This window comes from Streptomyces tamarix (assembly GCF_032423885.1).
Taxonomy (GTDB): domain Bacteria; phylum Actinomycetota; class Actinomycetes; order Streptomycetales; family Streptomycetaceae; genus Streptomyces; species Streptomyces tamarix.
In genome coordinates, this window is the sequence record NZ_JAWCTQ010000040.1 from 1 (window position 1) to 57,095 (window position 57,095).

Annotated in this window: 49 protein-coding genes (1 of these 49 running past the window's edge); 24 read left to right on the forward strand and 25 right to left on the reverse strand. The window is 75.7% G+C overall.

From position 1 onward, the window contains the following. Positions 1-34 precede the first annotated feature (34 nt). A complete protein-coding gene (locus tag RND61_RS25240; protein ID WP_315880386.1) occupies positions 35-1,267 on the reverse strand; it encodes a S1 family peptidase in 1,233 nt (410 codons plus the stop codon). A gap of 453 nt (positions 1,268-1,720) precedes the next feature. On the opposite strand from RND61_RS25240, the gene RND61_RS25245 reads away from it, so the two are divergent. After that, positions 1,721-2,383 carry a DedA family protein gene (locus tag RND61_RS25245; protein WP_315880387.1) on the forward strand — a complete coding sequence of 221 codons (663 nt, stop codon included), beginning with the start codon at positions 1,721-1,723 and terminating at the stop codon, positions 2,381-2,383. Positions 2,384-2,417: 34 nt separating this feature from the next. Here RND61_RS25245 and RND61_RS25250 read toward each other — a convergent pair whose 3' ends face one another. The 4 genes from RND61_RS25250 to RND61_RS25265 form a co-directional block, all read right to left on the reverse strand. Beyond that, complete coding sequence (locus RND61_RS25250; protein ID WP_315880388.1) at positions 2,418-3,851, reverse strand: amino acid permease; 1,434 nt, start codon at positions 3,849-3,851, stop codon at positions 2,418-2,420. 160 nt (positions 3,852-4,011) lie between these two features. Further along, entirely contained in the window at positions 4,012-4,770 is a 759-nt protein-coding gene (locus tag RND61_RS25255) for a rod shape-determining protein (protein ID WP_315880389.1), read from the reverse strand. Positions 4,771-4,817: 47 nt separating this feature from the next. Next, on the reverse strand, positions 4,818-5,174 hold the full coding sequence (locus tag RND61_RS25260) for a TraR/DksA family transcriptional regulator (RefSeq protein ID WP_315880390.1): 357 nt from the start codon (positions 5,172-5,174) through the stop codon (positions 4,818-4,820). Positions 5,175-5,315: 141 nt separating this feature from the next. After that, the gene (locus tag RND61_RS25265) at positions 5,316-5,645 is read right to left on the reverse strand and encodes a TraR/DksA family transcriptional regulator (RefSeq protein WP_315880391.1); all 330 of its coding nucleotides are present in this window, start codon (positions 5,643-5,645) and stop codon (positions 5,316-5,318) included. A 370-nt stretch (positions 5,646-6,015) separates the two neighbouring features. Here RND61_RS25265 and RND61_RS25270 point away from each other — a divergent pair, with 370 nt between their 5' ends. The 4 genes from RND61_RS25270 to secD all read left to right on the forward strand — a co-directional run bounded on the left by RND61_RS25270 (position 6,016) and on the right by secD (position 10,462). After that, complete coding sequence (locus RND61_RS25270; RefSeq protein WP_315880392.1) at positions 6,016-6,969, forward strand: HAMP domain-containing sensor histidine kinase; 954 nt, start codon at positions 6,016-6,018, stop codon at positions 6,967-6,969. Beyond that, on the forward strand, positions 6,966-7,658 hold the full coding sequence (locus RND61_RS25275; RefSeq protein WP_315880393.1) for a response regulator transcription factor: 693 nt from the start codon (positions 6,966-6,968) through the stop codon (positions 7,656-7,658). The genes RND61_RS25270 and RND61_RS25275 overlap by 4 nt, the downstream gene beginning before the upstream one ends. A 49-nt stretch (positions 7,659-7,707) precedes the next feature. Then, on the forward strand, positions 7,708-8,097 hold the full coding sequence (locus RND61_RS25280; protein WP_315880394.1) for a hypothetical protein: 390 nt from the start codon (positions 7,708-7,710) through the stop codon (positions 8,095-8,097). Positions 8,098-8,173: 76 nt separating this feature from the next. Continuing rightward, positions 8,174-10,462 carry a protein translocase subunit SecD gene (gene secD / locus RND61_RS25285; RefSeq protein WP_315880395.1) on the forward strand — a complete coding sequence of 763 codons (2,289 nt, stop codon included), beginning with the start codon at positions 8,174-8,176 and terminating at the stop codon, positions 10,460-10,462. Positions 10,463-10,498: 36 nt separating this feature from the next. Here the strand turns inward: secD and RND61_RS25290 are convergent, their stop codons facing one another. The 5 genes from RND61_RS25290 to RND61_RS25310 all read right to left on the reverse strand — a co-directional run bounded on the left by RND61_RS25290 (position 10,499) and on the right by RND61_RS25310 (position 14,484). After that, on the reverse strand, positions 10,499-11,050 hold the full coding sequence (locus tag RND61_RS25290; protein WP_315880396.1) for a DUF2165 domain-containing protein: 552 nt from the start codon (positions 11,048-11,050) through the stop codon (positions 10,499-10,501). Between the two features lies 1 nt (position 11,051). After that, the gene (locus RND61_RS25295; RefSeq protein ID WP_315880397.1) at positions 11,052-13,124 is read right to left on the reverse strand and encodes a galactose-binding domain-containing protein; all 2,073 of its coding nucleotides are present in this window, start codon (positions 13,122-13,124) and stop codon (positions 11,052-11,054) included. Positions 13,125-13,282: 158 nt separating this feature from the next. Then, positions 13,283-13,675 (reverse strand): DUF2267 domain-containing protein, encoded by a 393-nt coding sequence (locus RND61_RS25300; RefSeq protein WP_315880398.1) that lies wholly within the window; start codon positions 13,673-13,675, stop codon positions 13,283-13,285. Positions 13,676-13,750: 75 nt separating this feature from the next. Further along, positions 13,751-13,945: a hypothetical protein gene (locus RND61_RS25305; protein WP_315880399.1), complete on the reverse strand. Its 195-nt coding sequence runs from the start codon at positions 13,943-13,945 to the stop codon at positions 13,751-13,753. 119 nt (positions 13,946-14,064) lie between these two features. Next, positions 14,065-14,484 carry an Hsp20/alpha crystallin family protein gene (locus tag RND61_RS25310; RefSeq protein ID WP_315880400.1) on the reverse strand — a complete coding sequence of 140 codons (420 nt, stop codon included), beginning with the start codon at positions 14,482-14,484 and terminating at the stop codon, positions 14,065-14,067. Positions 14,485-14,764: 280 nt separating this feature from the next. Here RND61_RS25310 and RND61_RS25315 point away from each other — a divergent pair, with 280 nt between their 5' ends. Both RND61_RS25315 and RND61_RS25320 read left to right on the forward strand, forming a co-directional pair. Next, positions 14,765-15,199 carry an ATP-binding protein gene (locus RND61_RS25315; RefSeq protein WP_391654109.1) on the forward strand — a complete coding sequence of 145 codons (435 nt, stop codon included), beginning with the start codon at positions 14,765-14,767 and terminating at the stop codon, positions 15,197-15,199. 88 nt (positions 15,200-15,287) lie between these two features. Next, positions 15,288-15,473 (forward strand): hypothetical protein, encoded by a 186-nt coding sequence (locus tag RND61_RS25320; protein ID WP_315880401.1) that lies wholly within the window; start codon positions 15,288-15,290, stop codon positions 15,471-15,473. 105 nt (positions 15,474-15,578) lie between these two features. On the opposite strand, the gene RND61_RS25325 is transcribed toward RND61_RS25320, so the two are convergent. Continuing rightward, the gene (locus RND61_RS25325) at positions 15,579-16,328 is read right to left on the reverse strand and encodes a sigma factor-like helix-turn-helix DNA-binding protein (RefSeq protein ID WP_315880402.1); all 750 of its coding nucleotides are present in this window, start codon (positions 16,326-16,328) and stop codon (positions 15,579-15,581) included. 273 nt (positions 16,329-16,601) lie between these two features. Between RND61_RS25325 and bla the strand changes: the two genes are divergently transcribed. From bla to RND61_RS25395, 14 genes are all read left to right on the forward strand, one after another. Further along, positions 16,602-17,534, forward strand: a complete 933-nt coding sequence (gene bla, locus RND61_RS25330; RefSeq protein ID WP_315880403.1) for a class A beta-lactamase — start codon at positions 16,602-16,604, stop codon at positions 17,532-17,534. Positions 17,535-17,704: 170 nt separating this feature from the next. Further along, on the forward strand, positions 17,705-18,478 hold the full coding sequence (locus tag RND61_RS25335; protein ID WP_315880404.1) for an HAD family hydrolase: 774 nt from the start codon (positions 17,705-17,707) through the stop codon (positions 18,476-18,478). Further along, a complete protein-coding gene (locus tag RND61_RS25340; RefSeq protein WP_315880405.1) occupies positions 18,475-20,856 on the forward strand; it encodes a glycoside hydrolase family 65 protein in 2,382 nt (793 codons plus the stop codon). Before RND61_RS25335 ends, RND61_RS25340 begins: the two co-directional genes overlap by 4 nt. 262 nt (positions 20,857-21,118) lie before the next feature. Beyond that, complete coding sequence (locus tag RND61_RS25345; protein WP_315880406.1) at positions 21,119-22,459, forward strand: diaminobutyrate--2-oxoglutarate transaminase family protein; 1,341 nt, start codon at positions 21,119-21,121, stop codon at positions 22,457-22,459. Further along, complete coding sequence (locus RND61_RS25350; RefSeq protein WP_315880407.1) at positions 22,456-24,024, forward strand: pyridoxal phosphate-dependent decarboxylase family protein; 1,569 nt, start codon at positions 22,456-22,458, stop codon at positions 24,022-24,024. Before RND61_RS25345 ends, RND61_RS25350 begins: the two co-directional genes overlap by 4 nt. Beyond that, on the forward strand, positions 24,021-25,400 hold the full coding sequence (locus tag RND61_RS25355) for a lysine N(6)-hydroxylase/L-ornithine N(5)-oxygenase family protein (protein ID WP_315880408.1): 1,380 nt from the start codon (positions 24,021-24,023) through the stop codon (positions 25,398-25,400). Before RND61_RS25350 ends, RND61_RS25355 begins: the two co-directional genes overlap by 4 nt. Continuing rightward, positions 25,397-27,121, forward strand: coding sequence for an IucA/IucC family protein (locus tag RND61_RS25360; protein ID WP_315880409.1), 1,725 nt, complete (start codon positions 25,397-25,399; stop codon positions 27,119-27,121). Before RND61_RS25355 ends, RND61_RS25360 begins: the two co-directional genes overlap by 4 nt. Beyond that, complete coding sequence (locus RND61_RS25365) at positions 27,118-27,669, forward strand: GNAT family N-acetyltransferase (RefSeq protein ID WP_391654114.1); 552 nt, start codon at positions 27,118-27,120, stop codon at positions 27,667-27,669. Before RND61_RS25360 ends, RND61_RS25365 begins: the two co-directional genes overlap by 4 nt. After that, positions 27,666-29,060, forward strand: a complete 1,395-nt coding sequence (locus tag RND61_RS25370) for a hypothetical protein (RefSeq protein ID WP_315880410.1) — start codon at positions 27,666-27,668, stop codon at positions 29,058-29,060. The genes RND61_RS25365 and RND61_RS25370 overlap by 4 nt, the downstream gene beginning before the upstream one ends. After that, a complete protein-coding gene (locus tag RND61_RS25375; RefSeq protein WP_315880411.1) occupies positions 29,044-30,579 on the forward strand; it encodes a pyridoxal phosphate-dependent decarboxylase family protein in 1,536 nt (511 codons plus the stop codon). Before RND61_RS25370 ends, RND61_RS25375 begins: the two co-directional genes overlap by 17 nt. 71 nt (positions 30,580-30,650) lie before the next feature. After that, positions 30,651-32,453, forward strand: a complete 1,803-nt coding sequence (locus RND61_RS25380; RefSeq protein ID WP_315880412.1) for an IucA/IucC family protein — start codon at positions 30,651-30,653, stop codon at positions 32,451-32,453. Then, positions 32,450-33,259 carry an ABC transporter ATP-binding protein gene (locus RND61_RS25385; RefSeq protein ID WP_315880413.1) on the forward strand — a complete coding sequence of 270 codons (810 nt, stop codon included), beginning with the start codon at positions 32,450-32,452 and terminating at the stop codon, positions 33,257-33,259. The genes RND61_RS25380 and RND61_RS25385 overlap by 4 nt, the downstream gene beginning before the upstream one ends. A 53-nt stretch (positions 33,260-33,312) precedes the next feature. Continuing rightward, the gene (locus tag RND61_RS25390) at positions 33,313-34,320 is read left to right on the forward strand and encodes an ABC transporter substrate-binding protein (RefSeq protein WP_315880414.1); all 1,008 of its coding nucleotides are present in this window, start codon (positions 33,313-33,315) and stop codon (positions 34,318-34,320) included. Continuing rightward, a complete protein-coding gene (locus tag RND61_RS25395) occupies positions 34,317-36,392 on the forward strand; it encodes an iron ABC transporter permease (protein WP_315880415.1) in 2,076 nt (691 codons plus the stop codon). Before RND61_RS25390 ends, RND61_RS25395 begins: the two co-directional genes overlap by 4 nt. 323 nt (positions 36,393-36,715) lie before the next feature. On the opposite strand, the gene RND61_RS25400 is transcribed toward RND61_RS25395, so the two are convergent. Next, positions 36,716-38,281 (reverse strand): SDR family oxidoreductase, encoded by a 1,566-nt coding sequence (locus RND61_RS25400; protein ID WP_315880416.1) that lies wholly within the window; start codon positions 38,279-38,281, stop codon positions 36,716-36,718. Between the two features lie 108 nt (positions 38,282-38,389). Between RND61_RS25400 and RND61_RS25405 the strand changes: the two genes are divergently transcribed. After that, on the forward strand, positions 38,390-38,890 hold the full coding sequence (locus RND61_RS25405; RefSeq protein ID WP_391654118.1) for a MarR family winged helix-turn-helix transcriptional regulator: 501 nt from the start codon (positions 38,390-38,392) through the stop codon (positions 38,888-38,890). Between the two features lie 104 nt (positions 38,891-38,994). Further along, complete coding sequence (locus RND61_RS25410) at positions 38,995-41,085, forward strand: MMPL family transporter (RefSeq protein WP_315880417.1); 2,091 nt, start codon at positions 38,995-38,997, stop codon at positions 41,083-41,085. On the opposite strand, the gene RND61_RS25415 is transcribed toward RND61_RS25410, so the two are convergent. The 7 genes from RND61_RS25415 to RND61_RS25445 all read right to left on the reverse strand — a co-directional run bounded on the left by RND61_RS25415 (position 41,054) and on the right by RND61_RS25445 (position 47,950). Then, positions 41,054-41,983: a glutaminase gene (locus RND61_RS25415; protein WP_315880418.1), complete on the reverse strand. Its 930-nt coding sequence runs from the start codon at positions 41,981-41,983 to the stop codon at positions 41,054-41,056. The genes RND61_RS25410 and RND61_RS25415 overlap by 32 nt on opposite strands. Before the next feature lie 129 nt (positions 41,984-42,112). Next, on the reverse strand, positions 42,113-44,248 hold the full coding sequence (locus tag RND61_RS25420; protein ID WP_315880419.1) for a xanthine dehydrogenase family protein molybdopterin-binding subunit: 2,136 nt from the start codon (positions 44,246-44,248) through the stop codon (positions 42,113-42,115). Between the two features lie 19 nt (positions 44,249-44,267). Beyond that, the gene (locus tag RND61_RS25425; protein WP_315880420.1) at positions 44,268-45,263 is read right to left on the reverse strand and encodes an FAD binding domain-containing protein; all 996 of its coding nucleotides are present in this window, start codon (positions 45,261-45,263) and stop codon (positions 44,268-44,270) included. Further along, positions 45,260-45,811 carry a 2Fe-2S iron-sulfur cluster-binding protein gene (locus tag RND61_RS25430; RefSeq protein ID WP_315880421.1) on the reverse strand — a complete coding sequence of 184 codons (552 nt, stop codon included), beginning with the start codon at positions 45,809-45,811 and terminating at the stop codon, positions 45,260-45,262. Before RND61_RS25430 ends, RND61_RS25425 begins: the two co-directional genes overlap by 4 nt. 43 nt (positions 45,812-45,854) lie before the next feature. Continuing rightward, a complete protein-coding gene (locus RND61_RS25435) occupies positions 45,855-46,415 on the reverse strand; it encodes a DUF5709 domain-containing protein (RefSeq protein WP_315880422.1) in 561 nt (186 codons plus the stop codon). A gap of 167 nt (positions 46,416-46,582) precedes the next feature. Next, positions 46,583-46,756, reverse strand: a complete 174-nt coding sequence (locus RND61_RS25440) for a CsbD family protein (RefSeq protein WP_315880423.1) — start codon at positions 46,754-46,756, stop codon at positions 46,583-46,585. A 93-nt stretch (positions 46,757-46,849) separates the two neighbouring features. After that, positions 46,850-47,950 (reverse strand): glutamate--cysteine ligase, encoded by a 1,101-nt coding sequence (locus RND61_RS25445; RefSeq protein WP_315880424.1) that lies wholly within the window; start codon positions 47,948-47,950, stop codon positions 46,850-46,852. Between the two features lie 316 nt (positions 47,951-48,266). Here RND61_RS25445 and RND61_RS25450 point away from each other — a divergent pair, with 316 nt between their 5' ends. Further along, the gene (locus tag RND61_RS25450) at positions 48,267-49,295 is read left to right on the forward strand and encodes a S66 family peptidase (protein ID WP_315880425.1); all 1,029 of its coding nucleotides are present in this window, start codon (positions 48,267-48,269) and stop codon (positions 49,293-49,295) included. Positions 49,296-49,340: 45 nt separating this feature from the next. Here the strand turns inward: RND61_RS25450 and RND61_RS25455 are convergent, their stop codons facing one another. The 6 genes from RND61_RS25455 to RND61_RS25480 form a co-directional block, all read right to left on the reverse strand. Next, positions 49,341-50,558: a glycoside hydrolase family 6 protein gene (locus RND61_RS25455; protein ID WP_315880426.1), complete on the reverse strand. Its 1,218-nt coding sequence runs from the start codon at positions 50,556-50,558 to the stop codon at positions 49,341-49,343. A gap of 224 nt (positions 50,559-50,782) precedes the next feature. Then, on the reverse strand, positions 50,783-51,919 hold the full coding sequence (locus RND61_RS25460) for an XdhC/CoxI family protein (protein ID WP_315880427.1): 1,137 nt from the start codon (positions 51,917-51,919) through the stop codon (positions 50,783-50,785). Between the two features lie 47 nt (positions 51,920-51,966). After that, positions 51,967-53,409, reverse strand: a complete 1,443-nt coding sequence (locus RND61_RS25465; protein WP_315880428.1) for an NCS2 family permease — start codon at positions 53,407-53,409, stop codon at positions 51,967-51,969. Between the two features lie 225 nt (positions 53,410-53,634). Continuing rightward, complete coding sequence (gene pucD, locus RND61_RS25470; RefSeq protein ID WP_315880429.1) at positions 53,635-56,052, reverse strand: xanthine dehydrogenase subunit D; 2,418 nt, start codon at positions 56,050-56,052, stop codon at positions 53,635-53,637. Positions 56,053-56,057: 5 nt separating this feature from the next. Next, positions 56,058-56,666, reverse strand: coding sequence for a (2Fe-2S)-binding protein (locus tag RND61_RS25475; protein WP_315880447.1), 609 nt, complete (start codon positions 56,664-56,666; stop codon positions 56,058-56,060). Positions 56,667-56,668: 2 nt separating this feature from the next. Next, on the reverse strand, positions 56,669-57,095 hold the 3' portion of the coding sequence (locus RND61_RS25480) for an FAD binding domain-containing protein (protein ID WP_315880430.1). The gene runs 464 nt beyond the window's last position; the window shows 427 of its 891 coding nt (coding positions 465-891); the start codon falls outside the window, past its right edge; it ends in the stop codon at positions 56,669-56,671.

Sequence of the window (57,095 nt, forward strand, 5' to 3'; positions counted from 1 at the left end):
CCCCGCCGCGGCCGCCCCCCCCCCCCCCGCGGACTCAGTTGGTGTTCAGCGTGAGCCCGTAGTACCGCAGGGCGTCGTCGAGCGGCTGGAAGTAGGACGAGCCCGCCCCGTACACGCCGCTGCACTGCTGGTCGGTCGGGCCGCCGGAGGTCATGCCCTGGCCCTGGTTCCCGGAGATGTAGGCACCGCCGCTGTCACCGCCCTCCGTGCAGACCGAGGAGCTGCCGAGCCCGCTCACGAAGGTCTGCACGCCGGTGCGGCGGTTGGTGTAGGTCACGGAGACGTTGTAGGACTCGACGGCCCCGCAGGTCCAGCCCGTGGTCGAGCCCGACTTGCAGACCGTGGCGCCGCGCGGGGCCCGCTGGCTGCCCTTGACGGCGATCGGGGCGCTGTTGCCCCAGGTGCCGACGGACGTGGCGATCGCGTCCCCGGCGTCCACCCGGGCGGTGCCCATGTCGACGCTGTTGTACCCCTCGCGGTAGCGGGAGCGCTCGCCGACCGCGAACCGGTCGCCCTCGAAGTACAGGCCGGGCCCGCCGGCGACGCAGTGGCCGGCGGAGACGAGGTGCTGGCGGCCCTGGGAGTCGCGCGCCCCGAAGCCGACGGAGCACCAGCTCCCCGGAAGGTTGTTGATGTTCATCCGGCTGCCGGGGTACACGGTCGTCTGGGCTTCGAGGACGTCCTCGTCCTCCACCACGCGGACGGCGCCGCCGTGGCGGGCGGCCGCCGCCAGGAAGGCGCGGGCCGCGGCCTTGGTGCGGTCCGCGACCGTGACCGTGACCGTGTCGGTCTCGACGTCCACCGCCCAGGAGGTCACGCCGTCGGGCACCTGCCGGGCCGCTTTCGCGTCGAGGGCTGCCTTGATCCGGTCGAGCGCGGCCTCGCCGCGTGCCGGTATGCGGGCCTGGAGGCCGGCCTTCTCCACCGCGTCGGCGGCCCGCTCGTCCGCGGCGTTGACCACGAGGCGGCCCGCGTCGTCGAAGAACGCGCCGTCCGTGCGCACCCCGCCGCGCTCCAGGCGGTCGAGGGCCTCCTGTTGGCCGGCCTGGCGGTCGAGCCGCTGGACCGCCGCCGCGTCGCTGACGCCGAGGGACTGCGCCAGCGCACGCACCATCTGCGGGTGGTAGGGGGAGGAGGACGAGGCGGACGGGGTGGAGGAGGCTGCCGGGGCGGACGCGGTGGCCGCGTGCGCTCCCTGTACCCCGGTGGCGGCCAGTGCCGTGATCGCCAGAGCGGCGGTGAGCAGCCGGTTGCGCGAGAGAGTCATCGATGTTCCTTTGCGGAAGGAGTCGACGGGCCATTGACGAATACATGACAAGTACATCCGTCGGGGCGGCGGGTGACCGGTTTCCGAGGTACCGCTCCGCCCCCCTGAGCCCGGCGGCGCGTCGGGGAAGCGCCGCGGGCATGACTGTGCCCCCTCGGCGCGGTGGCCGACAAGCCTCGGAAGTTGGCCGGTTTTTAACAGAATTTCCGCTCTCTGTAATCCCACCGGCCATGTGTCGCCGTCTCGTTCCCGGCGGGCCGGCGGCCCGTGGGCGCCGCGGCCCGGACACCCCGCACCGGCCCGGAGGTGCGTTTTCCCGCAGGGCGGGTACAGCGGAGGACATCACCGGACCGGGCGGCCACCCCCCGTGTCCGTCGTCGACCGGCGATTTCTACCGTGGAGGGACATCAGGCCACCCGGACGGGCGGCCGACCCACCAGCTTGGAGACTCCCATGCATCTCATGTCCTCGGCCTCGTCGCAGGCACCCGCGGGCGGCATCGCCGGCTGGGCGGTCGATCTCGTCGAGACCCTGGGCGGTCCCGGGGCCGGACTGGCCATCGCGTTGGAGAACCTGTTCCCGCCGCTGCCCAGCGAGGTGATCCTGCCGCTCACCGGGTTCGCCGCCGGACAGGGGGTGCTCACGCTGGCCTCGGCGCTGTTCTGGACCACCCTCGGATCGGTCGTGGGCGCCGTGGTCCTCTACTGGATCGGCCGGATGTTCGGCCGGGAGCGCATGCACGCCCTCTGGGCGAGGCTGCCGCTGGTGAAGACCTCCGACCTGGAGCGCACGGAGGCGTGGTTCGCGCGGCACGGCACCAAGGCCGTCTTCCTCGGCCGCATGGTGCCGGTCTTCCGCAGCCTCATCTCCGTCCCCGCCGGAGTGGAGCGCATGCCCCTGCCCGTGTTCGTCGCGCTGACCACGCTCGGCAGCCTGATCTGGAACTCCGTGCTGGTGCTGGCCGGTTACTGGCTGGGCGACCGGTGGACGGCGGTGGAGACGTACGTCGGGTTCTTCTCCAAGGCCGTCCTGGTCCTGGCCGCCGTCGCCCTCGTGGCGTACGCGGTGGTGCGGCTGCGCGGGCGCGGCCGGGCCCGGCACCGCCGCGCCCCGTGACCCGCCCGCGCGTCCCCCGGCCGCGCCCGCCCGGTCACCCGCCGGTCGTGCGCCGCTCCTCCACCGCCAGCGCCGACCTGCGGTAGGAGTAGCCGAAGTAGACGACGAGCCCGATCACGAGCCACACCGCGAACCGCAGCCACGTCTCCACCCGCAGGTAGGTGATGAGCCAGACGGAGGCGATCACCCCGATCGCGGGGGTGACGGGCATGAGCGGGGTGCGGAAGGTGCGCGGCAGGTCGGGGCGGCGGTAGCGGAGCACGATGACGGCGGTGCAGACGACGGCGAAGGCGAGCAGGATGCCGATGTTCGTCAGCTCGGCCGCCTCCCCGATCGGCACGAACCCGGCGATGGCCGCGGACGCCACGCCGACGATCCAGGTGACGCGGGCCGGGACGTGCCGGGTCGGGTGGGTCTTGGCGAACCAACGCGGCAGCAGCCCGTCACGGCTCATGGAGAACCACACCCGGGTGACCCCCAGCATGAAGGTGAACATGACGGTGAGGATGCCGATGATGGCGCCCACCGCGACGACGTCGGCCACGACGCCGAGCCCCACCGACTTGAAGGCCGTCGAGAACCCGCTCTCCGGGTCGATCTCCGAGTACTTCTGCATGCCCGTCAGCGCCAGGCAGGCCAGGACGTACAGCACCATGGAGATGGCCAGCGAGTAGATGATCGCCTTGGGCATGTGGCGCTGGGCGTCCTTCGACTCCTCGGCGGCGGTGCTCATCGCGTCGTACCCGAAGACGGCGAAGAAGACCGTCGCCGCGCCGGTGAAGGCCCCGCCGACCCCGTACGGGAAGAAGGGCGCGTAGTTGTCGCTCCTGATGTGGAAGAAGCCGACGATGATCACCAGCAGCACCACCAGCACCTTCAGCGCCACGACGGCGGTCTCGAAGCGGGCCGCGTTCTTGATGCCGAGGTTGAGCAGGTAGGCGATGAACAGGCAGAGCAGCGCCGCGAAGAGGTCGACGCGGTGGCCCTCGCCCGTGCCGGGCGCGCCGAGCATCCACGTGGGCAGGGGGGCGCCGGTCTCCGTCAGCAGGAAGTTGAAGTAACCGGAGATGCCGATGGCGACGACCGCGACGATCGCCGTGTACTCCAGCAGCAGGTCCCAGCCGATGAACCAGCCCGCCAGCTCGCCGAGGACCGCGTACCCGTACGTGTAGGCGGAGCCCGCCTTCGGGATGAGCCCGGCGAACTCGGCGTACGAGAAGGCGGCGGCCGCGCTGGCGACGCCGGCGATGAGGAAGGACACCAGCACGGCGGGCCCGGCGGTGCCGTTGGCGACCGTCCCGGCGAGGGTGAAGATGCCGGCGCCGATGAGGCCGCCGACGCCGATCGCGGTGAGCTGCCACAGACCGAGCGTGCGGGCGAGCCGCTCACCGGGCGCGCCCTCCGCCTCCTCGATGTGCTCGATCGGTTTCCTGCGCAGTACGCCCTGTCCCATCCGGAGCCTGGCCATGACTCGTCCTCTCCACCGGCGGCTGACGGGGGCTCATCATGGCGGAGCGGCGGGCGGAACTGAAGACGGCCGTTTCCCGCGGACGCGTGCGGACCGCTCTCCGACCCCGAAGGCACCCGCCGCACGGTCGCGCCGTTTCCCGCGGACGCGTGCGGACCGCTCAGCCCGCGGCGCGAACACCGGGCACGGGCCCGCCGCGCGGCACCGCGAGGACGGTGGCCGCGCCGCGCACGGCGGCGGTGTGCGGCGAGGGCGCCACGCGGACGGGCGCGCGCAGCCGTGCGGCGAGGCCGCGGGCGATCCCGGGACGCAGGGCGCCGCCGCCGGTGAGGAGGACGCCGCGCCGCAGCGCCTCGGCGCTCAGGGGGGTGCGGTCCGCGCGGAACAGGTCGGTGACCATCCCGGCCGCGGCGCGGACCAGGTCGTCGTGGGTGGTGGCGGCGCCCAGGTCCCCGGTGCCGAGGAGCGTGTGGTACGCGTCGGCGACGGCGCCGTCGGCGAGGAGGCCGACCTCCGTGAGGTGGGCGCCGACGTCGACGACGAGGAGCGGACCGGTCAGGTCGGCGGCGGCGCCGAGGGCGGCGGCCCTGGCGGCGGGGACGGTGAGGACCCTGCGGGGCCGCAGCGCGCCGAGGGCGCTGAGCGCGGCGGCCCGGTGGTCGGCGCCGCCCAGCACGGGCGTGGTGAGCACGATCAGCGGCCGGGCGCCGCGCGGGAGGCGGGGGCCGAGCAGCCGGCGCAGCAGCCGGCCGGCCCCCTCGGGATCGACGACGGCGCCGCGCCGCACCGGGTACGAGGCGACGCCGGTGCCCGGGAACACGACGGTGGGCACGTCGAGGACGGCACCGCCGCCGGGCGCCCACACGCGGGTGCGGGCGCTGCCGAGTTCGACGGCGAGCCCCGGGTGGGGCCCGCGCACGGGGCCCGCCGCGCGGCGGGGGCGCGCGGGCACCGGCCGGCCGGCGCTCACCGGTGCGCCTCCCGGGCCCGGTGGCAGTGCCCGCAGTAGCGGGCCTGGGGGACGATCGTCAGCCGGCGCAGGCCGATCGGGCCGCCGCACAGCCGGCAGGTGCCGTAGCGGCCCCGGTCCATCCGCTCCAGGGCCTCCTCGACGTCGTGGAGGACCATCCGGGCGGAGGCGGTCAACTCGGCCCGGACCTCCCGGCGGGCCGCGGCCCCGTCGCGGGAGCCGGGGGCGGTCCGCGCCATCCGGGCCAACTGCTCCAGCCGGAAGCGGCGCTGCTCCTGGAGGTTCTGCCGCAGGGCCGCGACGTCCTCGGCGGTCAGGCCCGCGTCGTCGGCGCGGGCGGTCCGGTTGCTCACGGGTCACCACTCCACAGGGGCACGGGGAACACGAAGGGCCCGGCCGGTGCCGGGCCGGGGTCCGGCACGTCGGCCGGCCGGGCCTGCCGGCCCGGTGGGCGGGGCCCGCCGCCGGTCGCGCCGGGCGGGCGGCCCCGGCGGTCAGGCGGCACTGCGCCGGCAGCCGACGCAGTGCCGGGTGTAGGGCAGGATCTCCAGGCGCTCGGCCGGGATGGGCGTGCCGCAGCCCTGGCACCTGCCGTACGTGCCGTCGGCCAGGCGCTCGAACGCCGCGTCGATCTCCTTCAGCACGCGCCGCGTGGAGTCGCGTTGCGCGACGAGGAGGTCATCGGCCTGCTGTTCGGCCCCGGCCGCCTCGATCGCCTTCAGTTGCGTGAGCCGCGAGGCGCGCTCGTGTTCGAGGCGCTGGCGGGCCTCGTGGTCCGTCAGCCGTCCGGGGGCGGCTCCGGAAGCGGCGCTGCCGAGCGTCATGGCGTACTCCTCCTGTGGGGGCGGGCGGGGCCTCGCGGGGGCGGGTGGGGCCGGGGCGCACGGGCCCGCCGCGGCGGGCCCCGGTCCGCCGGGCGGCCGGCTTCCCACCCTGACCGGCCGGACGCGGCGGGGCCATGGGGCGCGGTACCCATTTCCGCTGGTGCGCGGGGTGCAGGGACGCGCGGGCCGGTGGGGCGCGGGGCGGGGCGGATGGGTTCCGGGCCCCATCGACGGCGGGGCGGGGGCCCGGCAGGCTGGGCGGGTGCGGACGGCGGGGTACGGCCGCTTCGCGCCGCCCGGTGGGCCGCGGCTTCGGGCCGCCGAGGATAGTGGTGGGCGATGGTGGGTCTACAGGAAGGTTTCGTGCACCGTGTCCTTGTTCTGGCGGATTTTCGGGCTCAACGCCTTGGTCCTCGGTACGGCCACGGCGTTGCTGCTGTGGGCGCCGGTGACCGTCTCCGTACCGGTGCTGCTGACGGAGGCGGTGATCCTGGTGGCCGGGCTGGCCGTGATGCTGGTGGCCAACGGGGCGCTGCTGCGGATCGGGCTGGCGCCGCTGGAGCGGCTGACGCGGGAGATGACGACCGTGGACCTGCTGCGGCCGGGCCAGCGGCTGCCCGTGCCGGGGAACGGCGGGGTGGCGGAGCTGATCCGCGCGTTCAACGACATGCTCGACCGGCTGGAGGCGGAGCGCGCCACCAGCAGCGCCCGCGCCCTGTCCGCGCAGGAGTCGGAGCGGCGGCGGATCGCGCAGGAACTGCACGACGAGGTGGGACAGAGCATGACGGCGGTCCTGCTCGGGCTGAAGCGGGTCGCGGACCGGGCCCCGGAGCCGCTGCGCGCCGAGGTGCGGCAGGCACAGGAGATCACCCGGTCGAGCCTGGACGAGGTGCGGCGGCTCGCCCGCCGGCTGCGTCCGGGGGTGCTGGAGGACCTGGGCCTGGTCAGCGCGTTGACGTCGCTGGCCGACGACTTCGCCACCCATACGGAGCTCACGGTGCGGCGCCGCCTCGACGCCGACCTGCCGCCGCTGGACCGGCAGACGGAACTGGTGCTGTACCGGGTCGCGCAGGAGGGGCTCACCAACGCCGCCCGGCACGCCGACGCGGCCCGTGTCGACCTGGTGCTGCGCCGTGTGCCGGACGGTGTGGTGCTGTCCGTGGAGGACGACGGGCGGGGCGTCGGCGTGGCCCGCGAGGGCGCCGGCATCCGGGGCATGCGGGAGCGCGCCCTGCTCTCCGGCGCCGCGCTCGACATCGCCCCCGGCCGCGGCGGCGGCACCCGGGTGTCCCTGTCCGTACCGGCCGCGGGGAGGCCCGCGTGAACACCGGCCGCGGGGAGGCCCTCGTGAACCGGCCCGGGGCCTCCGTCACCCGGATCCTGCTCGCCGACGACCACGCGCTGGTCCGGCGCGGCATCCGGCTCATCCTGGACGGCGAGCCGGACCTCCGGGTCGTCGCCGAGGCCGGGGACGGCGCCGAGGCCGTCGCCATGGCCCGCGAGCACCCCGTCGACCTGGCCGTCCTGGACGTCGCCATGCCCCGGATGACGGGGCTCCAGGCGGCGCGGGAGCTGTCGGCGCGCCACCCGGCGCTGCGGATCCTCATGGTGAGCATGTACGACAACGAGCAGTACTTCTTCCAGTCCCTGAAGGCGGGCGCCTGCGGGTACGTCCTCAAGTCCGTCGCCGACCGGGACCTGGTGGCGGCCTGCCGGGCGGCGATGCGCGGCGAGCCGTTCCTGTACCCGGGCGCCGTGACGGCCCTCGTCCGCGACTACCTGGACCGGGCCCGGCACGGCGGGGAGCCGCCCGACCGGGTCCTCACCGCGCGCGAGGAGGAGGTCCTCAAGCTGGTCGCGGAGGGCCACTCCTCGAAGGACATCGCGGAGATGCTGGTCATCAGCGTCAAGACGGTGCAGCGGCACCGGGCGAACCTGCTGCAGAAGCTGGGCCTGCGCGACCGCCTCCAGCTCACCCGCTACGCCATCAGGGCGGGCCTGATCGAACCGTGAGCGACCGCGCGGCGGGACAGGGACGACACGACGGGAGGGGGGAAAGGCCATGCCGCGGTACGACGCACCGGCCGCGCGCCGCGCCGCGGGCGCCCTCGGCGCGGCCGCGACGGCCGTGGCCGCCGTCCTCCTCGCCGTGCTCGGCGTCCTCGCCCCGGCCGCCCCCGCGCCCGCCCCGTCCCCGTCCGGGGCGCCCCGGGCCGTGGCCGTCGACGACCTGTGCGCGGCGGTCTGCTCGGCCGCGCCCCGCCCGTACGCGGACGTCTCCGGGACCCGGTCCGTCCCGCCGCCCACCGGAGCGGCCCCGCCCCCGGCTCCCCCGGACCTCGCACCGCCCGCCGCCCGCGCCGCCGCGCCGGTGCCGCGCCACGGCGCCGCGCACGTCCACCGGCCCACGCGCCGCACCGGGCGCGCCCCGCCCTCCCCTCCAGTCGGCTGACCCTTCCCGTCACTCTTCCGCGCGCCGCCGGACGCGGCCGCGGTCCCGCCTGCTGGAGGCCCTTTTGACCCGCGCCATGCGGGTGCGAGCGCTGCTCGCCCTCGCCGTCGTCGCCCTGTCCGTGTACATCGCCGTGACCGTCCCCGCCCGGCTGGGCCTCGATCTGCGCGGTGGCACGCAGATCGTGCTGGAGACCCGCGACTCCCCCACCGCCACCGCCGACCCGAACGCCACCGACCGCACCCTGGAGGTCCTGCGCCGCCGCATCGACGCGCTCGGCGTCACCGAGCCCGTCCTCACCCGCTCCGGCGACCGCCGGATCATCGTCGAGCTGCCCGGCGTGCAGGACCCGCGCGAGGCCGCCGAGGTGCTGGGCCGCACCGCCCAGCTCGCCTTCCATCCCGTCACCGGCACGGCGGGCACGTCCCCGGCCGGGTCCGCCGCGCCGGGGCCGGAGCGGCCCGGGGAGCTCGTCCTGCCCGACGAGGGCGGCCTCCGGCTGCGCCTGGGGCCGCCGTCGCTGTCCGGCGCCGACGTCGCCGAGGCGAAGGCCGTGCTCGACCCGAGCAGCGGCCTCGGCTGGTACGTCGACGTGGAGTTCACGGACGAGGGCGGCGACGGGTGGGCCCGGCTCACCGGTCGGGCCGCGTGCGCGGCGCCCGGCGACCCGGCCCGGCGCGTCGCGATCGTCCTGGACGGCGAGGTCATCTCGTCGCCGCAGGTCGACGAGGCGATCGGCTGCCGCGCCGGCATCGTCGGCGGATCGACCCGGATCACGGGCGGCTTCGGCGGCGACGAGGCGCGCGAACTGGCGCTGCTGATCAACGGCGGCGCGCTGCCCGTCCCGGTGGAGACGGTCGAGCAGCGCACGGTCGGCCCGACGCTGGGGGCGGAGGCGATCAGCAGCAGCGCGCGGGCCGCCGTGATCGGCACGGCCCTCACCGGCCTGTTCATCATCGCCGCGTACCGGCTCCTGGGCGGTCTGGCCGTCCTCGCGCTGGCCTGCTACGGCGTCATCTCGTACGCGGCGCTGGTCGCCCTCGGGGCGACGCTCACCCTGCCGGGCCTGGCCGGGTTCGTCCTGGCGATCGGCATGGCCGTCGACGCGAACGTGCTGGTCTTTGAACGGGCCCGCGAGGAGTACGCGCGGCGCGCCGCCGCCCGCAGGAGCCTGCGCGCGGCGCTGGCGGCCGGGTTCCGGCAGGCGTTCGGCGCCATCGCGGACTCCAACGTCACCACGCTCATCGCGGCCGTCCTGCTGTTCCTGCTGGCGTCGGGGCCCGTCCGGGGCTTCGGGGTGACGCTCGGCATCGGGGTCCTCGCGTCGATGGTGAGCGCGCTGGTCGTCACGCGCGCCCTGGCCGACTTCGCGGTGGCCCGCACGGCGGTGCGGCGGCGCCCGCGCCTGTCCGGCATCGGGGACACGGGGGCCGTGCGGGACCGGCTGCTGCGGTGGGACCCGGACCTGATGGGCCGCCGTCGCCGCTGGCTGGCCGTGTCGGCGGCCGCCGTCCTCCTGTCGGTCGCCGGGATCGTCGTACGGGGGCTGGACTTCGGGGTGGAGTTCACGGGCGGGCGGCTGGTGGAGTACGCCACCTCGTCGCCGGTGGACACCGACCGGGCGCGGGACGCGCTGGCCGACGCCGGGTTCCCGCGCGCCGTGGTGCAGTCCTCCGGGGAGGGCGGACTGACGGTGCGCACGGACCGGATGTCGAACGGGGAGGAGGCGCGGATCGGCGAGGTGGTCGGCGCGCTGGCCGGAGGGGAGGCGGAGAAGGTCCGCGACGAGCTGATCGGCCCGAGCCTGGGCGCCGAGCTGCGGCGGGGCGCCCTCGTCGCGCTCGCGGTGGCGGTGGGCGCGCAACTGCTGTACCTGGCGGTGCGGTTCCGCTGGCGGCTCGGGGCGTCGGCGGTCGTGGCGATGGTCCACGACGCGGTGATCCTCGTCGGGGTGTTCGCCTGGCTGGGCAAGCCGGTCGACGGGGTGTTCCTGGCGGCGCTGCTCACGGTCATCGGCTACTCGGTGAACGACTCCGTCGTCGTGTTCGACCGGGTCCGCGAACGGTGGTCGGCCGGACGGGGGGAGTCCTTCGCGCGGGTGACCAACACGGCGCTCCTCCAGACGGTGCCGCGCACCCTGAACACGGGCATGGGCGCGGTGTTCATCCTGGCCGCGCTGGCGCTGCTGGGCGGCGGGTCGCTGACGGACTTCGCGCTGGCCCTGCTGATCGGCATCGTCGTGGGCACGTACTCGTCGATGCTGACGGCCGCGCCCCTGGCGGTGGAGCTCCACGCCCGCGGCGGGGAGCCGGCGCGGGGCGGCTCCCGGCGGCCGGCCCGGAAGGAGGAGCCGGTGCGCGCCTGACCGGTGCGGCCCGGTCCCCGGCGGGGCCGGTCCACCTCAGCCGCCGTCCCGCGCGTCCGCCCGCGGCAGGTGCGTCACGACGAGGGCGAACGCGGCCAGCACGACGTTGCGGGTGGCCGCGTCGAGGCCGTTCCAGTCGGAGGACTGCCACATGGCGAACCACTCGCCGCCGATGGCGATGAACCCGAGCCCGAACAGCAGCAGCACCATGACCAGCCCGACCGTGCTCACCGCGCGGGCGCGCGCGTGGGTGCCGCGGCGCGGCGCGGCGCACCACAGGCCGGTGGCGAGGAGGAGGACGCAGGCGGCCAGGGTCTCCCAGACGATGATCGCCACGTAGGCGGCGTCCTGGAGGGCGGGCGACCCGACGGCCCGCCACATCAGGTCGGGGTCCTTGAAGGTGGTGTCCATGGCGAGGACGTGACGGACGAACTCCCGGTTCGTCCCGAAGTCCGTGATGTTCCCGAAGGCGACCAGCGCCATGTAGACGGCGACGGTGCCGGTCAGCGCCGTCGCGGCGAACGTCACCGTGCCGAAGGTCCGCCGCCGCGCCCGTCGCCCGCCCGTCCGGGTCCCGTCGTCCGCCATGTCATCCGCTCCCGCCGTAGACGCCGACCTCGCGAAGCGAGTATCCCCACTCCGTGCCGCGTTCCCACCCGTGGACGCGGACGTACCGGGCCGGTGCGGCGGCGAAGTCCGCCGTGTCGAGGCCGCCGTTCCCGGCGGTGGTGGACCAGACGGTGCGCCAGTGCGCCCCGTCGGCGGAGACCTCCACGCGGTACGCCTTCGCGTACGCGTCCTCCCAGTCGAGGGTGACGCGCCGGACGTCGCGGAGGGTCCCCAGGTCGATCCGGAGCCACTGGTCGTCGCTCCACTCGCTGGCCCAGCGGGTGCGGGTGTCGCCGTCGACGGCCCTGCCGGGCGCGTGGCCGGAGAGGGGGTCCCACCCCTGCGTGGAGCTCGCCGTGGCGGTCGCGCCCGCCGCGAGGTTCGCGCCCGGGTCGTGGCGTTCGGAGGCGCTCCAGGTGCGGAGGTACGACTCGGCGCCGAGGAGCAGGTCGTCCACGACGTCCTGGCCGCCGGTGACCCGGATGTCCTCCAGCCAGTCGGGGACGAGCCCGTAGTGGGCGGCGCCGTCCGTGTTGAGGTCCCAGGTGCGTTGCCCGGTGGTCTGCCGGTCGACGAGGGAGCCCCCGTCGGCGCTGCGGAACGGGTACCGCACCGGGTCCGGGGTGTCGGCGCCGCGCGGGCCGGGCCAGCCGCCGACGCCGTTCATGTCGGTGCCGTACCCGTACCCGACGCCGTACCGGGCGCGCAGGGCGGCGGTGCGCCGCGCCTCCGCCGTGAACTCCTCGGCGCCGTGCATGTACTGGGCGACGAAGCCGCCGAGGCGGTAGACGCGCCCGGTCCATTCGGCGTCCATCCAACTGTGCGAGGAGAGCACCCCCGGGTACGACGCGGACTCCAGGATGTCGAGGGCGCGGCCCGCGGCCTTGACGCTCATGTGGTCGATCTCCAGCATCATGCCGCGCCGCATCATCCCGCGCAGCGCGTACGCGCCGAGGTCGGTGAGGCCGCGGGTGTTGCACCGGGCGTCCTGCGCGTACGCGGGGACGGTGACGCCGGGCGGGAGCTTCGCTTCGGCACCGGGCGCGGAGGCGCCGCCGATGGGGTTGTCGTGCTGGGGTCCGGTGCACCGCTCGGTCTTCCAGAACGTGCCGGTGGACAGGAACTGGCCGACGTTGATCGCCGTGCCGAGGGCGCCCGAGTCGAAGCGGACGCCGCACAGGGCGTTGTCGAACTTGTGGCACAGGAACATGCTGCGCACCCCGAGCCGGTGCAGTTCGTCGAGGCCGCGGTCGATGTCCTCGCGGTCGCACCGCGCCACGTCCAGGACCTGTTTGCAGCCGAACGGCTCGGACGTCTCGACGCCGAGGACGACGGCGAGCTTCCCCTGCCGGACGACCTCGCGGGCCTGGGCGCTGTCGGTGACGATCCTGAACCAGCCCTTGCCGGGCCCTCCGTACATCCGGTCCACGTACGCCTGCATGTCGTACGTCTTTCGCGCCTGGAGGCGGATGGAGTCCATCTCGTCGCAGCCGCGGTCCTTGAAGACGTAGACGGAGCAGATCACGCCGTTGGTGACGAGGTCGTTGACGAGGACGCGCTGGCCGCCGCGCCAGGCGCGTTCGATCCAGGCGTAGTAGTTCTGCTGGTGGGTCAGGGAGTCGTGGGCGGGCCAGTCCTCGAAGGTGGGCCAGCCGTCCGGGTCGTGCCTGCCGTCGCCCCCGCGGGTGATGAAGTCGAACAGGGCGAGGGAGCCGTCGGGGTAGTGCTCGGGGCAGTCCTTCAGCGCGTCGGCGACGCCGTGCTCGGAGAACGGCTTGCCGCAGATCAGCCGGCCGCCGAAGCCTTCGTTGGACATGATGTGGTTGTGCGCGTCGACGAAGCCGCGCACCCGGCCCTGGGGGTCGGTGCCCCGGAAGGGCTCGCCGGTGACGTTCACCTCCGAGTCGGGGGCGGGCCGCGCGACCGGTTCCCACCAGCCGGGCGGCGACTCGGCGCCGGAGGCCGCGGTGGGGCCGAGGGCCAGGGCCGCCGCGGTGACGAGGAGCGACAGCAGCGCGAGGAGCCCGCGCCGGCCTAAGGGGGGTCGGGTCATGGGCGCACCGCCGATGTGTCATGTCCCGTCTGATGGTGTGACGAGGATCGCGGCGGTGCGACGAGCAGTCAAGTGCCGTGACGGCGGCGCCCGCCGTGCGGGCACGGCGGGCGCGGGGCGGGTCGGCGGGATGTGTGCGGGGCGTGTGCGGCGGGCGGTCAGTCCGCCAGGTCCGCCTTTCCGAAGAGGACGGCGTAGCCGCTGGGGAGCTGGCTGATGATCTGGTTCAGCTCCCCGCCCGAGATGGCGTCGGCCAGGGTCGACAGGACGGCGCTCGCGTCCCACTGGGCGGTGCGGGGGCGTGCTCCGGTGCGTTCGCCGACGCGCCGGTAGAACTCCTCGATGCCGAAGCGCTCGGTCGGGCGCCCGCCGTCGGCGGTGAGCGCGTCACCGAGGTCGCCGGGCAGTTGCGCCGCCAGGTCGGCCGCCTCACCGGGCGTGATGCGGTGGCCGAGCACTTCCAGTACCGCCCGGGTGATCTGCGCGGCCTCGTCCTGGTCGTGGTACTCGCCCCGCTCCCGCACCCGGGCGAGGAACTCGTCGTGCCGCATCGTCTCTCCCTCCTGCCGTACGGCCCTCGGAGAGCCGCCCCCGCCACCGTAGAACCGGTCGGGGCGCCCCGCACATCAGGACGGGCCGTTCGCGGGCGCCGCCGGTGGCCGCGGGCCGTCGGCGGCGCGGCCGAGGGAGGCGCGGAGGCGGTCGTAGCGGTCGACGTCCGTCCACACGTCCATCGGGTGCGGCCGCGAGGCGTACCAGGCCCACAGGCTCGCGCCGAGGGCGGCCGTCAGCGGGACGAGCAGCCAGAGAAGCGGCTCCATGTGGTGGGGTCCCCCCTTCTTCGCGGTCGTCGGTCGTCGGGTGCCTCCCGCGGTCGCCGCCTGCGCGGCGGCACGGGGCCGCGCGGGCGGTGACCGCGGGTTGCCGGGTCGTCCGCCGGTCAGGGCCCCAGCGCCTTGCGGCCGGCCCCGCCGATCTGGATCCTGCGCGGCTTGGCGCGCTCGGCCACCGGGATCCTCAGGCGCAGCACCCCGGCGTCGTACGTCGCCTCGACGCCGTCCGCGTCGAGCGTGTCCCCGAGGAACAGCCGGCGGCTGAACGCGCCGGTGGGCCGCTCGGCGAAGAGCACCTCGGCGCCCTCCTCCACCGGCGATCCGCGCTCGGCCGTGACCGTCAGCACGCCCCGCTCGACCCGGAGGTCGATCGAGTCGGGGTCCACGCCCGGCAGGTCGAACGCGACCCGGACCGCGTCGTCCGTGCGCCAGGCGTCCATCGGCACGTCCGCCGGCCGGCGGACGTCGTCGAAGAGGTCCCGCGTGAGTCGGTCCAGTTCACGGAAGGGGTCCGTCCGCATCAGCATCCGTCATCGCCTCCTCGCACAGGTTTCGTACCGATGCTCCTCACAGCGATGGTTCTTATATAACTCGCGGCAGCGTTGTTGACAAGTACGGACTCAAGTTTTCTGGTGGCCCCGGCCCCACCCCTTCTCGACGGGACCGCTTCCCACCGGTCCGGGGCCCTTCGCGCGCCCGCGCCCCGGTTCCGGACGCCCGAAGGGCAGGAATCGCGGCGGCCGTACGGGGCACCCGTGCGGCGGAACGCAACCGGGTGACGCACGAGACGTACAGCAGGAGGACTCCGTGGCCACCGGCCCGCCCATGAACGACGGCGCCGACCGGAGGGACGCCGACGACCTGGAGGCCCGCTTCGACGGGGCGCTGGAGGACGTGTCCGCAGCCAGGCTCCTCGCCGACCGCTACCTCGACGCGCTGGAGCGGGCGGCGGCCCCCTCGGAGCCGGACCGGCGCGACGACGTGCTGCTCGTCGTCACCGAACTGACCGGCAACGCCGTGCAGTACGCGCCCGGCCCGTTCTCCCTGCGGCTGCGGCGCACCTTCGACGGCGTCCACGTCGTCGTGCGGGACAGCAACCCGCGCCCGCCGGTCCCCCGCCCCTGGTCGCCCGTCGACAACACCGGGTCCGTGGGCTGGTACCTGGTGAACGCCCTCGCCACGCAGGTGTCCGTGCTGACCCGGCCCGAGGGCAAGGACGTCCACGTCTTCCTGCCGTGGTGACTCACCCGGACGGACCGGCAGCGGCGGCGGCCGGACCGCGGGCGTGCTGGGCTGGGGGCAAGCGTCGTCCACCGCACGGGGAGCCGCCATGTACGAGATGCGCGTCGGTACGACCGCCACCGGTACCGGCCTGGTGTGGCACGTCGTCGGCCACGACCAGTCCTCCGCCCTCTGCGGGCAGCCCCTCCGGGAGGAGGGCGACGAGACGGACCGGCACTGCCTGTCGTGCATGTCGATGTTCCAGGAGCTGATGCGGCGCCCCGGCCGGGGCTGAGCGGGACGCGGCCGGAGCGGACGCCCGGCCGGGGGTCCTTCCCCGCGCGTCGACGCCCCGGCCCCCTTCGCGCCGGCGGGCCCGGTCGTGTCCGCCGGGCGCTTCCTAGGGCCGGGGCGCCTCGTGGTCGTCGCGGTGCGGCACGCCGTCGACGACGCGGTCGCGGGGGGAGGGGTCGGGCGGGGTGGAGGGAGGGGTGACCGCCGAGAGGACGACGGCGCCGACGAGGAGGGCCGTCACCCCGTACACCGTGCGGGTCAGGGCCCGCAGGCGGCGCTCGCTGCCGGTGCGGACGGACCGGGCCAGCGGGAGCGTCGCGGTCGACACCGCGGCGACCAGCCCGCTCAGCCACTCGCGCAGGTCGTCGGGGTCCGCGAGGCCGGGGACCCGCTGTCCGAGCGCGGTGCGCGCGTGGTGCAGCCGGCTCGTCGCGGCCGGGACGGTGGCCGCGGTCTCGGCCGCCGCCTCCTCCACGCTCAGGCCGAGCCCGTCGCAGAGCAGGACGGTGCGGCGGTACAGCGGCGGCAGTTCGAGCAGGGCGCGGTGCGCGGGGTCGGCCGGCGGGGCCTCGGGGCGCCCGGGTCGGCGCCGGAACCGGTGCCAGGGGGCGAGCGCGTACTCGTACGTCCGCGCCCGGACCCAGCCGGCCGGATCCGGGTCGAAGGCGACCTCCGGCCAGTGCTCCCAGGCGCGCTGGAAGGCGTGCTCGACGGAGTCGAAGGCGTGCCTGCGGCGCCCGGTGAGCAGGTACGCCTGGTGGACCAGCGCCGGGGCGGCGGCGGCGTAGAGCGCGTCGAAGGACTCGACGGGGGTGGGGGCGGGGGCGGACGGGGGCGGTGCGGTGCTCTGGCTCATCGGGACGACGACCCACTCCGAACGAAAAAGTGCATAGGCGCATCTTGACCCGGCACGGAGGTGCTACACGCATTGCGCCACGACATCCGACACTCCTGGCAGAAACGTTACTGTCGGCGGCCGGGACCGTGCCCCCGCGCGTCGGCGGGCGGCGGCGCGGCAGCCTCGGAGGGGGTCGGTTTTCGGCCGAGCGTGTGACAGAGGAAACCAAAGGGGCGGGTGGGAACGTCGTGGTGGGTGTTTTCCGCTGTCCGAGACGAAGGGGCCCTCATCGTGAATCCCGCCGGTGCACGTCCGAACCGCCGCGCCGTCCTCGCCACGGGGGCGGGGGCCGCGCTGGCCGCCGCCGTCGCGGTGGCCGCGCCCGCGCACGCCACGCCGGGGCGGACCGCGTCCGGGAGGGGGGCGCGCGCCGAGGGACGGCTACGGGCGCTGGAGCGGACGCACGACGCGCGGCTCGGCGCGTTCGCGTACGACACGGGGACCGGCCGGACGGTGCTGTACCGGGCGGACGAGCGGTTCCCGATGGCATCGCTGTTCAAGACGCTCGCCGTCGCCGCCGTGCTGCGGGACCTGGACCGGGACGGCGAGGTGCTCGCCCGGCGCGTCCACTACACCGCGCGGTACGTGCAGGAGTCGGGCTTCTCCCCCGTCACCGGGCTGCCGGAGAACGTGGCGAACGGGATGACCGTCGCCGAGCTGTGCGACGCGACCCTCACCCGCAGCGACAACGCGGCGGGCAACCTGCTCCTGCGCGAGCTGGGCGGGCCGACCGCGGTGACCCGGTTCTGCCGGTCGGTGGGCGACGGCGTCACGCGGCTGGACCGGTGGGAACCGGAGCTGAACTCGGCCGAGCCGTGGCGGGTCACCGACACGACCACGCCGCGCGCCATCGGCCGCACGTACGGGCGGCTGCTGCTCGGTGACGCGCTCGCGGCGCACGACCGGGAGCGGCTGACGCGGTGGATGCTCGCCAACAAGACGAGCGACGAGCGGTTCCGCGCGGGCCTGCCCGAGGGCTGGCTGCTGGCGGACAAGACGGGCGGCGGCGGGTACGGCAGCAACAACGACGTCGGCGTCGCCTGGCCGCCCGGCCGGCCGCCGGTCGTGCTGGCCGTCCTGACGACGCGGTCCACCCCGGACGCGGCGGCGGACAACGTGCTCGTGGCCCGGGCGGCGGAGCTGCTCGCGGAGGCCGTGGGCTGACGCGGGAGGGGCCGCGGGGGCGGGCGGGGTGCCCCTCATGGCCCTGCACCGGCCGTCCCCCGCGGCGGGGCCGGGCCATGATGGGCGGTGGAGCCCGTTCTTCGCGCCCGTACCGTGTGCCCCCGGCGTTTGCGGGCACCCGGGCGGCCGACGACCAAGGAGACGCCGCCATGAGCCCAGGCACGGACCGCGGTCCGGTGGTTCCCGCGCTGCGGTCCGCGCGTGCCGTCGTGTTCGACACGGACGGGGTGCTCACCGACTCGGCGCGGGTCCACGCGGCGGCCTGGAAGGAGGCGTTCGACGCGTACCTGGGCGGCCTGCCGCCGGGCGCCGCGGACGCCCCGGCGCGGCGGCCGTTCGACGCGGCGGAGGAGTACCGGCGGTACGTGGACGGACGCTCCCGGCGGGACGGGGCCGCGGCGTTCCTCGCGGCGCGCGGGCTGAGCGCGGACCCGGCCGCCGTGGAGGCCGTCGCCGCCGACAAGGAGCGCCGCTTCACCGAGCGGCTGCGCGCCCGTCCCGTGGCCGCCTACCCCGGTTCGGTGCGGCTGCTGCGCGCCCTGCGCGCGGCGGGGGTGCCGATGGCCGCCGCGTCGGCGTCCCGGCACGCCCGCGAGGTGCTGGAGGGGGCCGGGGTCCTCGGCCTGTTCGACGCGCTGGTGGACGGGGTGGAGGCGGCCCGCCTGGGGCTGCCCGGCAAGCCGGACCCCGCGCTGTTCCTGGAGGCGGCGCGCCGGCTCGGCGTGCCGGCCGGGCGGTGCGCGCTGGTGGAGGACGCGCTGGCGGGGGTGGAGGCGGGGCGGCGCGGCGGGTTCGGCCTGGTCGTGGGCGTCGACCGGGCGGCCGGGGAGGGGACGGCAGGGGCGCTGCGCCGCCACGGCGCCGGCCTCGTCGTACCGGATCTGGCGGAGCTGCTCGCCGTACGGGAGGGACAGCCGTCGTGAGCGACTGGACGTGGAGGTTCGAGGGGTACGCCGCCGAGCGCGAGTCGCTGCGGGAGGCGCTGTGCACCCTGGGCAACGGCTACTTCGCGACGCGCGGCGCCCTCCCGGAGTGCGCGGCGGACGGGACGCACTACCCGGGGACGTACGCGGCGGGCTGCTACGACCGGCTCGTGTCGGAGGTGGCGGGGCGGCGCGTCGAGAACGAGGACATGGTGAACCTGCCGAACTGGCTGCCCGTGCGCTACCGGGTGGCCGACGGACCCGAGCCCGGGCCGTGGCTGGCGCCGGCGCACGAGTTCCTCACCGACCACGCGCTCACCCTCGACCTGCGCGGCGGCGTCCTGGAGCGGTGCAGCCGGTACGAGGACGACGACGGGCGGCGGCTGGCGGTGCGACAACTGCGGCTGGTCCACATGGGTGACCCGCACGTGGCGGCGCTGCGGACGGAGTTCACCGCCGAGAACTGGGCGGGGACGCTGGAGGTGGAGGCCGCCCTGGACGGCGCGGTCGCCAACACGGGCGTGACGCGGTACCGGCAGTTGGCGTCGCGGCACCTGGCGCACGTCGAGACGGGCGAGGTGGAGGGCGGCCGGGTGTGGCTGTGCTGCCGGACGGCCACGTCCGACGTGCGGATCGGGCTGGCCGCGCGGACGACGGCGCCGGCGGACGCCGAGGTGGTGCACGGCGACGGGCGGGTGGTGCAGCGGTTCCGGCTGGAGCTGCTGCCGGGCGCGGCGGTCGTGGTCGACAAGGTGGTGGCGCTGCACACCTCGCGCGACCCGGCGATCTCCGACCCGCTGCACGCGGCGGTGGACCGGGTGGGGCGGGCGGGCGGCTTCGGCGAGCTGCTGGCGTCGCACCGGACGGCGTGGCAGCAGCTGTGGCGGCGGGCCGAGCTGGAGGTGCCGGACAAGGCGGGCCGCATCCTGCGGCTGCACCTGTTCCACGTGTTGCAGACGCTGTCGCCGCACACCGCGGACCTGGACGTCGGCGTGCCGGCGCGCGGGCTGCACGGGGAGGCGTACCGGGGACACGTTTTCTGGGACGAGCTGTTCGTGCTGCCGTACCTGAACCTGCACTTCCCGGAGGTGTCGCGGGCGCTGCTGGCCTACCGGCACCGGCGGTTGGGCCGGGCCAGGTCCGCGGCGCGGGACGCGGGCCGGGCGGGGGCGATGTACCCGTGGCAGAGCGGCAGCGACGGCCGGGAGGAGACGCAGCGGCTGCACCTCAACCCGCGTTCGGGGCACTGGCTGCCGGACCACTCGCACCTCCAGCACCACGTGGGCTCGGCCATCGCGTACAACGTGTGGCGGTACTGGGAGGCGACCGGGGACGACGAGTTCCTGCACACGAAGGGCGCGGAGATGCTGCTGGAGATCGCCCGGTTCTGGGCGGACTCGGCGGCGTACGACGAGGCGCTCGGCCGGTACCGGATCCGCGGGGTGATGGGGCCCGACGAGTACCACGACGCGTACCCGGGGGCGAAGCGGCCGGGCCTGGACGACAACGCGTACACGAACGTGACGGCCGCCTGGGTGCTGGCGCGGGCGCTGCACCTGATGGCGGAGCTGCCGGAGCCGCGCCGGCGGGAGCTGGAGGAGCGCATCGGGCTGCACCACAGCGAGCTGGCGCTCTGGGAGGACGTGTCGCGCCGGCTGTACGTGCCGTTCCACGACGGGGTGATCAGCCAGTTCCACGGGTACGGGGAGCTGGCCGAGCTGGACTGGGAGGGACTACGGCGCAAGTACGGGGACATCCGGCGGTTGGACCGGATCCTGGAGGCGGAGGGCGACACGGTCAACCGCTACCGGGCGTCCAAGCAGGCGGACGTGTTGATGCTGGGCTACCTGTTCCCGCCGGCCGAACTGCGGGGGTTGCTGCGGCGGCTGGGGCACGTGCTGGACGACGGGACGTGGTGGCGGACCGTCGACTACTACCTGCGGCGCACGAGCCACGGCTCGACGCTGAGCGTGCTGGTGCACGGGTGGGTGCTGGCACGGGTGCGGCGGGCGGGGGCGTGGGAGTTCTGCCAGGAGGCGCTGGAGGCGGACATCGCGGACCTGCACGGCGGGACGACCGGCGAGGGCGTCCACCTGGGCGCCATGGCGGGCACGCTGGACCTGGTGCAGCGGGGGCTGACGGGGCTGGACACGCGGGGCGGGGCGCTGCGGCTGGACCCGGTGCGGCTGCCGGAGCTGTCGGAGTACGCGTTCACGCTGCGGTTCCACGGGCACTGGGGGGTGCGGCTGCGGATGACGCCGGAGAGCCTGCACGTGGCGGTGCCGGAGTCGGGGGTCGCGCCGATCGACATCGAGCTGCCCGGGACCGCGGTCTCCATCGAGCCGGGGCGGTCGGTGCGGCTGCCGCTGCCGGAGTAGGCGCGGCGCCCCCCGACCGGGTTCCGCCGGGGCGCCGACACGCCGCTCCCACCAGGGACGACACGGAGAAGGGGCGCACAACTGGGGGCGCGCGGTGGCGGATTGGCGCCCTCCGCGCGCGGAACGCGCCGCCAGAAAGCCTTGATCTTTCTGCAGGTTAGGCTAACCTAACTTTCCGTAGGCGGCGGTGGGCACCCCCACCGCGCCTGCCGCGTGCGCGCCTCGTGCGCGTCCTCCGCAACACGACCGAAGGGCATCCGCCATGCCGAACGGTGCGCTGCGCGCCGAGCTCCTCGAGCGCCAGGAGCGACGTGAGTCCTCCGCCCGTACCTACGCGAACACCCTGCCCGTCGCCCCCGTGCACGCCGCCGGCGCGGTGGTCACCGGAGCCGACGGGCGCACGTACCTGGACTGCCTCTCCGGCGCGGGCACCCTCGCGCTGGGGCACAACCACCCCGCGACCGTCGCCGCCCTCCAGTCGGTCCTCGCGTCCGGTGCGCCGCTTCACACCCTGGACATGATCACACCTCAGAAGGACGCGTTCTGCGGGGAGTTACTCCGGCGGCTGCCCGGCGGGCTGCGGGACACGGCGCGGCTGCACTTCTGCAGCCCGGCCGGTACGGACGCCGTCGAGGCGGCGCTGAAACTGGCCCAGCACGCGACGGGCCGGCGCGGGATCGTCGCCTTCACCGGCGCCTACCACGGGATGACGCTCGGCGCGTCCGCCGTGTCCGGGCCGTCCCGCATGAGCGGCGCGGTCGGCGCGGACGCCGTCCCGGTGACCCGCCTCCCCTACCCGTACGGGATGCGCTGCCCGTTCGGGACGGGCGACGGCGAGGAGTCCGGGAAGCTGTCGGCGCGGCTGCTGGAGAGCCTGGTCACCGACCCGAGCAGCGGGGTCGGCACGCCCGCCGCGGTCATCCTGGAGGTCGTCCAGGGCGAGGGCGGCGTCGTCGAGGGCCCGGACGGGTGGCTGCGGGAGGTCCGCCGGATCACCGAGGAGCACGGCATCGTCCTCGTGGTCGACGAGGTGCAGACCGGCGTCGGCCGCACCGGCCACTACTGGGCCTGCGAGCGCGCCGGGGTCACGCCCGACGTGCTCGTCACGTCCAAGGCCGTCGGCGGCGGGCTGCCGCTCGCCCTCATCGCGTACCGCCCCGACCTCGACACCTGGCGCCCCGGCCACCACGCGGGGACCTTCCGCGGCAACACCCTCGCCATGGTCGCCGGGGAGATCACCCTCCGCGCGGTCGCCGAGGAACAACTGGCCGAGCGGGCGCTGAAGCTGGGCGAGCGGATCCGCCGCGGCCTGCGCGAGATCGCCGCCGCCGACCCGTCGGTCGGCGAGGTCCGCGGGCGCGGCCTGATGATCGGCGTCGAGCTGGTCGACCCGGACGGCGCCCCCGACCGGAACGGCGTCCCGCCCGGCGACCCCGCCCGTGCCCGGGCGGTCCGCGCGGCCTGTGTGGAGCGCGGGCTGATCCTGGAGCTGGGCGGCCGGGGCGACACCGTCGTACGGCTGCTGCCGCCCCTGGTCCTCACCGACGAGCAGGCCGACTCCGTCGTGGAGCGCCTCGCCTCCGCCGTGGAGGGCACCCGATGAGCCGCGGCGACGGGCACCCCGGCATACCCGGCCGCGGCGCGGACGGCGCCGGCCGCCCCGCCCCTCCGGCCGCGACCGCCGCGCCGGGAGAGGCCGACACCGCCGTCGCCGGGGACACCCAGGGACCCCTGGCCCTCGGGAAGCTGACCTCGGTGGTGCTCGACGCGCTCGCCGAGGGCGCCGCCGCCCGGGGCGGGCCGCTGCCCGGCGGCGGGCCCGACGCGGTCGCCGAGCGGTTACGGGCCGCCTGCGCCCCCGTGCTCCCCGAGCACGGCACGGGCGCCGAGGAGGCGCTGCGCACCGTCGTACGGGCCGTCGCCGAGGGCGCCGCCGACCCCGCCGACCCCTGGTGCACCGCCCACCTCCACTGCCCGCCCCTCGCGGTGGCCGCCGCGGCCGACCTGGCCGCCGCCGCCCTCAACCCGTCGATGGACTCCTGGGACCAGGCCCCCGCCGCCGCGGTCCTGGAACAGGAGGTCACCGCCGCCCTCGCCGCCCTCGTCTACCCCCGGTGGAACGCGCCCGACGCGCTGATCACCAGCGGCGGCACCGAGTCGAACCTCGTCGCCCTGCTGCTCGCCCGCGAGCGGGCCCGCGCCACCCGCGCCGCCGGGGCCGCCGGGGTGCGGGTCGTGTGCGGCGGCAACGCCCACCACAGCGTGCGGCGCGCCGCCTGGCTGCTGGGCCTGCCCGAGCCCGTCGTCGTGGACTGCCCGGGCGGGCGGCTCGACCCGGCGGCCGTCGACCGGGCCCTCGCCGGCCTCACCGGGCCCGCCCTGGTGGTGGCCACCGCCGGCACCACCGACGAAGGGCTCGTCGACCCGCTCCCCCGGCTCGCCGCCGTGGCCGCACGGCACGGCGCGGAACTCCACGTGGACGCCGCCTACGGCGGTCCGCTGCTGTTCAGCGACCGGCTCGCGCCGCTCCTCGCGGGCCTGGAGTCGGCCGTCTCCGTCACGCTCGACCTGCACAAGCTGGGCTGGCAGCCGGCCGCCGCCGGGGTCCTCGCCGTCCGCGACACCGAGTTGCTCGCCCCGCTGGCCCTGCGCGCCGACTACCTCAACGCCGAGGACGACGGCGAGGCCGGCCTGCCGGACCTGCTCGGCCGCTCCCTGCGCACCACCCGCCGCCCCGACGTGCTGAAGATCGCCGCCACGCTGCGCGCCCTCGGCCGGAGCGGGCTCGGCGCACTCGTCGAGCACTGCGTGCGCACCGCACGGGACTTCGCCGTGCTCGTCGACGCGCACCCGGCGCTGCGCCGCCGTCCCGGCGGGATCGGCATCAGCACCGTGCTGTTCCGGCCCGTCGCCGCCGACGCGGCACCGCCCGCCGAGGGCGACGCGCTGGTCGCGGAGGTCCGCCGCCGGCTCCTCGCCGAGGGCCGGGCGGTCGTGGGGCGGGCCGTCGCCGAGGACGCCGACGGCACCCGGCGGCTGTGGCTGAAGGCCACCCTGCTCCACCCGCGGGCCACCGGCGAGGACCTGGCCGGTCTGCTCGACCTGGCCGCCGACGCCGCCGCCCGCATCCGCACGACGCACGCACAGGAACCGGAAGGACCCCGATGACGACCGAGCAAGCCGCCGAGGAACCGACGACCGTCGACCTGCTCGGCGTGGGCGTCGGCCCGTTCAACCTGTCGCTGGCCGCCCTGGCCGACGGGGTGGCCGGACTCGACGCCGTCTTCCTGGAGCAGCGGACCGCGTTCCACTGGCACCCCGGCCTGCTGATCGAGGGGGCCACGCTCCAGGTGCCGTTCCTCGCCGACCTGGTGAGCCTCGTCGACCCGACGAGCCGCTGGTCGTTCCTCAACTACATCCGCACCCAGGAGCGACTGTTCCCGTTCTACTTCGCCGAGCGGTTCCACATACCGCGCGCCGAGTACGACGCCTACTGCCGCTGGGTCAGCGGGCAACTGCCGTCCTGCCGTTTCGGGCACCGGGCCGACAGCGTCCGCTGGGACGAGGACCGACAGGCGTACGAGGTGGAGTTCACCCGCGTCGACGGGGCCGGCACCGCCCTCGGCACCGGTCGGATCCTCGCCCGGCACCTGGCCCTCGGCGTCGGCACCGCCCCGCACGTGCCCGCGCCGCTGCGGGCCCTCGCCGACGACCCGGACGTGCCGGTGCTGCACTCCGCCGAGTACCTCGCCCACCGGGAGCGGCTGCTCGCCGCCGGGCACGTCACCGTCGTCGGCGCGGGGCAGTCGGGCGCCGAGGCGCTCCTCGACCTGCTGCGGGCCCGGCCCCGGGGGCGGGAGGCGCTGGCGTGGCTCGCCCGCACCCCGGCGTTCGCCCCCATGGAGTACAGCAAACTCGGGCTGGAGCACTTCACGCCCGACTACACCCGCTACTTCCGCGAACTGCCCGAGGCCGCCCGCGACCGGCTGCTGCCGGAGCAGTGGCAGCTGTACAAGGGCGTCAGCGCCGACACCCTCGGCGACATCCACGACGAGCTGTACCGGCGCGCCCTGACCGGCGGCTGGCCGGACGTCACCCTCACCCCCGGCGTCGCCGTCACCGCCGCCGGCCGGCGGGGCGGCCGGGTGGAACTGGCCCTCGAGCACCGCGAGGAGGGCTCCCGGGCCACGCTCCTCACCGACGCCGTCGTCCTCGCCACCGGGTACGCGGAGCGGCCCGTCGACGGGCTCCTCGAACCGCTCGGCCCGCACATCGCCCGCGACGGCTCGGGCCGCCCCCTCGTCGACCACGACCAGCGGCTCGTCCTCGACGACAAGGTCGGCGGCGCCGTGTTCGTCCAGAACGCCGAGCGGCACACCCACGGCGTCGGCACCCCCGACCTGGGCCTCGCCGCCTGGCGCTCCGCCGTCATCCTCAACGCGCTGACCGGCCGGCCCGCCTACCCGCTGCCGCGCCGCACCGCGTTCACCACCTTCGGCCTCCCCCAGAACCACGCGAACGACGAGCAGAAAGAGTGCGCATGAGCCAGACCCAGCCCCTGGACCCCGCGGCGGAGGCCGACCGGTCCGCCGTCGACAACCTGCTGCGCTGCTGGGTGCGGGAGACCGCAGTGGAACGGCCCGCCGACGACGTGCTGCGCCTGGAGCTGCCCGCGACCGGCACGGCGGTCGAGGCGCCCGTCCTGTACTGGTCGTCCGTCGGTTGGCACCGCTTCGGGCCCGCCCGGCTGCCGTCCGGCGCCCCCGCCTCCGCCGCGGTGCTCGCCGCGCTCCTCGGCGTCGAGGCGGCCGACGGCGACCCGGAGTCCGTCGCCGACCTGACCGGGCGCGTCAGCGACTCCGTGCGCCGCGTCACCGAGTTCGTCCGGGTCCGGGCCGCCGCCCCCGGGGACCCGGCCGGCACGACGCCGTTCCTCGCCGCCGAGCAGGCCCTCCTCACCGGGCACCCGCTGCACCCGACGCCGAAGAGCCGCGAGGGGCTCACCGACGCGGAGGCCGCCCGCTACTCCCCCGAGACGCGCGGCTCCTTCCCGCTGCACTGGTTCGCCGCGGACCCGTCCGTCGTCAGCTCCGACTCCTCGCTCGACCGGAGCGCCGAGGACCTGCTCGCGGACCTCGCCGGGGAGGGCCCCGCGCGGCCCGGCGGCACGGTCCTCGTCCCCGCCCACCCGTGGCAGGCGCAGGACGCCGTCCACCGGCCCGCGGTACGGGCCCTGCTCGACGCGGGCCTGCTGCACGACCTCGGCCCGGCCGGCCCCCACTGGTCGCCCACCTCCTCCGTCCGGACGCTGTACCGGCCCGACGCGGACGTGATGCTGAAGTTCTCCCTCGGCCTGCGCATCACCAACTCGCGGCGCGAGAACATGCGGTCCGAGCTGCGCCGGGGCATCGCCGTCGACCGGCTCCTCACCGCGGGGCTCGACCGGGCCCTGCGCGCCGCGCACCCGAACTTCGCGATCGTCCGCGACCCGGCGTGGCTCGCGGTCGACACCGCGCCCGGCGGCGGCGACGGCACCGGCCTCGACGTGGTCGTACGCGCCAACCCGTTCCCCGCGGACGCGGCGCCGCAGGGACTGTGCGTCGCCGGGCTCGTCTCCCCCCGCCCCGACCTGCCCGACGGCCGCTCCCACCTGGCGGCGCTCGTGCACGCCCTCGCCGAGCGGACCGGCCGGCCCGTCGCGGAGGTCGGCGAGGAGTGGTTCGCCCGCTACGCGGAGCGGGTCGTCGGCCCCGTCCTGTGGCTGTACGCCACGTACGGGATCGGCCTGGAGGCGCACCAGCAGAACACCCTCGTCGTCCTCGACGACGACGGCTGGCCCGCCGGCGGCCGGTACCGCGACAACCAGGGCTACTACTTCTCCCCCGCCCGCAGCGACGCCCTGTACGGCTGGGTGCCGGGCATCGGCCGGGACCTCGGCACGTACGTCGCCGACGAGGTCATCGACGAGCGACTCGCCTACTACGTCGGCATCAACAACATGCTCGGTCTCGTCGGCGCGCTCGGCTCCCAGGGCCTCGCGGACGAGGCGCGGCTGCTGCGCCGCGCCGACCGGTTCCTCGCCGGGGCCGCCGGCGAACACGGCGACCGGCTGCGGCTGGCGGCGCTGCTGCGGGACGAACCGACGCTGCGCTGCAAGGCGAACCTGCTGACGCGGGTGCGCGGCATGGACGAGCTGACCGGCCCCCTGGAGGCCCAGTCGGTGTACGTGGACATCGCCAACCCGATCGCGGAGGTGCGCAAGTGACGGGCGGTGGCCCCGTCGTCGCCGAGACGACGCTGGAGCAGGGCGTGTTCACGCTGCGCGCGGTCGACCCGGCCGTCGACGCGGGGCTGGTGCACGCGTGGATGAACGACCCGGAGGTGGCCGCGTTCTGGGAGATGGCCCAGCCCGTGGAGCGGATCGCCGCCTACCTGCGGGAGCAGGTGGGCAGCGCCCACTCCACGCCGTACATCGGCTGTGTCGACGGCACCCCGATGAGCTACTGGGAGGTGTACCGGGCCGACCTGGACCCGCTGCGCCACCACTACCCGGCCCGGCCCCGCGACGCCGGCGTGCACCTGTTGCTCGGCCCGTCCGCGTACCGGGGCCGAGGGCTCGGCACGGCGTTACTCCGGGCCGTCTCCGACTGGTTGCTGCGCGCCGACCCGTACGCCGAGCGCGTCGTCGCCGAGCCGGACGTCCGCAACGAGCGGTCCGTGCGGGCCTTCGAGCGGGCCGGGTTCCGGCTGGTCGGGCAGATCGACCTGCCGGGGAAGCGGGCGGCGCTCATGGTCCGCGAGCGCACGGCATGACGGGAGCGCGCGGGCGCCCGGTGCTGCTGGCGGCGGCCGGGCTGCACATGGTGACGCAGTCGGCGCTCGCCCCGTTCTACCCGGCGCTGTTCCGCGCCGCGTACGGGGTGGAGGCGCTGGCCGCGACCGGGCTCTTCCTGGTGCTGTGCCAGGTCTCGGCGGTCGCCGCCCTGCCCCTGTGGGGCCGGGCGAGCCGCCGCGTGCCGCTGGCCCGGCTGGTGACGGCCGGGCAGTCGGCGGCCGTGCTGCTGGCCGCCGCGCTGGTCCTCGCGCCCTCGTACGCGGTGTTCACCGGGGTGTCCGTGCTGCTCGTGGCCGCGAAGGCGGTCGTCCTGCTGGCGTATCCGGGGCTCGCCCGGAGCCACCCGCGCGGGGTGCTGCCCGGTGTCGTCCAGTACGTGGCCGTGCTGCACGCCGCGTCGGTCGCGGCGACGCTGCTGGGCGGGGTCGTCGTGTCCGTACCCGATCCGCGGTCGGCGCTGCCGCTGCTGGCGCTGCTGGAGGCGGTGCTGCTCGTGGCGTGCCTGCGGGTGCTGCGGCCCGGGGCCGGGGCGCCGGCCGGTGACGCCGGTGACGCCTCCGGGGCCGCTCAGGCCGCCGGCGGCGGGGTGTGGCGGTTGGCCGGGTACGTGCTGCTGACGGCCGTCGCCGTGTACGCGGCGCGGCCGTACTTCACCGAGTACGTGACCGGCGCGGGCGCGTCGGCCGGCACGGCGGCGGTGCTGTTCGTGCTGCCGCACGTCGCCGTGCTCGCGCTGCTGCCCGCCGCCGCGCGGCTGCGGGCGCGGCTGGGCGGGCGGCTGCTGCGGCACGGGATGCTCGTCGCCGCCGCGGGGCTCGCCGTGCAGGCGGCGGTCACCGAGCCGGGCTGGCTGGCCGCGGCGCGGCTGGTGTTCGGGGCCGGGCTGGCGCTGGGCCAGGTCGCCCTCGACGAGCGGGTGATCGCCGCCAGCGGGTCGGGAGCGGCGTACAGCGTCGTCGCCGTGGGGCAGACGGCGGGGCTGCTGCTCGCGCCGCTCGTCGCCACCGGGACGGCGGCCGTGGCCCTGTGGGCCCCCCTGCTCGCGGGGGGCGCCCTGCTGTGCGTCCTGGCGCTCGCGGCGCCTGCGGTGCCCGCGGTGCCGCTTCGGCCCGCCGCCCTCCCGGACGGGTGGGCCGCGCTCCGGACCCCGCGCGCCCCGGGCCGCCCCGCGGAGCCGGACGCGCCGCTGCCGAGAGAGCTCCCCCATGCGCCGCTCGTGGCGCCGAAGGGGCGCGCGGAGGCCGGGAGGACGACCGTGCTCAGCGCTTCGCGCCCGCGCGCGGTCGCCGTCCCGGCGCCCGCTCACAGCGCCCCGGAGGCGGAACGAGCCGAAGAAGAAGGAATGACCTGCCATGACGATGCCCGGTAGTGCCCTGTCCGCCCCCGCCTCGCCGCTGCTCGAACCCGACCTGCTGGCCGCCGCCCCCGCCGGGCTCGCCGAGGTGGGGCGGCTGGTGGGCGAGATCGCCCGGGAGTGCGCCGACGGACTGCGCGGGCGCGGGGGGCCGCTGCCCGCGCTCAGCCCGGAGGACCTGACCGGCCTGGTCGACGCGCAGTTCCCCGACGGTCTCGTCCCGCGCGCCGGGGCCGGCCCGGACGCCGTGCTGGCGCTCGCCCGGGCCTGCGCGCAGACCACCGTGGACCTCGCCGACCCGCGCGCCGCCGCGCACCTCCAGCCGCCGTCGCTGGCCGTGGCCGCCGCGGCCGACGTGCTGGCGGGGATCTTCAACGCGTCCGTCGACACGTGGGACTCCGGCCCGTACGCCGTCGAGATCGAGCGGCGGCTCGTGAAGGGCATCTGCACACTCGCCGGCTACGGGCCCGACTCGGGCGGTGTCCTCACGTCCGGCGGGAGCGCGTCCAACCTCCAGGCGCTGCTCGTCGCCCGCGACGCGGCGGCGGCCAAGCTGCGGGACGTGCGCAGCGGCGGCCTGGCCGGGTTCGGGCAGGAGCCGCTGGTGTTCTGCTCGGAGCTGGCGCACTTCTCGGTCGCCCGCGCCTGCGCCGTCCTCGGGCTCGGAGAGGGCGCGGTGCGGACAGTGCCCGTCGACGGGCGGCACCGGATGCGGCCCGAGGCGCTGGACGCGGCGCTGCGCCGGGTCGACCCGGACGCGCAGTTGCCCGTCGCGGTCGTCGCCACCGCCGGGACCACCGACTACGGCTCCGTGGACCCCCTGCCGGAGGTCGCCGCGGTCGCCCGGGAACACGGCGTGCGGCTGCACGTGGACGCGGCGTACGGGTGCGGCGCGCTGTTCTCGGACCGGCTGCGGCCGCTGCTGGACGGGATCGAGGAGGCCGACACGATCACCCTGGACCTGCACAAGACGGCCTGGCAGCCGGCCGCCGCGAGCGTCCTGCTCGCCCGGGACGCGGCGGACTTCGCCCCGACGACGGGGCTGCGGGTCGCGTACCTCAACCCGGACGACGACGGCGAGGCCGGATACGACGGGCTGCTCGGCCTGTCGCTGCAGACGACGCGCCGCGCCGACGCGCTGAAGGTCGCGGCGACGTTCCTGGCCCTCGGCACCGAGGGGCTGGGGGCGATGCTGGACGCCTGCCACGACCTGGCCCGGCACGCCGAGCGGGCCGTGGCGGCGCACCCGCGGCTGGAGCTGACCGCCGGGGCGACGCTGTCGACGGTCGTCTTCCGGTACGTCACCCGCGACCCGTCCGCGTCCGACCGCGTCAACGGCGCGCTCCGCCGCCGCCTGCTGCGCTCCGGCGCCGCGCTGGTCGGCCGGACCGACGCGCCGGGCGGCGACGGCCGCCCGGCCGTCCACCTCAAGCTCACCCTGCTGAACCCGCAGACCCGCACCACGGACGTGGACGGCCTGCTTGACGCGGTCGTCCGCGCCGGCCGGGCCGTCGAGGAAGGGAGCGCCGCATGAAGCGCCGCGAAGCGGAGCAGCGTAAGGGCCGGAAGAACAGCCGGCGTCCACACGAGAAAGGCATCGCCCGTATGACTGACGGCCACCCCGTCCCCGAACTCGCCGACGTCTCCCCCGAGTCGTGGCGCGAGGCGAACCGCAGGCTCCTCGCCAAGACGCTCTCCGAGTTCGCCTTCGAGGAGCTGGTCAAGCCGCTGGAGCTGGAGGCGGAGGGCCGTTTCCGGGTCGACCTGGACAGCGGGGTCTCGTACGTCTTCTCCGCCACGCGCGGCGCGCTCGGCTCCTGGCGGGTCGCCAAGGACTCCGTGACGCGCGGCGCGGCGGGGCTCCTCGGCAACGAGATCGAGACCCCCGCGTGGGACGCGCAGCAGTTCCTCGTCGACTGCGCGGGCACCATAGGCACCGACGCGCCCACCCTCGGCATGTACCTCACGGAGCTGTCGGCGACCCTCGCCGTCGACGCGGCGCGCATCGAGCACGGCGGGCGGACGGCGGCCGAACTGCGCGAGCTGGGCCACGCGGAGTTGGAGTGCGCCATGACGGGCCACCCGACGCTCGTCGCCAACAAGGGCCGCATCGGCTTCTCCGCCGGCGACGTGCGGGCGTACGCGCCGGAGGCCCAGCAGACGCTCGCCCTCCGGTGGATCGCCGTGCACCGGGGGCTCGCCGAGTTCCGGGGCACGCCCGGGCTGAGCGAGGCGGCCGTCGTCGCCCACGAGTTGGACGGGGAGACCGTCACCGCGTTCCGCGCCCGGATCGAGGCGGTCGGCGGCGACCCCGACGCGTACGTGTGGATGCCCGTCCACCCGTGGCAGTGGGACCACGCCGTGCAGGTGCTGTTCGCCGGCGAGATCGCCCAGCGGCGGATCGTCCCGCTCGGCGAGAGCGCCGACGCGTACCTGCCGCAGCAGTCGGTGCGGACCATGACGAACGTGTCCGAGCGGGACCGGTACGACGTCAAGCTCCCCCTGAAGATCGTCAACACGCTGATCTGGCGCGGCATCCCGCCGCACTGCACGCAGGGCGCGCCGCTCACCACGCAGTGGCTGACGGGCCTGCTCGGCAAGGACCCGCTGCTCCGCGACGAGCTGCGCACCGTGTTCCTCGGGGAGGTCGCGTCGGTGACGGTCCGCCACCCGTACCTGGACCGGGTGCCGGAGATGCCGTACCAGCACCTGGAGACGCTGGGGTGCATCTGGCGGGAGTCGGTGTCGTCGCGGCAGGACGAGGGCGAGCGGGTCCGCACGTTCGCGTCGCTGCTGCACGTCGACGAGCACGGCACGTCGTTCGCGGCGGAGCTGGTCCGCGCCTCGGGGCTGCCCGCCGAGGAGTGGCTGTCGCGGCTGTTCGAGACGGTGATGCACCCGGTGCTGCACGTGATGTACACGTACGGCATCACCTTCAACCCGCACGGCCAGAACACGCTCATCGGGTACGACGCCGACGACGTGCCGCGGCGGCTGTTCCTGAAGGACTTCGTCGACGACGTGTCCGTGTCGCACACCCCGGTCCCGGAGCGCGGCCCGGAGCCGGACGGCTACGACCACGTGCTGCCCCGGAAGAACCCGGTCGTCATCCGCCAGCACGTCGTCGACCAGTTGCTGCTGGGCCACTTCCGGTACCTGGCGCCGCTCGTCGCCGAGCAGTTGGGCGTCCCGGAGGAGCGGTTCTGGCGGCTGGTGCGGCAGGCGGTCGTGTCGTACCAGAAGCGGTTCCCGGACCGGAAGGACCGGTACGCCGAGTACGACATGCTCGCGGACGAGTTCCCACGCTACCCGTTCAACACCGACCGGCTCGTCGTCACCCGCTACGTCGACCGGGCGCTGCGGCACGCGCTGCGCCCGAACGGCACCGTCCCCAACCCGCTGTCATGAGCATCGAGATCAGCGCGCGGGAGCTCACCCTCGGCCACGGGGGCGAGCCCGTCGCCCGCGGCATCGGCGTCGCCCTGGCGCCCGGCGAGGTCACGGCGCTCGTCGGCCCGAACGGCTCCGGCAAGTCCACGCTGCTGCGGGCGCTGGCCCGGCTGCACACCCCGGACGCGGGCCGGATCGTGCTCGACGGCCGCGACCTGGCGGAGTACCGGCCGCGGGAACTGGCCCGGAAGCTCAGCTTCCTGACGCAGTCCCCGATCGTGCCCGCCGGGGTGACCGTCGAGGAGCTGATCGCGTACGGCCGCCACCCCCACCAGGGGCTGCTCGCGCGCGGCGACGACGACGAGGACCGGGAGGCGATCAGTTGGGCGCTGGACGCCACGAACCTGCGGCCGCTGGCCGACCGCACCCTGGACCGGCTGTCCGGGGGCGAGCGGCAGCGGGCGTGGATCGCGATGGCGCTGGCCCAGCGGACCGGTCTGCTGCTGCTCGACGAGCCGACGACGTACCTCGACATCCGCTACCAGATCGAGGTGCTGCGGCTCGTGCGGCGGCTGGCGGACGAGCACGGCATCACCGTGGCGGTGGTGCTGCACGACCTGAACCAGGCCGCCGCGTTCTCCGACGCGATGGTCGTGCTGGCCGGGGGCCGGATCGTCGCGTCCGGCACGCCCGCGCAGGCGCTGACGGAGGAGACCGTCCGCACCGCCTTCCAGATCGACACGACCGTCACCCTCGACCCCCACACGGGTGTGCCGACCTGTCTGCCGACGTGGCGCGAGCCGTCGCCGGCAGCGGCCACCTGAGCACCACGGCACCACCGTTCGCACCACCCGATCGAGCAAAGGAACCATCGCCCATGCGCACTGCACCACGGGCCCGCACCGCCCTCACCGCGCTCCTCGCCGCCGCGGCGCTCGCCGTCACCGCCGTCGGCTGCGGCTCCGCCGCCGAGGAGGCGGGCGGCGGATCCCCGAAGGAGGGGAACGGCGGCGCCGGCCAGGGGGGCGGGGTCACCGTCTCCCACCTGAAGGGCTCCACCACGCTGAAGCAGCCCGCCCGGAAGGTCGTCGCCCTGGAGTGGACGTACGCCGAGGACCTGCTGGCCCTCGGGGTGTCCCCGGCCGGTGTGGCCGACGTGAAGGGGTACGACCAGTGGGTCACCGGCGGCCCCCGGTTCGGCGCGGACGTCAAGGACGTCGGGACCCGGCAGGCGCCCAGCCTGGAGACGATCAAGGCGCTGAAGCCCGACCTGATCATCACCTCCAAGGTGCGTTCGGAGGCCAACTACGAACAGCTGAACAAGATCGCGCCGACGCTGATGTTCGACCCGTACTCGACGGAGAGCGAGTACGGGGAGATGCGGGCCACGCTGAGGAAGATCGGCACCGCCGTCGGCAAGCCGGAGGCGGCCGACACGGCGTTGAAGGAGCTCGACGAGAAGATCGCCGCCGCCCGGCAGAAGCTGGCGACGGCGAACAGGGACCGGGCCGAGGTGACCGTCGCCCGCGGCTACACCACGGACGGCGCCGCCGTGGTGGAGGTCCTCACCGACTCCACCATCCCCGGCGGGCTGCTGCCGCAGTTGGGTCTGAGGAACGCCTGGAAGGGCAAGGCCGACGCGTACGGCATGAGCAAGGTCGACATCGAGGGCCTCAAGCCCGTCGAGAAGTCCAGCCTCGTCTACGTCGCCGCGAAGGACGACGACGTGTTCGCCACGTCGCTGCCGAAGAACGCCCTGTGGCAGAACCTGGACTTCGCGAAGGGCAAGCGCGTCCACGCCCTCGACCCGGGCACGTGGTTCTTCGGCGGGCCGTTCTCGACCGCGCAGGTCGCCGACGAGATCGCGAGCGCGCTCACTTCATGACCGGGATCGCGACACGTCCTTCGGACACGGTGCCGGGGCGGACCGGGAGGGCGCTGCGCCTCCCGGCCGGCCCGGCCACCATCGTCGCCGGCGGGGTGCTGGCGCTGCTGCTGGTGACCGTGGCGCACCTGGGGTACGGGCGCAGCGACGTCGGCCTCGGGGACCTGCTGGGGCTGCTGGCCGGCGGCGGGGACGCGGAGGCCCGGTCGGTGCTGCTGGGCGGGCGGCTGCCGCGCACCCTGGCCGGGCTGGTCGCCGGGGCGGCGCTGGCCGTCGCGGGCTGCCTGCTCCAGTCGTCGGTGCGCAACCCGCTGGCCTCGCCGGACACGCTCGGCGTGACGGCGGGCGCGTACCTCGCGGTGGCCCTCAGCGCGATCACCGGGTTCTCGCTGGGCGACCTGCCGCGCGGCGGCGTCGCGTTCGCCGGGGGGCTGCTCGCGGCGGCGCTCGTGCACACCGTGGCGGGCGGGTCGCGGGGGCGGCCCGCCCACCTGGTGCTGGCCGGGGTGTCGGTGACGCTGGCGCTGTCCAGCGTCACCGCGGTGCTGGTGGTGCTCTTCCAGGAGGAGACCGGCGCGGTGTTCTTCTGGGGGCACGGCTCGCTCGCGGTGGCCGACAGCACCCGGTCCCTGACGGTGCTGCCGCTGCTCGTGGCGGGGCTGCTGGGCGGGCTGCTGCTGGCGAGGCCGCTGGACATCCTCGGCACCGGGGACGAGACGGCCCGGGGCCTCGGCGTGTCGGTGGGCCGGGTGCGGCTGACGGCGGTGGTGCTGTCGGTGCTGCTCACGGCGTGCGCGGTGGCGGTGACGGGCCCGATCGGGTTCGTCGGCCTGGCCGCGCCGCACCTGGTGCGGCTCGCCGGGGTGCGGCGGCACGCGGCGCTGCTGCCGGCGGCGGCCGTGTGGGGGGCGACGCTGCTGTTGGCGGCGGACCTGCTGGCGCGGGTGACGTCGCCGACCGGCAACGAGGTCGCGGCCGGTGTGGTGACGGCGCTGTTCGGCGCGCCGCTGTTCCTGTGGCTGGCCCGGCGGCTGCCGGCGGAGCCGGCCGCGCCCGGCACGGTGATGCCGGGCCGGCGCGGGCGCCGGCTGCCGTACCCGCCGCTACTGGCGGGCGGGGTCGCCGCGGTGGCCGCGCTGCTGGCGGGCGGGCTGGCGCTGGGCGACATCGCCGTGCCGTTCGCCGAGCTGCCGCGGCTGCTGGCGGGCGGCGGGGACGAGCTGCTGCGGGGCGTGGTGCTGGAGTACCGGCTGCCGCGGCTGCTGGTGGCGGCCCTGGCGGGGGCGCTGCTGGCGGTGGCGGGCGGCATCGTGCAGACCGTGTCGCGCAACCCGCTGGCGGACCTGACGGTGATGGGCGTCAGCGGCGGCGCCGGGTTCGGCGCGGCGCTGGTGCTGGTGGCGCTGCCCTCGGTGCCGTACGCGATGCTGCCGGTCGCGGCGCTGCTGGGCGGTACGGCGGCGTTCGCGCTGACGTACGGCCTGTCGCTGCGGAAGGGGTCGGTGGCGCCGGAGCGGCTGGTGCTGGTCGGCATCGGCACGTTCGCGCTGACCACCGCGGCGACCAACTACCTGGTGGTGGGGGCGCGTTTCCAGGTCGCGCAGGCGCTGACGTGGCTGTCGGGCTCGACGTACGCGCGGGACACGACCGACCTGTCCGTGCTGGCGGCGGCGGTGCTGGTGGGCGTGCCGCTGCTGGTGCTGTCGTTCCGGCGGCTGGACCTGCTGGCGCTGGGCGAGGACACGCCGCGCACGCTGGGGCTGCCGCTGGAGCGGACCCGGCTGGCGGTGCTGGTCCTCGCGGTGGCGCTGGCGGCGTGCGCGGTCGCCGTCGTGGGGACGGTGGCGTTCGTCGGCCTGGTCGCGCCGCACGCGGCGCGGATGCTGGTCGGTTCGCGGGCGCACCGGCTGCTGCCGGTGTCGGCGCTGCTGGGCGCGGCGCTGATGATCGCCGCGGACACGGTGGGCCGTACGGCCATCGCGCCCGCGGAGATCCCGTCGGGGCTGCTGGCGGCGCTGATCGGCACGCCGTACTTCGTGTGGCAGCTACGGCGCGGCCACCGCGCGGGCTGACGGCCCGCCCGCTCCCGGCGCACCGCCTTCGGCGGCCCCGCCCGGGCGGCCCCGCGGGTCGCCCGGAGGCGGGCCGGGGCCCACAGCGGGCGGGCGGCGCGGGCCCGGTCACGGGCGGGGCGGCCTCCGCGGCTCGCGTACGGCCCCGGTGACGCGTCCGGCGTGGCGCCGGCCGTCCGGCGCGCCGCCTGCCCGCCGCGCGGCGAGCGGGTGGGGCCCCGTCACGGGTGGACGGCGAGACGGCCGCGCCGTGCGCGCGGGGCGTCCCCGCGGCGGCGGGCGGCCGTGCGGCCGAAGGCGGGCGGCGGGCGGGGCGGCCGTGGTCACCGCGCCGCCCCGGAGCCGGAGCCGGCGCCGGCGGCGGCCTTCTCGGCGGCCCCGGTGATGTTGCGGGCCATGCCGCCGAACACGGCGGCGTGGAACGGGGCGACACCCCACCAGTACGCGTGGCCGAGCAGCCCGTGCGGGTGGAACAGGGCACGCTGCCGGTAGCGGGTGCGGCCCCGTTCGTCGCGGTCGGCGTACATCTCCAGCCAGGCGAGGCCGGGCAGGCGCATCTCGGCGCGCAGCCGCAGCAGCCGGCCGTGCTGGATCTCCTCGACCCGCCAGAAGTCCAGGGAGTCGCCGGCGCGGAGCCGCGCGGCGTCGCGCCGGCCGCGGCGCAGCCCGACTCCGCCGACGAGCCGGTCGAGCCATCCGCGCGCCGCCCAGGCGAGGGGGAGGGAGTACCAGCCGTTGTCGCCGCCGACGCCCTCGATGACCCGCCACAACTGCTCGGGCGGGGCGTCGACGAGCCGTTCCCGCTCGTCGGTGTAGAGGCTGCCGCCGGCCCAGTCGGGGTCGGTCGGCAGGGGGTCGCTGGGCGCGCCGGGCACGGAGGCGGACGACCAGCGGGTGGTGACGCGGGCCTCGCGGACGCGGCGCAGGGCGAGCGCGAGGGCCTCGTCGCAGCCGAGGGGGGCGCCGGGCGGGTCGGGGACGTGGCGGGCGATGTCGTGCTCGCGGCAGACCACCTCGTGGCGCAGCGAGTCGGCGAGGGGCCGGGCGATGGACGCCGGTACGGGCGTGACGAGTCCGATCCACAGGCTGGACAGGCGCGGCGTGAGCAGCGGCACGGGCAGGACGAGCCGCCGGGGCAGTCCGGCGACGGCGGCGTAGCGCGCCATCAGCTCGCGGTAGGTGAGCACGTCGGGGCCGCCGATGTCGAAGGAGCGGCTGACGTCGGGCGGCATCCCGGCGCTCCCGACGAGGTAGCGCAGCACGTCGCGGATGGCGATCGGCTGGATGCGGGTGCGCAGCCAGCGCGGGGTGACCATGAGGGGCAGGCGTTCGGTGAGGTAGCGGAGCATCTCGAAGGACGCGGAGCCGGAGCCGAGGATGACGGCGGCGCGCAGCACGGTGGTGGGGACGCCGGAGTCCGACAGGACGCGGCCGACCTCGGCGCGGGAGCGCAGGTGCGGGGAGAGGTGCCGCTCGGGCACGCCGGCGGGGGTGAGGCCGCCGAGGTAGACGAGGCGGCGCACGCCGGCGGCGCGGGCCCGGCGGGCGAAGACGGCGGCGGCCTCGCGGTCGGTGTCCTCGAAGCCGGGGCCGGTGCCGAGGGCGTGCACGAGGTAGTACGCGATGTCGGCGCCGCGCATCGCGTCGCGCACCGACGCCTCGTCGGTGACGTCGCCGCGGACGATGTCGACGCGGTCCGCCCAGGGGTGGTCGCGGAGCTTGCCGGGGGTGCGGGCGAGGCAGCGCACGCGGTACCCGGCGTCGAGGAGTTCGGGGACGAGGCGGCCACCGACGTAGCCGGTGGCGCCGGTGACCAGGCAGAGCGGCGCGGTCGCGGGGGCCGGTCCGGGCCGGTCCGTGGCCGGGGACGGGGCGCTGCGGTCCGTCATGGGTGCCTCCGTCGCTCGGGGTGCTGCTCCCACCGTGGACCGCCCGGACGGTTTCCGCCCGTCCGGTGCCTTCGGATGCGGGAGGCGGGGTTTCTATAGGCTGACCAGGTGGTGACCAGGGACGACGACGGAACGGGCGAGGGGACGCGGGGTGAGCGGCAGCCCCCGGCGGACCTCCAGGCGTTCGCCGTGCAGCTCCGCCGGATGAACGGCGAGGTGAACCGGCTGGTGCACGGCTTCGCGGCGAGCCAGGGCCTGCACCCGACGGACGTGCAGGCGCTGGCCGCGATCCTCGACGCCGACGGGCCCATGACGCCGGGGCGGCTGCGCGAGCACCTGGGGCTGACCTCGGGGGCGGTGACCGCCTGCGTGGACCGGCTGGAGCGCGCCGGTCACATCCGCCGGTCCCGCGAGAGCACCGACCGGCGGGTGGTCCACCTGCACTACGAGCCCGGGGCGCAGGCCGCCGCGCGCGCCTTCTTCCGGCCCCTGGCGACGGCGGCGGAGGCCGCCACCGGGCGGTTCACGCCGGAGGAGCTCCACGTGGCGCTGCGGTTCCTGACGGCGCTCAACGAGGAACTGGGTTTGGAGACCCCACCGCGGCGGTAAGCGGGTGCTTCCGGCGCGTCGGGGCCCCCGGTGCCGGAGTATCTCAATCATTAAGATAGTTTTCCGTTGAGACAGTAGACGGATCCCCCTCCCGCAGGAGAACCATGCCCTCCTTCCCGGTCCTCGCCCGGCGGCTGCTGCCCGCCCTCCTCATCGCCGTCTGGCTGGCCGTCGGAGGCGGTCTCGGCCCGTACGCCGGGAAGCTGGGCGAGGTCGCCACCAACGACCAGGCGGCGTTCCTCCCCGAGGACGCCGAGTCGACCCGCGTCCTGGACGCGCAGCGGGCGTTCCGCCAGGAGGAGTCGCTGCCCCTGGTCGTGGTGTGGACCGGGGACGGCGGGGGCGCCGTGGGCCCGGCCGGGCGGGAGGCCGCGACGCGGGCGCTCGCCTCCCTGGCGGGCACGCCCGGCGTGGTGGGCACGCCCTCCCCCGCCGTGCCGTCCGAGGACGGCGAGGCGCTGCAGGGCGCGCTCCGGCTCGCGCCCGACCTGGAGGACGAGCTGCCCGCCGTCCTCGAACGGGTCCGGGCCGCCGCCGGCGAGGTGCCCGGCACCCGGACCTGGCTGGCCGGCCCCGCGGCGACCCAGGCGGACCTGAGCGACGCGTTCGCCGGGATCGACGGGCTGCTGCTGGGCGTCGCCCTCGCGGCCGTCCTGTTGATCCTGCTGCTGGTGTACCGGAGCGTGCTGCTGCCGCTCGCGGTCATCCTGTGCGCGGTGTTCGCCCTGGCCCTGGCGTGCGCGGTGGTGTACCTCCTCGCCGACGCGGACGTGGTGCGGGTCGACGGCCAGGTGCAGGGCATCCTGTTCATCCTGGTCATCGGCGCGGCGACCGACTACGCCCTCCTGCTGGCCGCCCGCTTCCGGGAGGAGCTGGTCCTCCACGAGGACCGTCGCGCCGCGATGCGCGCGGCGCTCCGCCAGTCGTACGGGCCGATCGGGGCGAGCGCCGCCACGGTCGCCCTCGGCCTGCTGGCCCTGCTCCTGAGCGACCTCACGAACAACCGGGCGCTGGGGCCGGTCGGGGCCATCGGCATCGTCTGCGCCGTCCTGGGGTCGCTGACCTTCCTGCCCGCCGTGCTGGTGCTGCTGGGCCGGGCGGCGTACTGGCCGGCCGCTCCGAAGCGGGCCGCGGCGGGCGCCGGGCACGGTGTGTGGACGAAGGTGGCCGCCCTCGTCGACCGCGCCCCGCGCAGGGTGTGGGCGGGGACGCTCGCCGTGTTGCTGGCGGGCGCGGCGTTCGCGCCGGCGCTCACCGCGAAGGGCGTGCCGCTGGACGAGATCTTCGTCGACGACGCGCCGTCCGTCGCCGCGGGGAAGGTGCTCGGCGAGCACTTCCCCGGCGGCTCGGGCAACCCCGCCGTCATCGTGGCGGACGCCGCGGCGCTGCCCGCGGTGACCGCGGCGGCCGAAGGTGCCGACGGGGTCGACTCGGTCGCGCCGGTCACCGCGTCCGGGCGGCCCGGCGGCCCGCCCCTGGTCGTCGGGGGGCGGGTCCAGCTCAACGCCACCCTGGAGGCCGCGCCCGACAGCGACGCCGCGAAGGCGGCGCTGGTCCGGCTGCGGACCGCCGTCCACGCCGTACCGGGCGCGGGCGCCCTGGTGGGCGGCTACACGGCGCAGCAGTACGACACGCAGCGGACCGCCGAGCGGGACCGCGCGGTCATCGTCCCCGTCGTCCTGGTGATCATCCTGCTGATCCTGGTGGGGCTGCTGCGCTCGCTGCTGCTGCCGGTGCTGCTGGTGGCCACGGTGGCACTGAACTTCCTGGCGACCCTGGGCGTCTCGGCGCTGGTCTTCGAGCGGCTGCTCGGCTTCAGCGGCACGGACGCCTCGGTCCCGCTGTACGGGTTCGTGTTCCTGGTCGCGCTGGGCGTCGACTACAACATCTTCCTGATGTCGCGGGTCCGGGAGGAGACGCTCCACCACGGCACGCGGCAGGGCGTGCTGCGGGGGCTCACCGCGACCGGCGGGGTGATCACCTCGGCGGGCGTGGTGCTCGCCGCGACGTTCGCCGCGCTCGCGGTGATCCCGCTGGCGTTCCTGCTCCAGATCGCGTTCATCGTCGCCTTCGGCGTGCTCCTCGACACCCTGGTCGTCCGGTCGCTGCTCGTGCCGGCGCTGGTGCGGGACATCGGGCCGGTCTCCTGGTGGCCCGGCGCGCTCAGAACACGGACAGGCCCGTCAGGGTCGTGAACCGGTCGAGCGCGGCGACCCCGGCGACGGAGTTGCCGCGCTCGTCGAGGCCCGGGCTCCACACGCACAGCGTGCAGCGGCCCGGGACGACGGCGACGATGCCGCCCCCGACGCCGCTCTTGCCGGGCAGCCCGACCCGGTAGGCGAAGTCGCCGGCCGCGTCGTAGGTGCCGCAGGTCAGCATCACGGCGTTGACCTGCTTGGCCTGGCTGCGGCTGAGCAGCGACGAGCCGTCGGCGCGGATGCCGTGCCGGGCCAGGAACCCGGCGGCGCGGGCCAGGTCCGCGCATGAGGCCTCCAGGGAGCACTGGCGGAAGTACTGCTCCAGGAGGTCGGGGACGGGATTGCCGATGTTGCCGTAGGAGGCCATGAAGTACGCCAGGGCGGCGTTGCGGTCGCCGTGCGCGGCCTCCGACGCGGCGACTTCCCCGTCGAAGTCCAGCTCCGCGTTGCCGCTCTCGGCGCGCAGGAACGCGCGCAGCGCGCCGGACGCGTCGCCGGTCAGGGTGTGCAACCGGTCGGTGACGACGAGGGCGCCGGCGTTGACGAAGGGGTTGCGGGGGATGCCGTTCTCGTACTCCAGCTGGACGAGCGAGTTGAACGGGTTGCCGGACGGCTCGCGGCCCACGTGCTCCCACAGCGCCTCGCCCTCCAGGGAGAGGGCGAGGGCGAGGGTGAACGCCTTGGTGATGGACTGCGCGGAGAACGGGTGCCGCCAGTCCCCCACCCCGTAGACCGTGCCGTCGAGCTCCGCGACGGCCATGCCGAAGCGGCGGGTGTCGGCCTCGGCGAGCGCGGGGATGTAGTCCGCCGGCCGGCCCCGGCCCGGTCGGGCGGCGATGTCGGCCGCGATCTGGTCGAGGACGGGCTGGAAGGCGGGGGCCACGGCGGTGCTCACTTCGGCGGGTGCGGGGGCGGGGGCGTCCGCCCCATTGTGCCTCCCCCGTCCCCCGGGCCGGCGTGCGGGAGCCCGGCCCGCCGGGGGCCACCGCACGCCGGCGGCCGGGCCGTTCGGGCACCGGGCCGCTCAGGCGGCGAGCCCCTCCTCGGGGCGGAGCGCGGGGAGCACCCGGTCCGGGGTGAGGGGCAGTTCCCGGAAGCGGACGCCCGTGGCGTGGTGGACGGCGTTGCCGACGGCGGCGGCCGCGCCGACGGTGCCGATCTCGCCGACGCCCTTGCTGCCCATGGGGTTGAGGAGGCCGTCGTCCTCCTCGATCCAGTGCGCCTCCACCGCGGGCACGTCGGCGTGGGCGGGGACGTGGTAGGAGGCGAGGTCGCTCTCGGTGAAGTCGCCGTGGGCGGCGTCCATGGTGCTGTGCTCGGTCAGCGCCATCCCCAGGCCCATGACCATGCCGCCGATCAACTGGGAGCGGGCGGTGCGCGCGTTGAGGATGCGCCCGGCGGCGAAGACGCCCAGCATGCGCCGGAGGCGCACCTCGCCGGTGACCGTGTCGACCTGCACCTCGGCGAACTGGGCGCCGAAGGCGTGCCGCGCGTACGGGGGTGTGCGGCGGACCTCGTCGGTCGTGTCGGCGGTGGCCGTCAGCCCGTCGTCGGGCAGCGGCCCGCCGTGCCCGGCGACGGCGGTGGCCAGGGCGGCGCACGCCCGGTGGACGGCCCACCCCCAGGAAGCCGTGCCGGAGGAGCCGCCGGCGAGGGGCGCGCGCGGGAGGCGGGTGCTGCCGATCTCGATGCGCACCGCCTCCAGGGGCGCGGCGAGCGCGGCGGCGGCGACCTGGGCGAGGACCGTGCGGGCGCCGGTGCCGATGTCGGTCGCGTTGACGCGGACGGTGTACGTGCCGTCGGGGTGGGCGGTGGCGCTCGCGGCGCACGGCGACACGAGCACGGGGTAGGTCGAGGCGGCGACGCCGGAGCCGATGAGGAGGGGGCCCTCGCGGCGGGCGGCGGGCCGCGGGTCGCGGTCCTGCCAGCCGAAGCGGCGGGCGCCCTCGCGCAGGCACTCGACGAGGTGGCGGCTGCTGAAGGGACGGCCGCTGTCGGGCTCCGTGGCGGGGTCGTTGAGGATCCGCAGGTCGACGGGGTCCATGCCGAGGGCGTCGGCGAGCTCGTCCACGGCGGACTCCAGGGCGTACATGCCGGGGGTCTCGCCGGGGGCGCGCATCCAGGACGGGCTGGGCACGTCGAGGGGGACGACGCGGTGGGTGGTGAGGCTGTGCGGCGACCCGTACATGACGCGGGCGGGCACGGCGGCCTGCTCGACGAACTCGGTGACGCGCGAGGTGTGGGTGGTGACCTCGTGGCTGACGGAGACGAGGGTGCCGTCCGGTTCGGCGCCCAGGCGCAGCCGGTGCAGGGTCGGCGCGCGGTGCCCGGTGACGGACGGCAGGTGGCGGCGGGGCAGGGCCAGCTTGACGGGGCGGCCGGTGTGGATCGCGGCCATCGCCGCGAGGACGACGTGCGGGCGGGGGGTGCCCTTGCCGCCGAAGCCGCCGCCGACGTGTTCGGCGACGACGGTGACGCGGTCCTCGGGGAGGTCGAAGAGGGAGGCGAGGACGGCGCGGACGGCGTTGGCGCCCTGGCAGGAGTCGTACACGGTGAGCCGGCCGCCGGCGAAGTGGGCGGTCGCGGCGTGCGGCTCCATGGGGTGGTTGTGCAGCGGCGGCACGCGGTAGGCGACGTCGACGCGGACCGGGGCGGTGGCGAACGCGGCGGCGGCGTCGCCGCGTTCGCGGTGGGCGGGGTAGCCGCCGTTGGCCTTCTCGGGGGTGTACGCCTCGGGGTGGTCCTCGTCGAGGACGACGTCGTGCGGTTCGGGCCCGCCGCCGTGGCCGGCGCAGGCGACGCGGACGGCGGCGGCCACCGCGCGGGCGTTCTCCAGGGTGTCGGCGACGGCGAGGGCGACGTACCAGCCGCGGTGGGGGACGGCGTCGTACTGGAGCACGTCGAGCTCGGGGTCGTCGGGCGGGGCGGCGAAGCGGGGCGCGTTGAACGGGGTGAGGACGGCGAGGGCGCCGGGCTGGGCCATGGCGGCGGAGGTGTCGACGCGGGTGACGCGGCCGCAGGCGACGCCGACGGGGACGGGCCAGGCGTGGGCGCAGCCGGGCGGGGTGTGCTCGGCGGCGTAGCGGGCGGCGCCGGTGACCTTGTCGCGGCCCTCGATGCGCTCGGCGGGGGTGCCGAGGGAGTGCGGGGAGGCGGCCATGGGTGCTCCGGTTCTCCGGTCAGGTGCGGTGGGTGCCGGCGAGACCGCCGACGACGTCTTGGGCGAGCCGGTGGGCGAGGGGGACCTTGTACGCGTTGTCGCGGAGCGGCTCGGCGGCGTCCAGTTCGGCGGCGACGGCGCGGGAGACGTTCTCGGGGGTGGGAGCGGCGCCCAGGAGGGCGGCCTCGGCGCGGCGGGCGCGCCAGGGCCGGTGCGCGAGCCCGCCGAACGCCAGGCCCAAGCGGCGCACCGCGCCGCCGGCGTCGAGGTCGAGGACGGCGGCGACCGAGACGAGGGCGAAGGCGTAGGAGGCGCGGTCGCGGGCCTTGCGGTACGCGGAGGGCAGCCCGGCGGTGGCGGCGGGCAGGGTGACGGCGGTGATCAGTTCCCCGGGCCGGATGACGGTGTCCAGTTCGGGGTGGGCGCCGGGGAGCCGGTGGAAGTCGGTGACGGGCACGGTGCGTTCGCCGTCCGGGCCGTGGAGTTCCACGTCGGCGTCGAGGGCGGCGAGGGCGACGGCGAGGTCGGAGGGGTGGGTGGCGATGCACAGGGGCGAGTGGCCGAGCACCGCGTGGTCGCGGTGGACGCCGTCGCGGGCGCCGCAGCCGCTGCCGGGGACGCGCTTGTTGCAGGGTTTGGTGAGGTCCTGGAAGTAGGGGCAGCGGGTGCGCTGGAGGAGGTTGCCGCCGGTGGTGGCGGTGTTGCGGAGCTGTCCGGAGGCGCCGGAGAGGAGCGCGCGGGACACGGCGGCGTAGCGGGCGCGGACGAGGGGGTGCGCGGCGAGGTCGCTGTTGCGGACGGTGGCGCCGACGCGCAGGCCGCCGTCGGGGAGCTCCTCGACGGCGTCGAGCGGCAGGCGGCCGATGTCGACGAGGGTCTCGGGGGTCTCGACGCCGAGTTTCATCAGGTCGACGAGGTTGGTGCCGCCGGCGAGGTAGCGGGCGCCGGGGTGCGCGGCGTGGGCGGCGGTCGCCTCCTGGACCGTGCGGGCGCGGACGTACGCGAAGGGCCTCACCGGATCACGTCCTCGACGGCCTGGACGATGTGGGGATAGGCGCCGCAGCGGCAGAGGTTGCCGCTCATCCGCTCGCGGATCTCGTCCGGGGTGAGCGGGACGGGGCCCTGGGCGGGCGGCGCGTCCGGGTCGGTCGCCAGGGAGGGGTGGCCGGCGGCGGCCTCGTCGAGCATGCCGAGGGCGGAGCAGAGCTGGCCGGGGGTGCAGTAGCCGCACTGGAAGGCGTCGCGGTCGAGGAACGCCTGCTGGAGCGGGTGGAGCCGGTCGCCGCCGTCCTGGGCGACGCCTTCGACGGTGGTGACGTCGCAGCCGTCGAGGGCGACCGCGAGGAGCAGGCAGCCGTTGGCGCGGCGCCCGTCGACGAGGACGGTGCAGGCGCCGCACTGGCCGTGGTCGCAGCCCTTCTTGGCGCCGGTCAGGCCCAGCCCCTCGCGCAGCGCGTCGAGGAGGGTGGTGCGGTGGTCGACGGTGAGCGCGCGGAGCGTTCCGTTCACCCGCAGGGTGACCTCGGAGTGGTACGCGTCGGGCGGGGGCGTCGTCGGCTGCACGGGGCTGGGCCTTTCCGGTGGTGGGGTGGGAGGCGGGGGCCGGTCAGCCGCTCCGCTCGTCTCCGGTGTCCCCCCCGATCCCGGTGTCCCCCACGTACCCCCGGTCCCCCTCGCCCTCCTCGCTCGGCTCGGGTATGAGGTGGACGGCGGCCTCCTCGGCGGACGCGGCCCCGCCGTCGATGCCCACGTCCCGGCCCACGACGTCCTTCTCCGTGTCGGTGTGGGCGCCCTCGTCGGGCGCGACGAGCCGGCCCGACCGGTCCTGGCCGACCTGGTCGTCGTACGGCTCGCCCATGCCGCCGGGCAGGTCGCCGATGCCGTCGGAGGCCGCCTCGGCGTCGTCGGTGCGCAGGGCGGGGTCGGGAACCTCCCGGGACAGCCGCCGGTCGAGGGACTCGCCCTCGCGCTGCTCGCGGGCGGTGGTGCCGACGTCGTCGGCGGCGAGGGGCCGCTCCGGGGGCGAGTAGCCCTCCTCGTACGGGTTGGTGGCGCGGTCGGAGAGGGTGTCCTCGTCGTCGAGGATCCCGTGGTCCTCCAGGATCTCGCGGTCGTCGGTGGGGTCGGGCTGGTAGACCTCGTCGCCCATCGTCTCTTCGGTTCCCATGGCTGGCTCCCGGTCTGCTGCGGTTTCGCCTCCTCCGCGTATCCAGCCTGGACCAGGTCACACTTCCCGGCACCCGCGCGCGGTGCAAACGGGCGCCGGGCCCGCGCACGCGCACCGCCCCCGCACGGTGGCGTGCGGGGGCGGTGCGGCGCCGGCGGCCGGCCGGTTCAACGCTTGAAGGCGTCCTTGGCCTTCCGGCCCGCCTCGCGCAGGTCGGCCTGGGCGCGCTCGGTGCGGCCCTCGGCGGCCATGTCCTCGTTCCCGACCGCGCGGCCCACGTTCTCCTTGACCGCCCCCTTGGCCTGCTGGACCTTGGCGGGCGTCTTCCGTTTCGCGGACATGGTGCGTACTCCCTGTTCGTCGCTTCCCGGACGGGATACGCCTGCCCCGGTCCGGAGCGGTCACACCGGGGCGCCCGCTCGCGGCCGGCCCCGTCAGCGCACCCCCTCCTGCGTACGCCGTACGCACTCCGTGACGACGGCCCCCAGCGTGCCGTGCCGCCGCAGCAGCCGGCGCTGGACGCGGGCGCCGTTGCCGCCGCTCAGCAGGTCGTCGAGGGACTTGCGGGCGCGGGCGTGGTCGCCGTTGTCGTCGAGCGCCTCCTCGACGTGCCGGAACAGCGCCCGGACGACGTGCTCGGCCGGGGCGGGCCGCATGGTGTGCGGGTGGACCAGCTCGCCGTCCAGCCCGGACCGGGCGGCCCGCCAGGCGGCGGCCCTCAGCAGCCCGATGCCGTGGTCCTCGGGCGGCCGGCCCTCCCTCCAGTGCCGCGCGGCCGTGTCGACGAGGGCCCGGGCGAGCGTCGCGACGAGGACGGTCGTCGAGGCGTCCAGGCAGACGTCGGCGGCGCGGATCTCCACCGTCGGGTAGTGCCGGGAGAGCCGGGCGTCGAAGTAGACCATCCCCTCGTCCTGGAGGACTCCCGTGGCGAGCAGGTCGCGCACCCGCCGGTGGTAGCCGTCGGCGGAGCCGAACAGCTCCACCGGCCCCACCGACGGCAGGCGGCCCCACACGCGGCTGCGGTAGCTGTGGTAGCCGCTGTCCCCGCCCTGCCAGAAGGGCGAGTTGGCGCTCAGCGCGACCAGTACCGACAGCCACGGCCTGATCCGGTCGAGCACGGCCACGCCCTCCTCGTCGGAGGTGACCGAGACGTGGACGTGGCAGCCGCAGGTGAGCTGCTCCAGGGCGGTCAGCCCGAAGTGCTCCTGGATCCACCGGTAGCGCCTGCCCTCGGTGACGGCGGGCCCCACGGGCAGCGGCGAGGTCGCCAGCGCCACGACGGCGGCGCCCGCCTCGGCGGCGAGCCGCGCCGCACCGGCGCGGCACCGCTCGATCTCTTCGGCCACCTCGCCCATGGTGGTCCGGGGCACCGTCCCGAACTCGAGCTGCTGGCCGTGCAACTCCTTGGTGAAGGCGTGGGCCCGCCCCTGGTGGTGCCTGGCCGCGATGGCCAACACCTCTTCGGAGAGCGCGCGCGGCTCCCCCGATCGCGGGTCCACGAGGAGGAGTTCCTCCTCCACTCCGACACTGCGCAAAAGAACCCGCCTTTCCGATCGCATCCTCGGGGGACAACTGACGGAACTGCCGGACTCGCCGGATCTGCTGGACTGCGGACGTACTGGGTCTCCGACGTGCTGGACGCACCATCATCCCCGGTGCGGCGGGCGTGCGCACGGCCCCGGAAGCCGCTCGCGGGGATCTGGCGGGTTCCCGTCGCACCCGGCCGGAAGGGCCGGTGGCCGCCCGCCCCGCGGTGGACCCGGTACGCCGCGCCCCGCCCCGGCACGGCGGCGGGCGGGGCGGGGGAAACCCGGGCGCGACCGGGGCGTTCGGCGTGCCAGAATCCCCCGCATGCCGATTCGCTACCCCCGTCCCCTGCGCCCCGGCGACCGGATCGCCGTCACGTCCCCGTCGAGCGGGGTGTCCGAAGAGCTCCGCGCGCGGCTCGACGTGGCGGTCCGCGCGGTGGAGGCACGCGGGTACGAGGTCGTGGTGGGCGACTGCATGGACGGCTCCGGGCACCTCAGCGCCCCGGCCGCCGACCGCGCGGCCGAGCTGACGGCGATGCTGACCGACCCGGACGTGCGGGCCGTCGTGCCGCCGTGGGGCGGGGAGACGGCGATCGACCTCGTCCCGCTGCTCGACTGGGACCGGCTGCGGGACGCCGAACCGACCTGGTTCGTGGGCTTCTCCGACGTCTCGACCCTCATCACCCCGCTGACCCTGCTCACCGGCACGGCCACGCTCCACGGCAACAACCTCATGGACACCCCGTACCGGACGCCAAAGGGGCTGCTGTCCTGGCTGGACGTGGTGGCGCTGCCGGAGGGCGGCCGGTTCGCGCAGACCCCGCCGGGCCGCCACCGCTCCTCCGGCTGGGACGACTGGGCGGCCGACCCGCACGCCGACACGCTGGCGTTGGACGCCGCCGGCACGTGGACGCGGCTGGACGGCGACGGCGACGTGGACGTCGAGGGGCGCCTGATCGGCGGCTGCGTCGACACGCTGTGCCACCTCGCCGGGACCCCGTACGGGGACGTGCCCGCGTTCGCCCGCGCCCACGCCCCCGAGGGGCTGCTCGTGTACGTGGAGGTCTGCGAGGACGACGCGTTCGGCGTCTGCCGCGCCCTGCACGGGATGCGGCTCGCCGGGTTCTTCGACGCCGCCAACGCCGTCCTGATCGGCCGCACGTCGGCGCCCGACTCGCCGTCGCTGACGCAGGCCGAGGCGGTGCTGGACGCGCTGGGGCCGCTGGGCGTCCCGCTGATCGCGGACGTGGAGTGCGGTCACGTGCCGCCGTACCTGCCGCTCGTCAACGGGGCCCGTGGCCGGGTCGTCCACACGGCGACCCGGCACGAGCTGACGCAGGTCCTGGACTGACCGGCCGGCGGCTCGGGGGCCGCCGGCCGGTCCGGCCGCGGCGCCTCAGACGATCGGCGGCTGGGCCAGCCGTACGAGCTCCAGGGCCTGCTCCGGGAACCAGGCGCCCGCCTTGGGGTCGACCATGCCGCGGGCGGGGTCCTCGGGGCCGGGGGTCCCGCGCAGGCACAGGCCGTCCGACTCGCCGGGGATCTTGATCCAGAGGCGCGCGTCGTGGAGCGGCTCGCCGGTGCGGGTCGTCGGGCGGGCGCCCAGGCCGCGGTCCGGCGGGTTGCACCACTCCTGCGGGTCCGGGTAGACGCCGGCGGGCGCGGTCCAGGGGCCGCGGCCGTTGCGGCTGGAGTCGGTGACGAAGTGCTTCATCCGCGCCGGGTCGGTGCGCACGTGCTCGGCGATCCAGGCGTCGGCCTCGGCGGGCGGCGTCCACTGGTCGGGGCAGTGCGCCGCGTCGCCGCCGTCGGCCGCGTACGCCAGGCAGGCGGAGATCAGCTTGCCGTAGCGGACGTTGGCCGCGTCGGTGTGGTAGTTCGAGACGTTCAGGTAGAAGCCGGTGGCGTCGTCGACGCCGCCCTTGAGGAGGCGGGGCACGAGGGAGCGGACGCCGTGCCAGCCGGGGTGCCCGGCGTCGAGGTAGACCTTGGTGCGGGGCAGCCCGGCGAGGAGGGAGGCGGCGTACCGGACCTCGGTGTAGCGGGCGGCGGTACGGGTGCCCTGGGCGTCGTCCTGGCCGCAGTCGGAGGGCAGCAGCGCGAGGGAGTCGGGTTCGAGGACGACGATCGCCTGGCGACCGCCGATGGCGCGGGCGACGGCGTCGACCCACGCCTGGTACTCGGCGGTGGTGGAGGCACCGCCACCCGAGTAGTTGGAGCAGTCGCGGCCGGGGATGTTGTACAGGGCGAGCACCGGGACGGTGCCCTCGCGGGCGGCCTTGCGGACGACGGCGCGGACCTCGTCGTGGACCTCCTGCGGCGTCCCGGCGTGGTACCAGACGGCCTGCGGGGTGCGGACCATGCGCAGCAGCCCGACCGCGTCGGTGAACCGCCCCTCCCGTACGAGCTCCTTCACCTGGGTGAGGGCGCCCGGGTTGGGGGCGGGGACGTGCAGGGCGGTGCCGCGGGCGGACGGCGCGGCGCCCTCCCGCGCGGCGACGCCCTCCTGGGCGGCGGCGGGGCCGGTGAGGAGGCCGGCGGTCAGGGCGAGCGGGAGGGTCAGCAGGGCGGCGGCGGCTCTGAGGCGGCCGCGGGCGCGGGTGCGCAGGCTCATGGACAGCCCTTCGTCATGGGTCGGAGGAGGCTTGGGAGCGCTCCCACCGAGACTCCCGCCCGTCCCGTGCGCCCGTCAAGGCCCTTACACCGCAGGAGTCGCGAAGGAGCGGGCCGGAGGCCGGGCGCGGCCCGTCCGGGCCGGAGCCGCCGACCGGCGCTGGGTCCTCTCCGCCCGGCCCGGCACCCCGGACCGGGCCAAGGGGCCGTCTCCCGGACGAAGGGTCAGGCGGCCGGCTCCATCCGGCCGTCGGTGGCGGTCGGCCCGTCGTGGTGGATCGGGGTGCGGGCGCCGGTCAGGGAGGCGCCGCTGCCGCCCCGGCGGTCGGCGACGATCTCGGCGCCGATCGACAGGGCCGTCTCCTCCGGGGTGCGGGCGCCCAGGTCGAGGCCGATCGGCGAGCGCAGGCGGGCCAGCTCGCGCTCGGTGACGCCGGCCTCGCGCAGCCGCCGCACGCGGTCCTCGTGGGTGCGGCGGGACCCCATGGCGCCGACGTACGCGACGGGGAGGCGCAGGGCGCGCCGGAGGAGCGGGATGTCGAACTTGGCGTCGTGGGTGAGGACGCACAGCGCCGTGCGGGCGTCGACCTCGGTGGCGTCCAGGTACTCGTGCGGCCAGGCGACGGCGATCTCGTCCGCCTCGGGGAAGCGGGCGGGGGTCGCGAAGACCGGGCGGGCGTCGCAGACGGTCACGTGGTAGCCGAGGAACTTGCCGACGCGGACGAGCGCGGAGGCGAAGTCGACGGCGCCGAAGACGATCATGCGGGGCGGCGGGACGCTCGACTCGACGAGCAGGGTGAGCGGCTGCCCGCACCGGGCGCCCTCCGCGCCGACGGTGACCGTACCGGTGCGGCCGGCGTCCAGCAGGGCGCGGGCCTCGGCGGCGGCCGTACGGTCCAGTTCGGGATGGCCGCCCAGGCCGCCCTCGTACGCGCCGTCGGGCCGTACGAGGAGGGCCGTGCCCATCAGCTCGCGCGGGCCGTCGACGACGCGGACGAGGGCCGCGGCCCGCCCGCCCGCGGCGGCGGCCAGCGCGTCGGGGTAGACCCCGCCGCGGACCGGGGTGACGAGGACGTCGATGACCCCGCCGCAGGTCAGGCCGACCGCGAAGGCGTCCTCGTCGCTGTAGCCGAAGCGTTCGACGACGGTCTCGCCGTCCTCGATCGCCTGCCGGCACAGTTCGTAGACGGCCCCCTCCACACAGCCGCCGGAGACCGAGCCGATCGCGGTGCCGTCGCGGTCCACGGCGAGCGCGGCACCGGGCAGCCGGGGCGCGCTGCCGGTGACCGCCACGACCGTGGCGACGGCGCACGCGCGTCCCTGCTCGACCCACGGGCCGAGCTCGTCGGCGATGTCCAGCATGGCGGCCTCCTTGGCTGCGAAACGGTGGTGGGGAGGGGGCGGGACCGTCAGTGTCCGGCGCCGGTGGCGAAGTAGAGGACGAACACCGCGGAGAGGATCCACATCAGGGCGCTGGGCTCGCGCCACCTGCCCTGTGCGGCCTTGATCGCGCAGTGGGCGATGACACCGGCGCCGACCCCCGTGGTGATCGTGTACGTGAACGGCATCAGCACGACCGTCAGGAAGACCGGCACGGCCACCGACCAGTCGCCCCAGTCGACGTGGCGGGCGTTCTGCAGCATCATCGCGCCGATCACGACCAGGGCGGCGGAGGCGACCTGGCCGGGGACGAGCTGGGTGAGCGGGGTGAAGAACAGGCAGGCGGCGAAGAGCAGGCCGGTGACCGAGGAGGACAGGCCGGTGCGGGCGCCCTCGCCGACACCGGTCGCGGACTCGATGAACACGGTCTGGCCGGAGGCGCTGGTGACGCCGCCGACCGCCCCGCCCGCCCCGTCGATGAACAGCGCCTTGTTGAGGCCGGGCATCCGGCCGCGGGCGTCGGCGAGCCCGGCCTCCTGGCCGACGGCGATGATGGTGGCCATCGCGTCGAAGAAGCCGGCCAGCACCAGCGTGAAGACGATCGTGCCGACGGTGGCGTAGCCGAGCTGCTCCCAGCCGCCGAACTCGACCTGCCCGAGGAGCGAGAAGTCCGGCATGGAGACGATGCCGCCGTGCAGGACGGGCGGCCGGCCGCCCCACGCCGTCTCCTCGATCAGGCCGGTCGCGGTGGCGGCGACGGAGGCGACCGTGCCGACGGCGATGCCGAGGAGGATGGCGCCGGGGACCTTGCGGGCCTGGAGCATGAAGATCAGCAGCAGGGTGACGGTGAACAGGACGACCGGCCAGCCGGTGAGCGAGCCGCCGACGCCGAGGGTGACGGGGCCGCCGCCCTGGCCCTTGCCGACGAAGCCCGCGTTGACGAAGCCGATCATCGCGATGAAGAGGCCGATGCCCATCGTGATGCCGTGCTTCAGGGCCAGGGGTATCGCGTTCATGATGACTTCGCGGACGCCGGTGACCACCAGGAGGCAGATCACCGCGCCGTAGACGACGCACATGCCCATGGCCTGCGGCCAGGTCATGTGGGGCGCGACCTGGGTGGAGACGACGCCCGCGACGCTGAGGCCCGCCGCCAGCGCGAGCGGGACCCTGCCGATAAGGCCCATCGCCAGGGTGGTGACCGCCGCCGCGAGGGCGGTGGCCGTGATCAGGGCGGGCTGGCTCAGCTCGTTCCCGAGCACGTCCGCGCCGCCGAGGAGCAGCGGGTTGAGCAGGAGGATGTACGCCATGGCCATGAAGGTCGTGACGCCGCCGCGCACCTCGCGCGCGACGGAGGATCCTCTGCGGGTGATGTGAAAGTACCGGTCGGGCCAAGACCGTCCGGCGGGGACGCGTGAGCCGTCGCCCGCGTCCTTCGACGCGGTCTCCGGCTCCACTGACGACTGGGTCATGGTGCCTACTCCCAAGGTTCACAGGGGCACCCGCGGGGCTCCGGTTCCGGGCCCCGTGCGCGGGATTTGGGATGCTGCCTGGCTGCACGACCCGGGGGACGGCCCGAGACGAACGGGGTGGTGCGTGGGGGGCTCCGGGCGGCGCGGGCCGCGGACCTGTGACGTTCCCGGTGGAGGCGCGCCGCCCGGAGGGCCGTGGGGTGCGGGGGGAGGGACCCCCCGCGGTCATGCCGTGCCGGTGAGGTGCTCGGGGCGCACCGGCGTCCTGTTCAGCTCCAGCCCCGTCGCGTTCCGGATCGCCGCGAGGACGGCCGGGGTGGACGACAGGGTCGGGGCCTCGCCGATGCCGCGCAGCCCGTAGGGGGCGTGCTCGTCGGCGAGTTCGAGCACGTCGACGGGGATCGTCGGCGTGTCGAGGATGGTGGGGATGAGGTAGTCCGTGAAGGAGGGGTTCTTCACCTTCGCGGTCTTCGGGTCGACGACGATCTCCTCCATGAGCGCCATGCCCAGGCCCTGGGTGGTGCCGCCCTGGATCTGGCCGACGACGGACAGCGGGTTGAGGGCCTTGCCGACGTCCTGGGCGCAGGCCAGCTCGACGACCTTGACGAGGCCCAGTTCGGTGTCCACCTCGACGACGGCGCGGTGGGCGGCGAACGAGTACTGGACGTGGCCGTTGCCCTGGCCGGTGAGCCGGTCGAAGGGCTCGGTGGGGCGGTGCCGCCACTCGGCCTCGACCTCGACGACCTCGTCCTCCAGGACGTCCGCCAGGTCGGCGAGGACCTCGCCGTTGTCGGTGACGACCTTGCCGTTCTCCAGGAGCAGCTCGGCGTGGGCCCAGGCCGGGTGGTAGGTGCCGAACTTGCGGCGGCCCAGCTCCAGGACCTTCTCCCGGACCAGTTCGCAGGAGTTCTTCACGGCGCCGCCGGTGACGTACGTCTGGCGGGAGGCGGAGGTGGAGCCGGCGGAGCCGACGCGCGTGTCGGCGGGGTGGATCGTCACCCGGGTGACCCCCAGTTCCGTACGGGCGATCTGGGCGTGGACGGTGACGCCGCCCTGGCCGACCTCCGCCATCGCGGTGTGGACGGCGGCGACGGCCTCGCCGTTGACGACCTCCAGGCGCACCCGGGCGGTGGAGTAGTCGTCGAAGCCCTCCGAGAAGCCGACGTTCTTGATGCCGACGGCGTAGCCGACGCCCCGGACGACCCCCTCGCCGTGCGTCGTGTTGGACAGGCCGCCGGGCAGGGCGCGCACGTCGGCCCCCTCGGTGCTCTCCCACTGGCGCTCCGGCGGCAGCGGGCGGGCCTTGACCCGGCGCAGCAGCTCGGCGACCGGGGCCGGGGAGTCGACGCGCTGCCCGGTCGGCATGACCGTCCCCTGTTCCATGGCGTTGAGCCGGCGGAACTCGACCGGGTCCATGTCGAGCTTCGCGGCGAGCTTGTCCATCTGCGCCTCGTACGCGAAGCACGCCTGGACGGCGCCGAAGCCGCGCATGGCGCCGCAGGGCGGGTTGTTGGTGTAGAGGGCGAGCGCCTCGATGTCGACGGCGTCGATGGCGTACGGGCCGGCGGAGAGGGAGGCGGCGTTGCCGACGACGGCCGGGGAGGCGGAGGCGTAGGCGCCGCCGTCCAGCACGATCCGGCACTTCATGTGGGTGAGCCTGCCGTCCTTGGTGGCGCCGTGCTCGTAGTGCAGCTTCGCCGGGTGGCGGTGGACGTGTCCGAAGAACGACTCGAAGCGGTTGTAGACGATCTTGACGGGCTTGCCCGTGCGCAGGGCCAGCAGGCAGGCGTGGATCTGCATCGACAGGTCCTCGCGGCCGCCGAAGGCGCCGCCGACGCCGGAGAGCGTCATGCGGACCTTCTCCTCGGGCAGGCCGAGGACGGGGGCGATCTGGCGGAGGTCGGAGTGCAGCCACTGCGTGGCGACGTACAGGTCGACCCCGCCGTCCTCGGCGGGCACGGCCAGACCGGACTCCGGGCCGAGGAACGCCTGGTCCTGCATGCCGAAGGTGTACTCGCCCTCGACGATCACGTCGGCCCGCGCGCGGGCCGCCCCGACGTCGCCGCGGACGATCGGCTGGCGGTGCAGGACGTTCGGGTGCGGGACGTGGTCGGCGTGGTGGTCGTCGCGGTCCGGGTGCAGGACCGGCGCGCCGGGGGCGAGGGCGGACGCCTCGTCGGTGACGACGGGCAGCTCCCGGTACTCGACCTTGATCTTGGCGGCGGCGCGCCGCGCGGTCTCGGGGTGGTCGGCGGCGACCACGGCGACGGGTTCGCCGTGGTGGCGTACGACGCGGTGGGCGAGGACCGGGGTGTCGCGGATCTCCAGGCCGTAGTGCCTCACCGCGGTCGGCAGGTCGTCGTGGGTGAGGACGGCGTACACGCCGGCCTGGGCGAGGGCCTCGGAGGTGTCGATGGAGACGATCTCGGCGTGGGCGACGGGCGACCGGAGGATCTGGCCCCACAGCATGTCCTCGTGCCACATGTCGGACGAGTAGGCGAACTCGCCGGTGACCTTGAGGGTGCCGTCGGGGCGGAGGGTGGACTCGCCGATGCCGCCCCTGGTGCCCTGGGAGCCCTGGGTGACCTGGGTGGGGGTGCCGGCCGGGGCCGCGGCGGCCCGGGTGTTCTGCGCCGTGGTCATGGGGGTCAGACCGCCTCTCCCTGACGTTCCTGGCGGGCGGCCGCCAGGCGGACGGCGTCCAGGATCTTCTCGTAGCCGGTGCAGCGGCAGAGGTTGCCGGAGAGCGCCTCGCGGATGTCCTCGTCCGTCGGGGACGGGTTGCGCTCCAGCATCTCGTCGGCCGCGACGAGCAGGCCCGGGGTGCAGAAGCCGCACTGGACGGCGCCCGCGTCGATGAACGCCTGCTGGATGGGGGCGAGCGCCGCGTGCGGGGAGGGGGCGCCCTCTCCGGGCCGCGGGCCGGTGCCGTGCGCGGACCAGCCCTTGGCGTCCTCCGGGCTCGTGCCGTGGGCCCCGGAGGCGCCGGAGCCGCCCTCGGCGCGCTGCCGGGCGTAGTCGGCGAGGCCCTCGACGGTGACGACCTCGCGGCCCTCGACCTGGCCCGCGGCGACGAGGCACGAGCAGACGGGGACGCCGTCGAGGCGGACGGTGCACGAGCCGCACTCGCCCTGCTCGCAGGCGTTCTTGGAGCCGGGGAGGCCGAGGCGCTCCCGCAGGACGTAGAGGAGGGACTCGCCCTCCCAGACGTCGTCGGCCTGCTGCGGACGGCCGTTGACCGTGAAGTGGACGCGCATGGTCATGCCGCTCCTTCGAGTGTGCGGGCGCTGCCGCGGTACTGTTCCCAGGTCCAGCCGAGGGTGCGGCGGGCCATGATGCCGACGGCGTGCCGCCGGTACCGGGCGGTGCCGCGTACGTCGTCGATCGGGTTGCAGGCGGCGGAGGCCAGCTCCGCGAACTGCTTGGCGATCGACGGGGTGATGATCTTGCCGTTGTCCCAGAAGCCGCCCTCTTCCAGCGCGGCGTTCAGGAACTCCTCGGCCTCCCGCGCCCGGATCGGGGTGGGGGCCGCGGAGCCGATGCCCGTGCGGACCGTGCGGGTCTCCGGGTGGAGGGCGATGCCGAAGGCGCAGACCGCGATCACCATGGCGTTGCGGGTACCCACCTTGGAGTACTGCTGCGGGCCGTCGGCCTTCCGGATGTGGACGGCCCTGATGAGCTCGTCC

Bases quoted from the DNA above. Each gene is read 5' to 3' on its own strand.
- RND61_RS25240 (WP_315880386.1), bottom strand. From the start codon at position 1,267: ATGACTCTCTCGCGCAACCGGCTGCTCACCGCCGCTCTGGCGATCACG.
- RND61_RS25245 (WP_315880387.1), top strand. From the start codon at position 1,721: ATGCATCTCATGTCCTCGGCCTCGTCGCAGGCACCCGCGGGCGGCATC.
- RND61_RS25250 (WP_315880388.1), bottom strand. From the start codon at position 3,851: ATGGCCAGGCTCCGGATGGGACAGGGCGTACTGCGCAGGAAACCGATC.
- RND61_RS25265 (WP_315880391.1), bottom strand. From the start codon at position 5,645: ATGACGCTCGGCAGCGCCGCTTCCGGAGCCGCCCCCGGACGGCTGACG.
- RND61_RS25280 (WP_315880394.1), top strand. From the start codon at position 7,708: ATGCCGCGGTACGACGCACCGGCCGCGCGCCGCGCCGCGGGCGCCCTC.
- secD (WP_315880395.1), top strand. From the start codon at position 8,174: ATGCGGGTGCGAGCGCTGCTCGCCCTCGCCGTCGTCGCCCTGTCCGTG.
- RND61_RS25290 (WP_315880396.1), bottom strand. From the start codon at position 11,050: ATGGCGGACGACGGGACCCGGACGGGCGGGCGACGGGCGCGGCGGCGG.
- RND61_RS25295 (WP_315880397.1), bottom strand. From the start codon at position 13,124: ATGACCCGACCCCCCTTAGGCCGGCGCGGGCTCCTCGCGCTGCTGTCG.
- RND61_RS25300 (WP_315880398.1), bottom strand. From the start codon at position 13,675: ATGCGGCACGACGAGTTCCTCGCCCGGGTGCGGGAGCGGGGCGAGTAC.
- RND61_RS25305 (WP_315880399.1), bottom strand. From the start codon at position 13,945: ATGGAGCCGCTTCTCTGGCTGCTCGTCCCGCTGACGGCCGCCCTCGGC.
- RND61_RS25310 (WP_315880400.1), bottom strand. From the start codon at position 14,484: ATGCTGATGCGGACGGACCCCTTCCGTGAACTGGACCGACTCACGCGG.
- RND61_RS25320 (WP_315880401.1), top strand. From the start codon at position 15,288: ATGTACGAGATGCGCGTCGGTACGACCGCCACCGGTACCGGCCTGGTG.
- RND61_RS25325 (WP_315880402.1), bottom strand. From the start codon at position 16,328: ATGAGCCAGAGCACCGCACCGCCCCCGTCCGCCCCCGCCCCCACCCCC.
- RND61_RS25335 (WP_315880404.1), top strand. From the start codon at position 17,705: ATGAGCCCAGGCACGGACCGCGGTCCGGTGGTTCCCGCGCTGCGGTCC.
- RND61_RS25345 (WP_315880406.1), top strand. From the start codon at position 21,119: ATGCCGAACGGTGCGCTGCGCGCCGAGCTCCTCGAGCGCCAGGAGCGA.
- RND61_RS25350 (WP_315880407.1), top strand. From the start codon at position 22,456: ATGAGCCGCGGCGACGGGCACCCCGGCATACCCGGCCGCGGCGCGGAC.
- RND61_RS25355 (WP_315880408.1), top strand. From the start codon at position 24,021: ATGACGACCGAGCAAGCCGCCGAGGAACCGACGACCGTCGACCTGCTC.
- RND61_RS25360 (WP_315880409.1), top strand. From the start codon at position 25,397: ATGAGCCAGACCCAGCCCCTGGACCCCGCGGCGGAGGCCGACCGGTCC.
- RND61_RS25370 (WP_315880410.1), top strand. From the start codon at position 27,666: ATGACGGGAGCGCGCGGGCGCCCGGTGCTGCTGGCGGCGGCCGGGCTG.
- RND61_RS25375 (WP_315880411.1), top strand. From the start codon at position 29,044: ATGACGATGCCCGGTAGTGCCCTGTCCGCCCCCGCCTCGCCGCTGCTC.
- RND61_RS25380 (WP_315880412.1), top strand. From the start codon at position 30,651: ATGACTGACGGCCACCCCGTCCCCGAACTCGCCGACGTCTCCCCCGAG.
- RND61_RS25385 (WP_315880413.1), top strand. From the start codon at position 32,450: ATGAGCATCGAGATCAGCGCGCGGGAGCTCACCCTCGGCCACGGGGGC.
- RND61_RS25390 (WP_315880414.1), top strand. From the start codon at position 33,313: ATGCGCACTGCACCACGGGCCCGCACCGCCCTCACCGCGCTCCTCGCC.
- RND61_RS25395 (WP_315880415.1), top strand. From the start codon at position 34,317: ATGACCGGGATCGCGACACGTCCTTCGGACACGGTGCCGGGGCGGACC.
- RND61_RS25400 (WP_315880416.1), bottom strand. From the start codon at position 38,281: ATGACGGACCGCAGCGCCCCGTCCCCGGCCACGGACCGGCCCGGACCG.
- RND61_RS25410 (WP_315880417.1), top strand. From the start codon at position 38,995: ATGCCCTCCTTCCCGGTCCTCGCCCGGCGGCTGCTGCCCGCCCTCCTC.
- RND61_RS25420 (WP_315880419.1), bottom strand. From the start codon at position 44,248: ATGGCCGCCTCCCCGCACTCCCTCGGCACCCCCGCCGAGCGCATCGAG.
- RND61_RS25435 (WP_315880422.1), bottom strand. From the start codon at position 46,415: ATGGGAACCGAAGAGACGATGGGCGACGAGGTCTACCAGCCCGACCCC.
- RND61_RS25440 (WP_315880423.1), bottom strand. From the start codon at position 46,756: ATGTCCGCGAAACGGAAGACGCCCGCCAAGGTCCAGCAGGCCAAGGGG.
- RND61_RS25450 (WP_315880425.1), top strand. From the start codon at position 48,267: ATGCCGATTCGCTACCCCCGTCCCCTGCGCCCCGGCGACCGGATCGCC.
- RND61_RS25455 (WP_315880426.1), bottom strand. From the start codon at position 50,558: ATGAGCCTGCGCACCCGCGCCCGCGGCCGCCTCAGAGCCGCCGCCGCC.
- RND61_RS25460 (WP_315880427.1), bottom strand. From the start codon at position 51,919: ATGCTGGACATCGCCGACGAGCTCGGCCCGTGGGTCGAGCAGGGACGC.
- RND61_RS25465 (WP_315880428.1), bottom strand. From the start codon at position 53,409: ATGACCCAGTCGTCAGTGGAGCCGGAGACCGCGTCGAAGGACGCGGGC.
- pucD (WP_315880429.1), bottom strand. From the start codon at position 56,052: ATGACCACGGCGCAGAACACCCGGGCCGCCGCGGCCCCGGCCGGCACC.
- RND61_RS25475 (WP_315880447.1), bottom strand. From the start codon at position 56,666: ATGCGCGTCCACTTCACGGTCAACGGCCGTCCGCAGCAGGCCGACGAC.